The sequence below is a fragment of the Halomonas sp. H10-59 genome (assembly GCF_040070555.1).
GTDB lineage: Bacteria > Pseudomonadota > Gammaproteobacteria > Pseudomonadales > Halomonadaceae > Halomonas > Halomonas litopenaei.
Genome location: NZ_CP098828.1, coordinates 338,700 through 394,912 on the forward strand (window position 1 = coordinate 338,700; position 56,213 = coordinate 394,912).

Annotated in this window: 52 protein-coding genes and 3 tRNA genes (2 of these 55 cut by a window edge); 27 read left to right on the plus strand and 28 right to left on the minus strand. The window is 63.3% G+C overall.

Going from position 1 to position 56,213, the window contains the following annotated elements; all coding sequences use genetic code 11:
- Both selD and mnmH read left to right on the plus strand, forming a co-directional pair.
- On the plus strand, window positions 1–978 hold the 3' portion of the coding sequence (gene selD / locus NFG57_RS01535; protein ID WP_045994662.1) for a selenide, water dikinase SelD. Its footprint begins 60 nt before the window's first position; the window shows 978 of its 1,038 coding nt (coding positions 61–1,038); its start codon lies beyond the left edge, outside the window; it ends in the stop codon at window positions 976–978.
- Window positions 975–2,081, plus strand: coding sequence for a tRNA 2-selenouridine(34) synthase MnmH (gene mnmH, locus NFG57_RS01540; protein ID WP_348815194.1), 1,107 nt, complete (start codon window positions 975–977; stop codon window positions 2,079–2,081). Before selD ends, mnmH begins: the two co-directional genes overlap by 4 nt.
- Here mnmH and NFG57_RS01545 read toward each other — a convergent pair.
- The gene (locus tag NFG57_RS01545) at window positions 2,078–2,767 is read right to left on the minus strand and encodes a type 1 glutamine amidotransferase (protein WP_108131591.1); all 690 of its coding nucleotides are present in this window, start codon (window positions 2,765–2,767) and stop codon (window positions 2,078–2,080) included. The genes mnmH and NFG57_RS01545 overlap by 4 nt on opposite strands.
- A gap of 71 nt (window positions 2,768–2,838) precedes the next feature.
- Here NFG57_RS01545 and NFG57_RS01550 point away from each other — a divergent pair, with 71 nt between their 5' ends.
- Together NFG57_RS01550 and NFG57_RS01555 are read left to right on the plus strand one after the other, a co-directional pair.
- Window positions 2,839–3,132, plus strand: coding sequence for an MGMT family protein (locus tag NFG57_RS01550; RefSeq protein ID WP_045994664.1), 294 nt, complete (start codon window positions 2,839–2,841; stop codon window positions 3,130–3,132).
- Between the two features lie 124 nt (window positions 3,133–3,256).
- The gene (locus NFG57_RS01555; protein WP_045994665.1) at window positions 3,257–3,841 is read left to right on the plus strand and encodes a YjaG family protein; all 585 of its coding nucleotides are present in this window, start codon (window positions 3,257–3,259) and stop codon (window positions 3,839–3,841) included.
- 107 nt (window positions 3,842–3,948) lie between these two features.
- Here NFG57_RS01555 and hisF read toward each other — a convergent pair whose 3' ends face one another.
- From hisF to hisB, 4 genes are all read right to left on the minus strand, one after another.
- Window positions 3,949–4,722, minus strand: coding sequence for an imidazole glycerol phosphate synthase subunit HisF (gene hisF, locus NFG57_RS01560; protein ID WP_045994666.1), 774 nt, complete (start codon window positions 4,720–4,722; stop codon window positions 3,949–3,951).
- A 9-nt stretch (window positions 4,723–4,731) separates the two neighbouring features.
- Entirely contained in the window at window positions 4,732–5,472 is a 741-nt protein-coding gene (hisA, locus tag NFG57_RS01565) for a 1-(5-phosphoribosyl)-5-[(5-phosphoribosylamino)methylideneamino]imidazole-4-carboxamide isomerase (protein WP_108131090.1), read from the minus strand.
- 134 nt (window positions 5,473–5,606) lie between these two features.
- Window positions 5,607–6,248 (minus strand): imidazole glycerol phosphate synthase subunit HisH, encoded by a 642-nt coding sequence (gene hisH / locus NFG57_RS01570; RefSeq protein ID WP_045994668.1) that lies wholly within the window; start codon window positions 6,246–6,248, stop codon window positions 5,607–5,609.
- Between the two features lie 100 nt (window positions 6,249–6,348).
- On the minus strand, window positions 6,349–6,942 hold the full coding sequence (gene hisB / locus NFG57_RS01575) for an imidazoleglycerol-phosphate dehydratase HisB (RefSeq protein WP_045994669.1): 594 nt from the start codon (window positions 6,940–6,942) through the stop codon (window positions 6,349–6,351).
- 173 nt (window positions 6,943–7,115) lie between these two features.
- On the opposite strand from hisB, the gene NFG57_RS01580 reads away from it, so the two are divergent.
- The 7 genes from NFG57_RS01580 to NFG57_RS01610 all read left to right on the plus strand — a co-directional run bounded on the left by NFG57_RS01580 (window position 7,116) and on the right by NFG57_RS01610 (window position 12,010).
- Entirely contained in the window at window positions 7,116–7,565 is a 450-nt protein-coding gene (locus NFG57_RS01580) for an acetyl-CoA sensor PanZ family protein (protein WP_045994670.1), read from the plus strand.
- Entirely contained in the window at window positions 7,562–9,922 is a 2,361-nt protein-coding gene (locus NFG57_RS01585; RefSeq protein ID WP_348815195.1) for an AsmA family protein, read from the plus strand. The genes NFG57_RS01580 and NFG57_RS01585 overlap by 4 nt, the downstream gene beginning before the upstream one ends.
- Window positions 9,923–10,076: 154 nt before the next feature.
- Window positions 10,077–11,156: an A/G-specific adenine glycosylase gene (gene mutY / locus NFG57_RS01590; RefSeq protein WP_231498413.1), complete on the plus strand. Its 1,080-nt coding sequence runs from the start codon at window positions 10,077–10,079 to the stop codon at window positions 11,154–11,156.
- Between the two features lie 180 nt (window positions 11,157–11,336).
- Window positions 11,337–11,609 (plus strand): oxidative damage protection protein, encoded by a 273-nt coding sequence (locus NFG57_RS01595; protein ID WP_045994673.1) that lies wholly within the window; start codon window positions 11,337–11,339, stop codon window positions 11,607–11,609.
- 95 nt (window positions 11,610–11,704) lie between these two features.
- Window positions 11,705–11,780, plus strand: a tRNA-Phe gene (locus tag NFG57_RS01600).
- Window positions 11,781–11,787: 7 nt separating this feature from the next.
- A tRNA-Gln gene (locus NFG57_RS01605) sits at window positions 11,788–11,862 on the plus strand.
- A gap of 72 nt (window positions 11,863–11,934) precedes the next feature.
- A tRNA-Thr gene (locus NFG57_RS01610) sits at window positions 11,935–12,010 on the plus strand.
- A gap of 154 nt (window positions 12,011–12,164) precedes the next feature.
- On the opposite strand, the gene NFG57_RS01615 is transcribed toward NFG57_RS01610, so the two are convergent.
- Window positions 12,165–12,740: a hypothetical protein gene (locus NFG57_RS01615; RefSeq protein WP_348815196.1), complete on the minus strand. Its 576-nt coding sequence runs from the start codon at window positions 12,738–12,740 to the stop codon at window positions 12,165–12,167.
- 638 nt (window positions 12,741–13,378) lie between these two features.
- Here NFG57_RS01615 and NFG57_RS01620 point away from each other — a divergent pair.
- The 7 genes from NFG57_RS01620 to NFG57_RS01650 all read left to right on the plus strand — a co-directional run bounded on the left by NFG57_RS01620 (window position 13,379) and on the right by NFG57_RS01650 (window position 19,945).
- Window positions 13,379–14,461: a hypothetical protein gene (locus tag NFG57_RS01620; RefSeq protein ID WP_045994473.1), complete on the plus strand. Its 1,083-nt coding sequence runs from the start codon at window positions 13,379–13,381 to the stop codon at window positions 14,459–14,461.
- 139 nt (window positions 14,462–14,600) lie between these two features.
- Entirely contained in the window at window positions 14,601–15,719 is a 1,119-nt protein-coding gene (locus NFG57_RS01625) for a hypothetical protein (protein WP_222515776.1), read from the plus strand.
- Window positions 15,720–15,795: 76 nt separating this feature from the next.
- Window positions 15,796–17,403 carry an ATP-binding protein gene (locus NFG57_RS01630; RefSeq protein ID WP_348815197.1) on the plus strand — a complete coding sequence of 536 codons (1,608 nt, stop codon included), beginning with the start codon at window positions 15,796–15,798 and terminating at the stop codon, window positions 17,401–17,403.
- Window positions 17,404–17,480: 77 nt separating this feature from the next.
- Entirely contained in the window at window positions 17,481–17,738 is a 258-nt protein-coding gene (locus tag NFG57_RS01635; RefSeq protein ID WP_348815198.1) for a hypothetical protein, read from the plus strand.
- A gap of 4 nt (window positions 17,739–17,742) precedes the next feature.
- The gene (locus tag NFG57_RS01640) at window positions 17,743–19,011 is read left to right on the plus strand and encodes a DUF6638 family protein (RefSeq protein WP_348815199.1); all 1,269 of its coding nucleotides are present in this window, start codon (window positions 17,743–17,745) and stop codon (window positions 19,009–19,011) included.
- A 3-nt stretch (window positions 19,012–19,014) separates the two neighbouring features.
- Window positions 19,015–19,281: a hypothetical protein gene (locus NFG57_RS01645; protein ID WP_348815200.1), complete on the plus strand. Its 267-nt coding sequence runs from the start codon at window positions 19,015–19,017 to the stop codon at window positions 19,279–19,281.
- A gap of 10 nt (window positions 19,282–19,291) precedes the next feature.
- Window positions 19,292–19,945 carry a DUF1523 family protein gene (locus NFG57_RS01650; RefSeq protein ID WP_348815201.1) on the plus strand — a complete coding sequence of 218 codons (654 nt, stop codon included), beginning with the start codon at window positions 19,292–19,294 and terminating at the stop codon, window positions 19,943–19,945.
- A gap of 524 nt (window positions 19,946–20,469) precedes the next feature.
- Here the strand turns inward: NFG57_RS01650 and NFG57_RS01655 are convergent.
- The 13 genes from NFG57_RS01655 to NFG57_RS01715 all read right to left on the minus strand — a co-directional run bounded on the left by NFG57_RS01655 (window position 20,470) and on the right by NFG57_RS01715 (window position 34,932).
- Window positions 20,470–21,510 (minus strand): Rpn family recombination-promoting nuclease/putative transposase, encoded by a 1,041-nt coding sequence (locus NFG57_RS01655; RefSeq protein ID WP_348815202.1) that lies wholly within the window; start codon window positions 21,508–21,510, stop codon window positions 20,470–20,472.
- Window positions 21,511–21,688: 178 nt separating this feature from the next.
- A complete protein-coding gene (locus NFG57_RS01660) occupies window positions 21,689–23,110 on the minus strand; it encodes an aldehyde dehydrogenase family protein (protein ID WP_348815203.1) in 1,422 nt (473 codons plus the stop codon).
- A gap of 70 nt (window positions 23,111–23,180) precedes the next feature.
- Window positions 23,181–24,143: an NAD(P)-dependent oxidoreductase gene (locus NFG57_RS01665; protein WP_348815204.1), complete on the minus strand. Its 963-nt coding sequence runs from the start codon at window positions 24,141–24,143 to the stop codon at window positions 23,181–23,183.
- Between the two features lie 159 nt (window positions 24,144–24,302).
- Window positions 24,303–25,238: a LysR substrate-binding domain-containing protein gene (locus tag NFG57_RS01670; protein WP_348815205.1), complete on the minus strand. Its 936-nt coding sequence runs from the start codon at window positions 25,236–25,238 to the stop codon at window positions 24,303–24,305.
- The gene (locus NFG57_RS01675; protein WP_045992605.1) at window positions 25,231–25,998 is read right to left on the minus strand and encodes an IclR family transcriptional regulator; all 768 of its coding nucleotides are present in this window, start codon (window positions 25,996–25,998) and stop codon (window positions 25,231–25,233) included. The genes NFG57_RS01670 and NFG57_RS01675 overlap by 8 nt, the downstream gene beginning before the upstream one ends.
- Before the next feature lie 92 nt (window positions 25,999–26,090).
- The gene (locus NFG57_RS01680; protein WP_348815206.1) at window positions 26,091–27,707 is read right to left on the minus strand and encodes a GMC family oxidoreductase N-terminal domain-containing protein; all 1,617 of its coding nucleotides are present in this window, start codon (window positions 27,705–27,707) and stop codon (window positions 26,091–26,093) included.
- A 4-nt stretch (window positions 27,708–27,711) separates the two neighbouring features.
- Window positions 27,712–28,947 carry a mandelate racemase/muconate lactonizing enzyme family protein gene (locus NFG57_RS01685; protein ID WP_348815207.1) on the minus strand — a complete coding sequence of 412 codons (1,236 nt, stop codon included), beginning with the start codon at window positions 28,945–28,947 and terminating at the stop codon, window positions 27,712–27,714.
- 96 nt (window positions 28,948–29,043) lie between these two features.
- Window positions 29,044–30,468 carry an aldehyde dehydrogenase gene (aldA, locus tag NFG57_RS01690; RefSeq protein ID WP_348815208.1) on the minus strand — a complete coding sequence of 475 codons (1,425 nt, stop codon included), beginning with the start codon at window positions 30,466–30,468 and terminating at the stop codon, window positions 29,044–29,046.
- Window positions 30,469–30,732: 264 nt separating this feature from the next.
- On the minus strand, window positions 30,733–31,713 hold the full coding sequence (locus tag NFG57_RS01695) for an MDR family oxidoreductase (RefSeq protein ID WP_222568364.1): 981 nt from the start codon (window positions 31,711–31,713) through the stop codon (window positions 30,733–30,735).
- 131 nt (window positions 31,714–31,844) lie between these two features.
- Window positions 31,845–32,513: a TetR/AcrR family transcriptional regulator gene (locus tag NFG57_RS01700; RefSeq protein WP_253555084.1), complete on the minus strand. Its 669-nt coding sequence runs from the start codon at window positions 32,511–32,513 to the stop codon at window positions 31,845–31,847.
- A gap of 121 nt (window positions 32,514–32,634) precedes the next feature.
- Window positions 32,635–33,972 carry a Na+/H+ antiporter NhaC family protein gene (locus NFG57_RS01705; RefSeq protein WP_213230862.1) on the minus strand — a complete coding sequence of 446 codons (1,338 nt, stop codon included), beginning with the start codon at window positions 33,970–33,972 and terminating at the stop codon, window positions 32,635–32,637.
- A gap of 481 nt (window positions 33,973–34,453) precedes the next feature.
- A complete protein-coding gene (locus NFG57_RS01710; protein ID WP_213230778.1) occupies window positions 34,454–34,672 on the minus strand; it encodes a hypothetical protein in 219 nt (72 codons plus the stop codon).
- On the minus strand, window positions 34,669–34,932 hold the full coding sequence (locus NFG57_RS01715; RefSeq protein ID WP_045992616.1) for a hypothetical protein: 264 nt from the start codon (window positions 34,930–34,932) through the stop codon (window positions 34,669–34,671). Before NFG57_RS01715 ends, NFG57_RS01710 begins: the two co-directional genes overlap by 4 nt.
- Before the next feature lie 403 nt (window positions 34,933–35,335).
- Here NFG57_RS01715 and NFG57_RS01720 point away from each other — a divergent pair, with 403 nt between their 5' ends.
- Window positions 35,336–35,854 carry a fasciclin domain-containing protein gene (locus NFG57_RS01720; protein WP_348815209.1) on the plus strand — a complete coding sequence of 173 codons (519 nt, stop codon included), beginning with the start codon at window positions 35,336–35,338 and terminating at the stop codon, window positions 35,852–35,854.
- Window positions 35,855–36,042: 188 nt separating this feature from the next.
- Here the strand turns inward: NFG57_RS01720 and NFG57_RS01725 are convergent, their stop codons facing one another.
- Both NFG57_RS01725 and NFG57_RS01730 read right to left on the minus strand, forming a co-directional pair.
- Entirely contained in the window at window positions 36,043–36,531 is a 489-nt protein-coding gene (locus NFG57_RS01725; protein WP_108131115.1) for a phosphatidylglycerophosphatase A, read from the minus strand.
- Window positions 36,532–36,601: 70 nt separating this feature from the next.
- Window positions 36,602–37,540 carry a transglutaminase family protein gene (locus NFG57_RS01730; RefSeq protein WP_348815210.1) on the minus strand — a complete coding sequence of 313 codons (939 nt, stop codon included), beginning with the start codon at window positions 37,538–37,540 and terminating at the stop codon, window positions 36,602–36,604.
- Between the two features lie 583 nt (window positions 37,541–38,123).
- On the opposite strand from NFG57_RS01730, the gene NFG57_RS01735 reads away from it, so the two are divergent.
- Together NFG57_RS01735 and NFG57_RS01740 are read left to right on the plus strand one after the other, a co-directional pair.
- Complete coding sequence (locus NFG57_RS01735; RefSeq protein WP_222515762.1) at window positions 38,124–39,581, plus strand: circularly permuted type 2 ATP-grasp protein; 1,458 nt, start codon at window positions 38,124–38,126, stop codon at window positions 39,579–39,581.
- 4 nt (window positions 39,582–39,585) lie between these two features.
- Entirely contained in the window at window positions 39,586–40,572 is a 987-nt protein-coding gene (locus NFG57_RS01740) for an alpha-E domain-containing protein (protein WP_231498416.1), read from the plus strand.
- Window positions 40,573–40,770: 198 nt separating this feature from the next.
- On the opposite strand, the gene NFG57_RS01745 is transcribed toward NFG57_RS01740, so the two are convergent.
- Genes NFG57_RS01745 through NFG57_RS01755 form a run of 3 tightly spaced genes read right to left on the minus strand, consistent with a single transcriptional unit; the run spans window position 40,771 to window position 43,439 of the window.
- Window positions 40,771–41,829 carry a putative zinc-binding metallopeptidase gene (locus NFG57_RS01745; protein WP_348815211.1) on the minus strand — a complete coding sequence of 353 codons (1,059 nt, stop codon included), beginning with the start codon at window positions 41,827–41,829 and terminating at the stop codon, window positions 40,771–40,773.
- Between the two features lie 51 nt (window positions 41,830–41,880).
- Window positions 41,881–42,921 carry an alpha/beta fold hydrolase gene (locus NFG57_RS01750; protein ID WP_348815212.1) on the minus strand — a complete coding sequence of 347 codons (1,041 nt, stop codon included), beginning with the start codon at window positions 42,919–42,921 and terminating at the stop codon, window positions 41,881–41,883.
- On the minus strand, window positions 42,918–43,439 hold the full coding sequence (locus NFG57_RS01755) for a GNAT family N-acetyltransferase (RefSeq protein WP_348815213.1): 522 nt from the start codon (window positions 43,437–43,439) through the stop codon (window positions 42,918–42,920). The genes NFG57_RS01750 and NFG57_RS01755 overlap by 4 nt, the downstream gene beginning before the upstream one ends.
- Before the next feature lie 245 nt (window positions 43,440–43,684).
- Between NFG57_RS01755 and NFG57_RS01760 the strand changes: the two genes are divergently transcribed.
- From NFG57_RS01760 to NFG57_RS01780, 5 genes are all read left to right on the plus strand, one after another.
- Window positions 43,685–44,605, plus strand: a complete 921-nt coding sequence (locus tag NFG57_RS01760) for a glycosyltransferase family 2 protein (protein ID WP_348815214.1) — start codon at window positions 43,685–43,687, stop codon at window positions 44,603–44,605.
- Window positions 44,602–44,934, plus strand: a complete 333-nt coding sequence (locus NFG57_RS01765; RefSeq protein ID WP_222568354.1) for a lipid-A-disaccharide synthase N-terminal domain-containing protein — start codon at window positions 44,602–44,604, stop codon at window positions 44,932–44,934. Before NFG57_RS01760 ends, NFG57_RS01765 begins: the two co-directional genes overlap by 4 nt.
- A 4-nt stretch (window positions 44,935–44,938) precedes the next feature.
- A complete protein-coding gene (locus tag NFG57_RS01770) occupies window positions 44,939–46,738 on the plus strand; it encodes a phospholipid carrier-dependent glycosyltransferase (protein ID WP_348815215.1) in 1,800 nt (599 codons plus the stop codon).
- 304 nt (window positions 46,739–47,042) lie between these two features.
- Complete coding sequence (gene thpD, locus NFG57_RS01775; protein ID WP_348815217.1) at window positions 47,043–48,044, plus strand: ectoine hydroxylase; 1,002 nt, start codon at window positions 47,043–47,045, stop codon at window positions 48,042–48,044.
- A 148-nt stretch (window positions 48,045–48,192) separates the two neighbouring features.
- A complete protein-coding gene (locus tag NFG57_RS01780) occupies window positions 48,193–48,870 on the plus strand; it encodes a fumarylacetoacetate hydrolase family protein (protein WP_045992624.1) in 678 nt (225 codons plus the stop codon).
- A gap of 35 nt (window positions 48,871–48,905) precedes the next feature.
- Here the strand turns inward: NFG57_RS01780 and NFG57_RS01785 are convergent, their stop codons facing one another.
- From NFG57_RS01785 to NFG57_RS01800, 4 genes are all read right to left on the minus strand, one after another.
- On the minus strand, window positions 48,906–50,012 hold the full coding sequence (locus NFG57_RS01785) for an alcohol dehydrogenase family protein (RefSeq protein WP_348815218.1): 1,107 nt from the start codon (window positions 50,010–50,012) through the stop codon (window positions 48,906–48,908).
- Window positions 50,013–50,241: 229 nt separating this feature from the next.
- Entirely contained in the window at window positions 50,242–52,161 is a 1,920-nt protein-coding gene (gene speA, locus NFG57_RS01790; protein WP_045992626.1) for a biosynthetic arginine decarboxylase, read from the minus strand.
- On the minus strand, window positions 52,158–53,123 hold the full coding sequence (locus NFG57_RS01795; RefSeq protein WP_045992627.1) for a homoserine kinase: 966 nt from the start codon (window positions 53,121–53,123) through the stop codon (window positions 52,158–52,160). Before NFG57_RS01795 ends, speA begins: the two co-directional genes overlap by 4 nt.
- A 166-nt stretch (window positions 53,124–53,289) precedes the next feature.
- Window positions 53,290–53,559, minus strand: coding sequence for a DUF2782 domain-containing protein (locus NFG57_RS01800; RefSeq protein ID WP_045992628.1), 270 nt, complete (start codon window positions 53,557–53,559; stop codon window positions 53,290–53,292).
- A gap of 296 nt (window positions 53,560–53,855) precedes the next feature.
- Here NFG57_RS01800 and polA point away from each other — a divergent pair, with 296 nt between their 5' ends.
- On the plus strand, window positions 53,856–56,213 hold the 5' portion of the coding sequence (gene polA, locus NFG57_RS01805; protein ID WP_348815219.1) for a DNA polymerase I. The gene runs 444 nt beyond the window's last position; the window shows 2,358 of its 2,802 coding nt (coding positions 1–2,358); it begins with the start codon at window positions 53,856–53,858; its stop codon lies off the right edge, out of view.

Here is a 56,213-nt window from a genome sequence, read left to right on the forward strand (position 1 = left end):
CCCGATGTGCTCGACAGCATCCTGGCCAAGGCCGGCCCGGGAGCGAGCCACTCGAAGATGATCGTCGGCAACCAGGGACGCGAGGACGCCGCCGTCTTCGACCTGGGCGACGGGCGCGGCATGATCAGCACCACCGACTTCTTCATGCCGATCGTCGATGACCCCTTCGACTTCGGCCGCATCGCCGCCACCAACGCCATCAGCGACGTCTACGCCATGGGCGGTGACCCGGTGATGGCGTTGGGCATTCTGGGCTGGCCGCTGGACAAGCTGGGCGCGGACATCGCCGGTGACGTGGTGGCCGGGGCTCAGGCGGTATGTCGTGAGCTGGGCCTGGCGCTGGCGGGCGGCCACTCCATCGATGCCCCGGAGCCGATCTTCGGTCTCGCGGTCAACGGTCTGGTGGAACTCAAGCACCTGAAGCTCAACAAGGGCGCCAAGCCCGGCGATCTGCTGTTTCTGACCAAGCCGCTGGGGGTGGGCATGCTGACCACGGCGGAGAAGCAGGGGCTTCTGGAAAGCGGTCACCATGGCCTGGCGCGGGAAACCATGCTGATCAGCAACCGTATCGGTGCCGCCCTTGCGCGCATCGAAGGGGTGCGTGCGATGACCGACGTCACCGGCTTTGGCCTGGCTGGCCACCTGTCCGAGGTGTGCGCGGCCAGTGGCGTGGCGGCTCGCATCGACTTTCGCCGCCTGCCGCGCCTGGCCGAGGCCGAGGCTTACCGGCGCCAGGGCGCGGTACCCGGCGGCACCCGTCGCAACCGTGACGCCCTGGGGGCCAGCCTGCCGCAGATGGATGAGGCCCACTGGCAGTGGCTGTGTGATCCGCAGACCTCGGGCGGTCTGTTGATCTCGGTACACCCGTCCTGGGAGGACGATGTCGAGCGGGTCGGCCGGGAGTTTGGTATCGAGCTTGCACCCTTCGGCGAGGTCGTCGAGGCCAGCGGTGAGGCGCTGATCGAGGTGCGCGGATGAAGCTGCCGCTGGTCCCGGCGGATCCCGCCCTGCTGGTCGAGGGGCGCACCTTGATCGACGTGCGGGCGCCGGTGGAGTTCGCCCAGGGCAGCCTGCCCGGGGCGGTCAACCTGCCGCTGATGAACAACGAGGAACGCCATCAGGTCGGGATCGCCTACAAGGAGTCCGGCCAGCAGGCCGCCATCGCCCTGGGCGAGCGGCTGGTGTCCGGCGAGATCAAGGCCGCGCGCATCGAAGCCTGGAAGCGCCAGCTCGAGGCGGCCCCGGACGCCATCATCTACTGTTTTCGGGGTGGCCTGCGCTCGCAGATCGCCCAGCGCTGGCTGCTTGAGGCCGGCGTCGAACGACCACGCATCGAGGGTGGCTGGAAGGCCATGCGCCAGGCGTTGTGCGCACGCATCGATGACGCCGCCGCCCAGCCCATGCTGGTGGTGGGTGGCCTGACCGGCTGCGCCAAGACGTCCATCGTGCAGGCCCTGGACAACGGTCTGGATCTGGAGGGCTGCGCCCGTCACAAGGGCTCGGCCTTTGGTCGCCATCCACTGATCGCCCCCAGCCAGATCGACTTCGAGCACGCTATGGGCCTGCGGCTGCTGTCATTGCACGGGCCGCTGGTGCTGGAAGACGAGTCGCGCCACATCGGCGCGGCCAATATACCGCTCGAGTTCTGGCGGGGAATGGAGCCGGCGCCGAGGATCCGCGTCGAGATGCCGCTGGACTGGCGCCTCAACCAGATCCACAAGGACTACATCGACGACCTGTGGACGATCTATCGCAATCAGTTCGGCGAGCGCCTCGGCTGGTCACTGATGCGCAAGCAGTTGTCGACGGCGCTGGGGCGACTGAAGAAGCGCCTGGGCAGCGCGCGACTGGCCCGCCTGCAGCGGCTGCAGGCGCTGGCCTTCCGCGAGCACGAGGCCGGAAACCGCCAGGCCCATGAGGCCTGGCTGGCGCCTTTGCTTACCGAGTACTATGACCCCATGTACCGCTACCAGCTGGAGAAGCACTCCGAGCGTCGCTTCCTGCATGTCGGTGACTGGGACAGCTGCCTCGAGTTCGCCAAGACCTGGAGCCAGCAGCAGCGGGACGCGGTGGCGAATTAGACGTCCGGTGCTGTGCGCAGCCACTGGCTCAGCAGGCGATCCAGCAGCGGCGCCAGGGTATCCAGTCGCCGGGCCTCGGCAAGGATCGTTTCTGGCGACTGGGTCCTGGGGCTTGCGTCGGCGCCTTGCGGCAACGGCATCGTCTCGAGAAAGGCCGTCAGGCTCTCCTGGTGATGATGCAGGTGGCAGGCCAGGCCAACCACCCGGCCGGCGTCCCAGGCGAAGCCGAGCACCGGGCTTGTCGGCGTGCCGCCCAGCGGCAGGGCGTCATCGGGTAGTCCGAACACCTGGCGATGCCACAGCAGGGCGGGGAAGTCGTCGGGCAGGTCGAAGGGGCTGTCGTCGGCCAGGCTGACGGTCTGCCAGCCGGCTTCGGCCTGGGTGCCGCGGCCCACCGGAGCGTCCAGCGCTTCGGCGATGCGCCGGGCGCCGGCGCCGAGCCCGAGCAGCGGCTTGTGGCCGTCGAGCATCTGGTCGATCAGCTTGCGTTCGGCCTTGAGCCAGGGTGCCTGGTCGCGGTCCTCGAGATCGTCGAGGATGATCAGGGCGTCGCAGTCCCCGGGGCGCGGCACCAGCTCACCGTCGTAGAGGTGGAAGACGGTGAAGCTGTGGCCCATGCTGGCAAGCCAGTCGCCGATGCGTGCGGGGCCCAGGTCAGGATGGTGCTTGAGCAGATGAAGGTGCATGGGGGCCTCGCTCAGATTGAGGGTGGGCGGCGCCATCCCTCGATGAAAATGCAACCAGAACGAAAGGTTACATGAATCCGGACGTCCGAGAACAGATTCTTACCATCATCAGCGAGATTCCTTCGGGGCGGGTGACCAGCTACGGACGCATCGCCGCCATGACCGATGGGGCCAGCGCACGCATGGTCGCGCGGGCGCTGCGCGATCTGCCGTCGGGGCATGAGCTTCCCTGGTTCAGGGTGGTGACGGCCTCGCGCAAGCTCGCCGACCACGGCGGGGCCGACGAGCAGCGCAAGCGTCTGATCGATGAAGGTGTGGCCTTCGATGAGCGTGGACGGATCGCCCAGGAGCGCTTCTGGCCTTGAGTCGCCCAGTCCGCTTTCGGCCATCGCCGTTTTCCCGACATTCGACACGCGACCCTCGACTCTCGCCCCTTGAACCTTGAATAAAGGGACCGGCAGCCCGTTTATTGCCAGCACAGGAGCCATCATGGCAAAGCCAGGATTTCACCAGCGCCTGCAGGCGCTGACTCTACGTCAGCAACAGGCCTTCATGGCCGCGTTGACCGAGCGCATGCTGCCCAACTATGCGCTCTACGCCGATACCAGCGGTCACGGGGATCTGGCGGGCATGAGGGCGATCCTCGACCTGGTGTGGGAGCAGTTGACGGTCAAGGACGCCAAGATCGACTTCGATCTCCAGGCCGAAAAGCTCGGCGAGCTGGAGCCTCCTCAACAGGACGACAGCTTCGGCGCCCGTCGTGCCCTCGATGCGGTGGTCGCGCTATCGGCGATCCTCGATACCCTGAGAGGCGATGCGCCGGACGCGGTGCTTGAGGTCAGCAAGGTCTCGAAGGCGGCGGTGCGCTCCTTTATCGAGCTGACCGAGGGGGAGGATGACGCCGAAAAGCTCGCGCAACTGGTCAAGCAGCACCCGTTGATGGAAGACGAGAACGACTTTCAGGATGCGGCGCTGGAGGCGGCCGAGGAAGAGCCGAGCAAGAAACACGTCAAGGCGTTGAGAAAGCTCGGACGCAACGGTGGTGTCAGCAATCTGGGGCTGACCCTGGACTGAGGTCGGTTTCAGTCCGTACAAACGACCACCCCCGCCGGGCTACCCGGCGGGGGTGGTTGGTTGCTGGCTCTGCAAGCCCTGGCTGAAGAGCCAGCCAAAGGCGTCGGTCAGAGGCGCATGGTGATGCCCTTGTCGGCCATATAGCGCTTGGCCTCGGGGATGGTGTACTCGGCGAAGTGGAAGATGCTGGCCGCCAGCACCGCATCGGCGTGGCCTTCGGTCACGCCCTCGACCAGATGGTCGAGGTTGCCGACACCGCCGGAGGCGATGACCGGCACCGCCACCGCATCGCTGATGGCGCGGGTGACGCCCAGGTCGAAGCCGGCCTTGGTGCCGTCGCGGTCCATGCTGGTCAACAGCAGTTCGCCGGCGCCGTACTCGACCATCTTCTTGGCCCATTCCACCGCGTCGAGCCCGGTGGGGCGACGGCCGCCGTGGGTGAAGATCTCCCAGCGCGGGGCTTCGCCTTCCTCGCTGACGCGCTTGGCGTCGATCGCCACCACGATGCACTGGCTACCGAAGCGCTCGGCGGCTTCACGTACGAACTCAGGGTTGGTCACCGCTGCGGTATTGATCGAGACCTTGTCGGCGCCGGCGTTGAGCATGGTGCGGATATCGTCGCAGGTGCGGATGCCGCCGCCTACCGTCAGCGGGATGAACACTTCGCCGGCGATGCGCTCGACCATCTCCACCGTGGTATCGCGGTCCTCGTGGCTGGCGGTGATGTCGAGAAAGGTGATCTCGTCGGCACCCTGCTGGTTGTAGCGCTGCGCCACCTCCACCGGGTCGCCGGCGTCACGGATGCCGACGAAGTTGACACCCTTGACCACACGGCCGGCGTCGACGTCGAGACACGGAATGATGCGTTTGGAAAGAGCCATGGAGCCTCCTCAGCCTTGGGTCAGTTCGTCGCACAGGCGCTGCCCTTCGGCGACGTCCAGGCTGCCTTCGTAGATGGCGCGTCCGGTGATGGCGCCGAGAATGCCCGGCTCGCCAGCCGCCACCAGGGCGCGCAGGTCATCGAGGTTGGTCACGCCGCCGGAGGCGATGACCGGAATGCCACCGTCCCGGGCCAGGGCTGCCGTGGCCTCGACGTTGACGCCGTTCATCATGCCGTCGCGAGCGATATCGGTGTAGACGATGCTGGAGACGCCGTCGTCGGCAAAGCGCTTGGCCAGATCCACCGCCATCACCTCGGACACCTCGGCCCAGCCGTCGGTGGCCACACGGCCATCATGGGCGTCGAGGCCGACGATGATATGGCCGGGGAAGGCGCGACACATTTCGGTCACGAAGTCAGGCTCCTTGACCGCCTTGGTGCCGATGATCACCTGGGAGACGCCGGCCTTGAGGTAGTGCTCGATGGTCTCGGCGCTGCGAATGCCGCCACCGATCTGGATCGGCAGATCGGGGTACTGGCGGGCAATGGCGGTCACCGCCTCGCCGTTGACCGGACGCCCCTCGAAGGCGCCGTTGAGGTCGACCAGATGCAGGCGCCGCGCGCCGGCCTCGACCCAGCGAGCGGCCATGGCGACGGGGTCGTCGCCATAGGTGGTGGCCTCGTCCATGCGGCCTTGCTTGAGACGAACGCACTGTCCGTCCTTGAGATCGATGGCGGGAATTACCAGCATGTTGTGTCCTCGGGGTGCCTTTTCAGGGGCGTGCCAGTGTGATCGATGCAGGCAGGGCGTAGGCCGTGCCGATGCAGATGTCGGGCGGCGGCCAGGGCAAGCGAGCGCCTGCCCGTCCGGCGCTCAGGTCTGGGTCAGGGGTTCCACTGGACAAAGTTCTCGAGCAGCCTGAGGCCGGCACGAGCGCTCTTTTCCGGGTGGAACTGCACCGCAAAGGTGGCGTCACGACCCACCGCCACATGGGCGCTGACGCTGCCGTAGTCGGTGGTGCCGAAGACCTCGGCGTCATGCTCGGCGGCCACATAGTAGCTATGCACAAAGTAGAAGTGCGAGCCGGGCTCGATACCCTCCCACAGCGGGTGGGCGTTGGGCTGCGCCACCAGGTTCCAGCCCATGTGCGGGACCTTCAGGCGAGCGCCGTCACTGTCCTGCATGTCCAGCGGAAACCGCTTCACCTGACCGGCGAGGTGGCCCAGGCAGTCGATGCCGCCGTTCTCGTCGCTGTGGTCCATCAGCATCTGCTGACCCACACAGATGCCCAGCAGCGGCTTGGACTGGCTGGCCAGCAGCTCGCGAACCAGGCCGCTGAGCTCGGTACGCTCCAGTTCGCCCATGCAGTCGCGGATGGCGCCCTGTCCCGGTAGCACGACACGGGTCGCGCCCTGGATCGAACGAGCGTCGCGGGTCACCAGCACGTTCTCGTGGGTGACGTGTTCCAGTGCCTTGGCGACGGAATGGAGGTTGCCCATTCCGTAGTCGATGACGGCAATGGTCATGAAGCGCTCCTTGGTGGTTGGCCCGGAGGGGCGCCGCTGCCGGCGACCGCCTCGCTTGGTGTCTTGTCGTCTTGTTGCTGTTGGACCGCAGCCGGCGGCGTTAGAGGCTACCCTTGGTGGAGGGCAGCTTGCCGGCCATGCGGGGGTCCTCGGCGGCGGCCATGCGCAGGGCGCGGCCGAAGGCCTTGAAGATGGTTTCCGCCTGATGGTGGGCATTGAAGCCCTTCAGGTTGTCGATATGCAGCGTGACCTGGGCGTGATTGACGAAGCCCTGAAAGAACTCCCAGAAAAGCTGGGTGTCGAAACGCCCGATGGTGGCGCGGGTGAACTCGACGTTCATGGACAGGCCGGCACGGCCGGAGAAGTCGATGACCACCCGGGACAGTGCCTCGTCCAGCGGCACATAGGCGTGGCCGTAGCGATAGATGCCGCGCTTGTCGCCGATGGCCTGGTTAAACGCCTGTCCCAGGGTGATGCCGAGGTCCTCGACGGTGTGGTGGTCGTCGATGTGCAAATCGCCGTTGACGCTGATGTCCAGGTCGACCATGCCGTGGCGGGCCACCTGGTCGAGCATATGGTCGAGGAAGGGAACCCCGCTTTCACCCTTGAGGTTGCCCTCGCCGTCGAGGTTGAGGGTGACGCTGATCTGGGTTTCCTTGGTGTCACGGCTGACCGTGGCAATACGCTCGGACATGTCGTCTCCTGCGCTCACGCGCATGTCGGAATTGGGGGCCTTGTTTCTAAGGTGGGCCGGTCGCGGTGCGAGGCGCACAAGACAGCCATTATAGTGAATCGGCACCCCCATCCGCTACAATGCAGCCATTCCAGTGGCGGCCGTCGCCGCCCTCCGGCCAAGGGAGACAGCGTATGCCGGTGACCCTCTTTCGCGTCGACCAGGATGTCTGGGACGCCGATGAACAGGTGCGGATCGATCTGACCCGCATTTATGCCGATGCGCCGGAGGAGCGCATCAAGCTCCCGCCGGGAGCCTACGTGACCCGCCAGCTTGAACATGGCTTCTTCTGGGCGGCGCGCTTCAATGATCGCCTGCTCGGTGCCGTCGCCGTCAGTCCTGGTGACGGGCGCTGGCGCATGTTCGACCTCTGTGTTCGCAAGACCACTCGTCGGCGTGGCGTGGGCTCGCGCCTGCTGGCGCTGATCAGCGCTGCCGCCAACCGTGACGGCGTGGCGCTGAGCGTGGCCGGTTCGCAGCTGACCCTGGCCGACCAGATGCTGCTAAAGCGTCTGGGCTATCAGCTGACGCGAAGCGGCGATGATTTCCAACTCGATCTGCCCACCGGAGAAAGCGGCAAATGAAACGACTCGTAAGAACCCTGCTGGCGGTCGTCGGCGTCCTCGCCCTGGTCACGGTGGGCGCGGTGGTCTACGTCACCACCTTCTTCAACCCCGAGGACATGAAGCCGAGGCTGGTGTCCGTGGTGAAGGAGCACACCGGGCTCGAACTGTCGCTGGAAGGCCCATTGGAGTGGTCCTTCTATCCGCGCATTGGTGTCAGCGTGGCCGAGGCCGAAGCGCGCCTGCCGGATCAGGCGGATGACGCCCAGGCCTTTGCTGCCTTCTCCGAGGCCTCGGTCAGCCTGGCGTTCACACCGCTGTTGCGCGGCGAAATCGCCATCGATGGCCTGACCCTGGATGGGCTGTCGCTGAATCTCGAGCGCGACAGTGATGGCACCGGCAATTGGGAGGCGCTGCTCGAACGCCTCGAAAACAGGGCCGATGACGCCGAAAAGGCGCTGGCGCCGGCCAGCGCAGGCCCCAACCCGGATGATGAAGGCGGTCTGTCGGTGGCCCTGAACATCGCCAGCGTCGAGGTGACCAAGGGCCATCTGAGCCTGGTCGATCATCAGGCCGGCCGCGAGTGGCAGGCCGAGAAGCTCACCATCAACGGTAGCAACGTCAATCCGGATACCGCCTTTCCGCTCAGCTCCACCTTCCAGCTGAAGGTGTTCGACCAGCTCGATGGCGGCGGTGAGGGCGAAACAACGGAAGAGCGCACCCCTGGCCTGCAAAGCGATGTCACCCTGGAGAGCGACGTCAATCTGGGTCTCGCCGACAGCCGCCACGTGCTCAGCGACGTGACGCTGGAGACCAGTACTCTGCTGGCCGGTGCCTCGGAACCCCAGGAGGCGACCCTGACCAGCGACGAGGTGGTGCTGAACCTTGGCGAGCAGCGTCTGCACATGGCGCCGAGTCAACTGGACGCCAGCCTGCTGGCACCCCAGTTAGGCGAGAAGCGTGTGGCCATGACGCTGTCGTTCCAGCTGGAGTCGGATTACGGCGCCGGCACCGCCCAGCTGCGCGATATCGCCTTGAGCGGCCCCGATGGTCTCTCGCTCAAGGGGAATCTCAACCTGAAAGAGCTGAATTCGGCGCCACGCTATGACGGCCAGGTGCGTCTGGCACCGTTGTCGCTGCGTGCCTGGCTTGCGCGCATGGACGCCATGCCCAGCATGTCCAGCGACGAGGCGCTGTCGGAAGTGGCGCTGACCAGTCCGGTGGAAGGCACCCTCGAGCAGCTCTCGCTCAATGGCCTGACGCTGGTGCTCGATGACAACACCTTCTCCGGTTCCCTCGGCGCACGCTTCGATGGCACCCGGGTCGATCTCGATCTGGAAGGCGACCGCCTCGACGCCGACAGCTATCTGCCGCCGCCCGAGCAGGACACCGCCGCCAACGGCATTCCCGGCATCGCGTCGGCGCTGGCCCAGGACCAGGACGGCGCACCGGCGATCCTGCCGAAAAGCTTTCTGGCCGGGCTGGACGAGAGCGTATCGCTGGCGCTGGGTCAGCTGATCCTGGGCGGCCAGCGCTACCAGGATGTGTCCTTGAGCATGCAGGGCGAGGGTGGCAGGCACCGTCTGACCGGCTTCGAAGCGGGCTTCCATGAAGGTCGGCTTAAGGCCACCGGGGTGCTCGACGCCAGCGGCGATGACCTCGCCTGGCAGCTGGCGCCGGAGGTCGAGGGCGTGCGTCTGGAGTCGTTGCTGACATCGCTTGGGCAGGAGCCCGCCCCGCTCAGCGGCTCGCTGCATGCCAGTGGTGAACTGACCACCCGCGGCAACGCTCGCCATGAGCTGACCCGTCACCTCAACGGCACCCTGGACACGCGGATCAACGAGGGCAGCATTCCCCGCGCCAATATTTCGCGTCAGCTGTGTACCGCCGTGGCGCGCCTCGAAGGCGAGCAGACCACCCGCGAGTGGAGCGAGAACACCCGCTTCGAGAACATCAGCGCGCGCTTCACCATCCGTGACGGCGTCGCCCAGAACGACGACCTGCTGATCACCCTGCCGGGTATCGAGGTCAGTGGTGGTGGCCAGCTCGATCTGGGCAGCCAGCGTTTCGATGCCGACGGGGCGGCGCGCTTTGTCGACACCGCCGATGCCGCCTGCAGCGTCAATCGGCGTCTCGAAAAGGTGCCCTTCCCTGTGCGCTGCGAAGGCAGCCTGGAGGGTGACAGCAGCCAGTGGTGCGGCTTTGACGCCGACGCCTTCAAGGCCAATCTGGGCGAGCTGGTCGCCGAAGAGGCCCGCTCCCGCGTCAACGAGGAAGTCGAGGAGCGGCTGGGCAAGGAGCTCGAACGTCTCGACGAACGCATCGGAGAAGAGGCGGGCAAGGAACTTCGTGACGCCGTCCGTGGTCTATTTAATTGAGCATCAAGCAAGCCAGTCACTGCGCCGACCTCCGTGTCGGCGCTTTTTTTCGTGTCTGACTTTTGAGTGATGATAACTAATTGGTTTTATGAAATATTTATCAGAAGTCTCTGGCCCTGACAGTCGGGCGAAAGGCGACAAGGATAGCGGTCGAGTGTCGCCGCTGCTCAGTACAGAGGTGTTTTCCCGGCGCCTGCTCGACTGGTTCGATGTGCACGGTCGCCACGATCTTCCCTGGCAGCATGATCGTACTGCCTATCGGGTGTGGGTCTCGGAAATCATGCTGCAGCAGACCCAGGTTGCTACCGTAATTCCCTATTTTGAGCGGTTCATGCAGCGCTTTCCTGATGTAAAGGCCCTCGCCGAGGCCAGCCAGGATGAGGTCCTTCATCTGTGGACCGGGTTGGGCTACTACGCCAGAGGCCGGAATCTGCACAAGGCGGCCCGAGTCGTGGTGGAACAGCATGCAGGCGAGTTTCCCACGGACAGCCTCGATGCCATGGCCGCGCTGCCCGGCATTGGCCGCTCGACCGCCGGGGCGATCATCGCCCAGAGCACCGGCAGGCGAGCCGTCATTCTGGATGGCAACGTCAAGCGCGTACTGACGCGCCTGCACGCGCTGGAAGGCTGGCCCGGTCGGCCAGCGGTGGAACGCGAGCTCTGGCACCTGGCCGAGCACTACACGCCGGAACAGCGAGTGGTGGATTTCACCCAGGGCATGATGGACCTTGGGGCGACGCTGTGCCGCCGTGGCCAGCCGGACTGCGAGCGCTGCCCGTTCGCCGATGTCTGTGTGGCCCGCGCCCGAGGGGAACAAAAGCGCTTCCCGGAGTCCAAGCCGAAGAAAGCGATCCCCTTGCGCCATACCCGCATGCTGGTGCTGAGCGACGAGGCCGGGCGCATCCTGCTGGAGCAGCGGCCTTCCCAGGGGCTGTGGGGCGGGCTGTGGGGGCTTCCCCAGTTCGACAGCGACGCCGAGATCGATGCCTGGCTCGATACCCACGCGCCAGGAGCCGAGCGAGACGAGCCTTGGTCGAGCTTCGTTCATGTGTTCAGTCACTTTCGCCTGGAAATCACGCCGGTGCCGGCACGTGGCGGGCGTGTCGATGGCGTTGCCGAGGGACGGCTGTGGTATGACCCCCAGGCGCCGGAGTCGGTGGGGCTTGCCGCACCGGTAAAGAAGCTGCTCGCCTCACTTGCTCCCTTTGCCTTGAGCCAGCCACCGTCGCGTTGACGTCCGTGCTGCCCCCCCCCCCGTGCTGCCCCCGCGCTGACCTTGGCGCACAGGGAGCCCGGGACGAGCGCCACGGCTCTGCAGCAACAGAACGCTTAAGTCTGGGCGGGGCACACTGCTATCCTCGTGCCAGCAGGCCACACCGTAGCCAGCAGGCCGTACCATAGAAAGGAGACCGCCATGAGTCAGACCGTGTTTTGCCGCAAGTACCAGAAGGAGCTCGACGCCTTGCCCTTCCCCCCGCTGCCGGGCAAGAAGGGGCAGGAAATCCAGGCGAGCGTGTCACGCCAGGCCTGGGAAGAATGGCAGGCGCTGCAGACCCGCCTGATCAACGAGAAGCATCTGAACATGATGGACCCGGCCAACCGCGAGTACCTGATGGAGCAGATGGAGCGCTTCTTCGACAATGAAGAGACCGACCGCGCCGAGGGCTATGTCCCGCGTGACGCCTAGCCTTGCGACGCCTTGAAAAGCGCTCGCCATCATTTTGAAAGAAAAGGGGTTGACGGAAAACGGAGGAATTGGTTTAATACGTCGCGTTGGCAAGGGGCCAGATAGCTCAGTTGGTAGAGCAGGGGATTGAAAATCCCCGTGTCGGCGGTTCGATTCCGTCTCTGGCCACCAACTCTGCTGGGGTATCGCCAAGTGGTAAGGCACCGGTTTTTGGTATCGGCATGCGCAGGTTCGAATCCTGCTACCCCAGCCACGCCAACCCCGTTTCGGGTGAGACGCCCAAGGCGTAACACCAGAGCAGCAAGCGACCTTCCGGTCGGCCCGAGCCGGCATAGCTCAGTTGGTAGAGCAACTGACTTGTAATCAGTAGGTCCCGGGTTCGACTCCTGGTGCCGGCACCATCTAAAAGATGGTTATGGATCAACGACTTGCTGCAACATCAAAACCGCCCCTAGAGGCGGTTTTTTTGTGCGTGGGTGAATCATGGTGTCGTGCCCGGCAGCGCGGGTGTACTTCAGGCGTTCGGCACCTGCGCAGGCACTTTTCGTACAAGTCCTAACGCTTGAGTTCGTCTCTCAGCGTCCTGACCTGCGCGATGTCCAGCCCCGACAGATCCGCCACCGTCTGGTCATCTAGCTGAGTCCGCTCGATCATGTTGCGGGCGACCTCCAGACGAGCCTTCTGTTCGCCCTTCTGTTCGCTTTCCATCAGGCCTTCCTGACGTCCTTGCTTGCGGCCTTCCTGACGTCCTTGCTTGCGGCCTTCCTCACGTCCTTGCTTGAGGCCTTCTTCAAGACCCTGTTGCTTCCACTGCTCGGACCATCGTTTTGCACGCTCGGCCAGCATGTTGTGTACCTCATTGAGTTCGTTAAGATTCTGCCACTCGGTTCCCTCGCTCTCGGGTATCCAATTGGGCAGCAGCACGCGCTTGATCCAGATGGCGAAGTGACGGCGCAGACGAGTCTGGTCCGGCGCTTCGAGCCATCTTGCCAGCAGCCCGATCAGTTCGACCGCCTCCCTGGTGCCACGGTGGTGTTCCAGCCGAAATATGGCGGCTACCACGTTGCGTGCCTCCGGCGACCAATGCTCCGAGTCCACGATGGCGCCTTCGTCCAGCAGAAGATAGGGCATTCGTGGGCGGTATCGCTCCAGCTCCCTGGGCACGCTTTGCACGAGGTCCGATACGTCGACGCGGCGTTCCAACGCTTCTCTCCATTGTAGATGAAGCCTGTCAGGAGGACTCGATATTGAGCATTGATTGCCCGGGTTAGGCTGTAGGAGATGGTTTTACTTATTGATCCACATCATGAAGTTGTATGGCTTTCTCGATGGCGCATTATTCTTGGTGGCGAGATTGACCTGATGTTTGTTTGTCTCTTCTGTTTCCCGCCCACCATTCATGAATCATTGTTGTTGTGTGTGGCAGCTAGCAATGGCCAGTCATGATGGTAAATCATGTGTTTTTTGTATGTTTATGGGTGAAATCTTACAGGTTTGCCACATCCGGGATTAGGCGATGCTTTGAAGAAGATATCGCTGATATTGCAAAGTTTACGTGTACTTTTATTCAAGACGTAGGAATAGGATGGGAGAGAAAGTCGTCCTGACTGAAGGTGTGCAGGTATATCACAGGACACATGGTTTTCTCGAAAAAATGTGGCGTTTTGGTTGCTGTATAACTCAAAAGCGGTATAGGCGCAGTCAAGGTTAGGATTTGGGTCGCGCTAGATGCCTTTTATCCGGACAGATCACAGGGAAATATCGAAAAAATGAAGAAATCCCATTTCGATACCATGATTGAAGAATCGAGCAACAAGGTGAAAGAGTCGCAGCGAAAAATCGCCGAAGTCACTGCCAGTGTTGAAGCAGCTCGTGCCCGCGCAGATGCAGGAGACTCAGTAGGCTTCAACATCGAAGTTGCTACCTTGGATGACGTTCATGCCCACACCGAGACCATGAACGCCAATATCGCAGAGTTGATCATGGGGCTTGATGACACTACTGCCGGTTTTTCCAAAGATTTTGACGAAATGCGCAACAAGTCCAGTATGGAGAAATTCGTCGGAATCTTTAGCAAGGGAAAGGCTGAGTCCATGCGTCAGGAGCGAATGAGGAGCGCAAGCATAGACGAAAAGCTGCAGGACCTTATCGCCAAATCCGACATCATCGTAAAGCTTCTGGATGGCCAATTACAGGAGCTCGAGAGCCAGCAGGAAAAGGTCCAGAAGAATCTGGAACGATCGCTGGGTGATAGAGAGGCAGCGGTAGCAGAGCTTGAGTCGCTGAGAGCCGAAATAGAGGCACTTGACCCACAGCTCATCGATTTGGAGAGCAAGATATCCGTGGAGCAGGATGCAGCGCAGCGTACTCGCCTGGAAACCGAGCTTGCAGACACGAATACACGCTACAACGCGCTGGTCCAGGATGAACAGGTCAGCATCTCCCGCTCGCAAACGCTCGAGCGCTACATCGAGAAGGGGAAAACCTGGTTGGACAGTCTTCAGAATCAGGCAGCGACTCAAAAGGTGCTGATCAACAAGCTCCAGACAGATACTCAGCAAAGAGTTGTGCTATACGACGCCCTGAGTAAGTCGTTGAAGACGGCTCAGCAGCAGGACGTAGCGCACAGGATCAACGAAATTGGCTCCCAGACAGACCAGGAAGCTCAGACTGCGATGGCGGGCATCGGCAGTGCAACCAACCAGCGCATGGCCGATATGCTCGAAGCACATGAAGGCCAGATGGTGTATGCAAGAGACGTCCTGGAGAAAAAGGCCCGCGCTGACGAGCGCTTTGCTCGGAGATTTTCAAAGATCGTCGAGAAACATGACAAGAATCTGTATGGACGTTGAGGGGCAGGTTCCCCATCACTCGAGACGTGATAGGTAGAGGTTTTATACCAGCCTCCTTCTGGAGGCGATCATTCGGTGAATGATGTCATCGTTAAATGAGAATGATGTGCTAGCCGGTACTCGCCGAAAAGAGGGTGCGATGGATTCGTCAGATTGTGATCATCTTGAGTTAGCTGACGTGTATGCTTCGCGTCATTACTTTCGGAGATTCAGCGAGATCCTCCAGCGGCTCGAGAGAGTGGCGGCAGCCATGCATGCCAGCGATCAACTGAACCGCATAGATGCAAGAGCACTGACGGATTATCTGAAGCGCCTTGATTTTACCTTTGACGCGTTGAGCACCAAGTATTTGATGGTGGGGCAAACCCCCTCCCGTAGTCTCGGTAGCCTCACCGTGGACAGACGCGAGAGTGGCTTTCCGGTCGCCAGCGAGTTGATGCGTATGGCTAATGACGCTCAGCAAGCTTCACGCCATCTGACAAATATGCCAAGTACACGCGAACTCAAGGCTCAGATGATTCGCACCATCCTTGGTGAGTGCCGTTCGCCTACCCGACTTCAGTATGCCATGTCCCAGCGACTCTATTACGAGGAAATCTCTCGAGGCGCTCTTTTCTGGATTCAAAATGACCCTCAGTGCGAGATGCTGGACAGTGACGGTGGGCGAAGGCGTTTTTTCATCCATTGGGCTGTCTACGACAGCCAGGTCAATCTACCTGTCATCTACTTGATGGAGGTCGATGACAGTGGTTCTGCCCCTCTGCCAAAAGACGAATACCGTTGGCCAGCTGTCCAGGCTCACCTGATGGCCCAGTCCCTTGCTGGACTGACATTGCTGACCATTGCCCGTGGGTTGGATGCGGACTTCGATGACGTTCATCCAAAACGGCTCCACCGCTATCACATTGGGCCCATGTACTCGTCCTCCTATACCGAGCAGGCCGGACCGTTGCGGCAGATTCTCGAGCAGGCCTGTCCAGGGGGAGAGGACGATTGGGCCTTGGCCTGGACCCAGGAGGAGCTCGATAGTGATGGGACGCAAGAAGAACGTAGTGGATGGTTCAGTAAGGTCGAGCGCGAAATCTTTGCCCTGGACCCTTTCTCTGATGGTGCGGGTCACTCCGGAGCTACTCGTACGTTACGCTCCATCATTTTGCCTCAGCGTCCGTTTCAAGTCCTGGCTGAGCTGGCCCCCTCCGGGTTTGCCGATGTGCAGAAGTTTGTGGTCAGCCCATCGGGTCAGGTGCTGCACTTATAACACGATGACGGCGCCGTCCCGAGGTGCGAAGCAACAATAGATAACCGTGGCAGGAAGGCCCGGTAGCGAGGGATTCATGAGTCTTGACAGCGATCAGATGGAACTGCGCGAAGATGATATCCAGAGGCACTACGCTGCGGCTGAAAGGATGCTGGAGGGCTTTGATCACAGTCCCCGTATCGCCCGCCCACGGCAGCAGCTTACGCTTGACGAGAAAGAAATATCTCCAGGTATAGGTCGTACTCGCAGGCTTCGATCGACCACGCCGGGGCTCGCCACACGCTCCACGGGGCGCCCGGATGGAGTGCACTTGGGCGAACGGATAGCGACAAGCAATGGAGGAGACCCATTGATGTCTCCGCTCCAGGCGACCGTCCAGCATGGCCTCCGGCGATCCATCGCGATTGCTCTGGCGATTGGCGAATGCTGGGCCGAGCGCAATGGGTTGCTGGAGCTTAAACAGGCCAGTCTCTCTGGCTCACTGGCTTCATCGCGGCGTACCGAGTTCACGGAGCTGCTTGCCGCCGAGGCGCTGATCTCCACCCATGTTCTTGCCAACGCCTTGGCATGGCTATTGCTCGATCATGGCAGCGAGACACAGGTTGAGGTGGGCGAGTTACAAGAACTGGTTACTGACAACGCTCAACTGGCTCTTCATGGTGTCTTGTGGGAACTGGATCAGATTGTCGCTTTGCATGCCAGCGATGACGTTCACCTTGTTGCCGCCCTGCTTGCCTGGACCGAACAGTTGTTGGAGAAGGTGGTTCTAAGGGCAGAGAACGCTCCGCGACTGGGAACCTTCACCGCCAGCGTATGGAGAGTAGAGACAGATAGGCTCACATTGAGAGGTTTCGAGCCGGCGCGTCGAGGTGGATCCAGTAATTTGAACATGGTGTTCAAGCGACCTGAAGAGGTCATCGGTAATCATATCGCCAAGCACCAGGCGCAGAGGCTTGCCCGTATGGTGATGGCGTACGACTTTGAACGTCGCATGAACCCCTTCGCCGAGCTGGGAGGTTTTATCTTCACCTTCATGGGGGACGGTAAACCAGGCACCGGCAAGACCACTCTGATCCAGATGATGGCGGGATTGATTCATGACTACTGTCAAGTGGCGGGTTACCCCTTTCGCTACCAGAACTTCGGTGTTGACAATATTGACAGTTATCAAGGCAAGTCGGGACAGAACGCCAAGGCCTTCATTCATCATGTCATGGATCCTTCGGTGATAGGATTTGGAACTATTGATGATATCGACCAGATTGCGGGAAAACGCGGTGACCGTCAGTCCTCCGCCGGGCAGCAGGAGGTGACTGCCGTGTTGATGGAGGCATTTGCCGGCGCCAATACCGTGGTAAGAGGGAATTGTACTTTCGGAATGTTTTCGAACTATCCGGAAAATGTCGACGACGCTCTTCGCCAGCGGGCGGGTGCCAGATTTCTGGTTGATGGACCAAAAACCAGAGAGGACTATATCGATATTCTGCATCTTTTGCTGGGCAGTCACCATGGTATCCCACTCGGAAAGCACGAACTCTATTCTTCTCAGGGCATAAAGCAAGCAATCGTTCAATCCTTTTCTTCCTACAATAGGCCTGCTGAGCCACGCCTGAAAGAGGCTCTTAACGAGTTTTCGAGAAATTCGGCGATATTGATTCAGTTGCTGCTTTGGGGACATATCTGAAGGAGATTCAGCAGGTTGATGAGAGATTTACCGGCCGCGCAATAAAAAACATAAGCGACGCGGTTAAAGTTCGCTCGATGGATTTCGATATACCTGATGAGTGGATGGAGGTTCCGGATGTCTTTCTGGCCAAGGACTATGAAACGAAGAAGGCGATGATTTCAGAGCTTCGTGTCCCGATCACTTCAAATATGGTCCTTCAGGAAATCAATCGCTACGCCGACAGCGAGTTTCGCTATGCAGGAAGCTCCGATGAAGCAGCGATTGATGCCTTGGTACGTGATATGGAACGTCGTCACGAAGCTCAGCGTCGCTTCCAGGATGGCAGAGGGTGATCCTATGCAGCGGCTGATCGAAAGTGGTCTGATGTATTCCAATCTTTTCCACGTCGACTCGCCTGTGTTGGTGGATCGCTACAACAGAGCACTCGAGCATCTGACTGGTGCGACCACCCAGCTTTCCGAGTTTCATGTTGATGTTTCCGGGTATTCCCCGGAAGTTGGTTCAGAGTTGGGTGATCATCAGTACTTGAATCATGGCGGAGTCAATCGTCAATTCATTCTATTGAGTAACGAACAAGGCCGATGCCCCTTGCTCAACGCCCATTTTTCCACCAGTCGACAAATCTTGAACCGATTTATCAGAGAGAACGAACGACAACTATTTGCCTTGACAGCGACCGACGCCATAGCCGGTGAATTGGAGAATTCTGTTTTCAGTGTCGAGAGCCCCCGGGACCTTTTCGATATTCGTCAAATCAGGGTGGTTGCGGACACGACGAATGGCACCATTGCCAAGGCGGGCCACCTTGCCAGGCTGGTGGATCGTTTCCACGATGAGAAGGATGGCTGGTTCAATGAACAACTGATCAACGAAATGATCGAAGTTGCTCGTTGTACTGGTGATGTCACGCGGAACCCGGTCCAGCTCCAGCATGCTGTCTTCGAGCAGAGGAATTTCTGGACGTCTTTGTTTGGCGGTCTGTATATCTTTCAAGATATGGAGAAGCCGAGTGTTGTCGTGCGCGAAGAGAAGTACCGGCGCCAGCTGCCGTCGGCGCTTGTAATGCTGCTCGATGATCGACGTGATGTGGCCCGTTTTTTGAGTGACAACGAGCTTGTCGAGACTGTCGTCAAGTTTCCAGGCGATGAGGGTGTTGCTGTCCTGCGCCGAAAGCTGGACCTTATGCTTGGTCTGGAGTTGGCGAAAAAATCTGTTGATTCAACTGGACATGCCGGGTCTCGACTACGTCGTCTTGCGGCCCGCAATGGCGTCTCACTACCCATGGAGTATGAAGGGCTGGCGTCCATTGTCCGGTGGGCAGAGGCCGGTGGAACAAGGCCAAAGGTCGGCATAAGTCATCCCGCCTACTTTGCTACCCTTCGTGCTGCTGACACGCCGGTGAAGGATCTGGTCAATATGCTGCTGGCGGAACTGGTTCCTAATGACGTTCTACAGCTCTACATTTGTCACAAGGATGAGTTCTATCGCCGCTACCGCAGCTGGCCGCGTGAGGTCAGAGATTTTTCCGTCGATGCTATTGTTCGTGAGTATATCTCTGATAAAGGCTCCGCTCGCGCCATGCTATTTGGCAGTAACGAGGAATAATGCGTGATTGCTTTTGCTCGCCTGATCCTGGTCGTCATGGTTCTTATGACGATCTGCTATATCATTGTCAATGTTTACCTTTTTTTTCGTTGGCGCAAGGGGATTGAAGATGAATGGAAAAGGCGCACTTCAGCTGGTGACGAGAGAGTCTTTGTGCGCAGATCGATGCGTCGGTATCGTCGCCGCTGGCGGCCTATATTGATATCCTTGATTTATATCTTTCCCGTCACGTTGATGACTGTTTTGGTGTTTGTTATCAATTTTTTCTAGGGGGCAGTCAATGGCAATCGTGAAGTGGAGTTTCTGGGGTGTTTTCTGGCTGATGGCCGGAGCGGTCATGCATTATAGCCTTCCCCAGTATGACGTCGTTCGTATCGTCGATACCTACGAGAAGCGACAGGATATCAACGATTGGACGCGCATCTTTTGGTCTGACCCGGATGATTTGACCAATACGCTGGAAAATCGTGATGTTCAGTTCATACAAGCAGTTTTCCCCAGTGGTAAAGCGATCGTCTATCGCAATGAGGATACCGGCTGGAGCTGGCCACCTTACTTCAAGTTCGATACCGCAAATCTTTATACGGAGGCCAGTGACCGGATTTCGACACGGGCGGATCCTCAATGGGTTTCTATCATGCATTACGGTTGGCGCAACCAATTCTTTTCCATCTTTCCTAATGCTGTCTCGATTGAGTCGGTCGAAGGCCCGAATGACAAGCCATTCAATTGGTTTACATACGGTTTTCTGGTGCTGATGGGAAGCGCTGTCGCTTTCCTGTGGCGAGCCTGGGTGCGCTTCAGGCGGCGCCATCTCGACCCGGTGATGGAGGAAGTTGAAGGTGGCCTCGATAGTGCTGGTGAAGCTGTAAATCGCCGTTGGCACCGTCTACGCCGATGGCTGGATACATGGAAGGGCCGCAACAGGCGCTAGGTGTCGGGTCGCGGATCAACCTCGGTTCTTGGAAAAACCGCATTGAAGGTGGTGTACTCGGAAACTGCGTCCGCGCACGCCCTGCTCGAAGTGCTTTGGCATCAGACGCAACGACGGTGGAACAGATCGCCGAGCGCTGCCGGCGACGCTAGGCCTATTGGCAGATTGCCCAGGCGCTGGGGATTGGCTAGGGCTTGTCTGAAAAGTGCCTGCGCTCGGTAATACGGCGTTAAAAATCGGATCAAAATGCTCATTTACACCCCGTAAACTGCGCTTTCTCACCGATTTTTGCCTTGTCTAACCTTCGCTCGTCGACTTTTCGGACAGCGCCTAAAGCACGGTGGCACGTACTCTCAAGCGCGTGTGGGCCTATCCCTGGTCTTACGGAGCTCGGAGGAGCGAGGCCAGCAGCTGCGCGCCTGGCTTCATCAGTACAACTGGCACCGACCACATGCCTTCCTGAATGATCAGTCTCGCGTTGGCCGGCTGGCCCGTTCCGTGAGCAACCTCACGGATTTTCACACCTAGCGTTTGAGTTCGTCTCTCAGCGTCCTGACCTGCGCGATGTCTAGCCCCGACAGATCCGCCACCGTCTGGTCGTCCATCTGCGTCCGCTCGATCATGTTGCGGGCGACCTCCAGGCGAGCCTTCTGTTCACCCTTCTGTTCGCCCTTTTGTTCGCCCTCCTGCAGTCCTTCCTGACGTCCTTGCTTGCGGCCTTCCTCACGTCCTTCCTCACGTCCTTGCTTGCGGCCTTCCTGGCGGCCTTCTTCAAGACCCTGTTGCTTCCACTGCTCGGACCATCGTTTTGCACGCTCGGCCAGCATGTTGTGTACCTCATTGAGTTCGTTAAGATTTTGCCACTCGGTTCCCTCGCTCTCGGGTATCCAATTGGGCAGCAGCACGCGCTTGATCCAGATGGCGAAGTGACGGCGCAGACGAGTCTGGTCCGGCGCTTCGAGCCATCTTGCCAGCAGCCCGATCAGTTCGACCGCCTCCCTGGTGCCACGGTGGTGTTCCAGCCGAAATATGGCGGCTACCACGTTGCGTGCCTCCGGCGACCAATGCTCCGAGTCCACGATGGCGCCTTCGTCCAGCAGAAGATAGGGCATTCGTGGGCGGTATCGCTCCAGCTCCCTGGGCACGCTCTGAACGAGGTCCGATACGTCGACGGCGGCGTTCCAACGCTTCTCTCCATTGTAGAGCACGACGGGCAGCACCGGGGGCAACCTGGCGTGGGGCGAGAGCTTCTGCTGCTTGATCAGGTCCTGATACAGGAGGCCCACGTAGGTCATGATGCGCAGCGCCATGAAGGGATCGATGGTGCTCTGGAATTCGATCAACAGATAGACGTAGATCCAGTCATCGCCGAAGCGTGCGCGCCAGATGACGTCGGACTCCCGATCGCGCAGGTCGTCGCTGACAAAGCTGCTGCTGACCTTCTCCAGTGAGTCGAGGTCGAGATGCGCTATCCAGTCCTCCTTGATGAAGCCTGTCAGGAGGTCTCGAATGACTCTAGGTTCGCTGAACAGCAGTTTGTAGCTGTGGTCGTGCTGGTGGTTCATGGGATATCAGCCGCCGACTGGCGAGAGCCAGTAATGGAAGGAGATGGCAATCATCCTGGCGGCTAATGGCTGGCATGTACGGCTACGGAGTCGATTGGGTGGAAACCTGACCAAATGTCAGAAGTTTGAGCAAAGTCTTGTTCAGATCTTTTTCAGAGAGAGGCGTAGTGACAAGCCCTCAGCCCCCCAGGATGGCCTTGGTTTCCAGATATTCCTCCAGGCCCTCTTCGCCCCATTCGCGACCGTTGCCGGATTGGCCGTAGCCGCCGAAGGGGGCATCGAAGGAAAATTCCGCCCCTTGCAGGTAGCACTGGCCGGCCTTGAGGCGGCGGGCGATGGGCAGGGCGGCTTCGGCGCTGGCGGCGTAGACGGCGGAAGACAGCCCATAGGGCGTGTCGTTGGCGATCTCGATGGCCTGTTCCAGGTCGTCGTAGGGAATCAGGCACAGCACCGGGCCGAAGATTTCTGATCGTGCGATTGCCATGTGGTTGCTGACGTCGCTGAAGAGGGTGGGGCGAACATAGTAGCCCTGCTCCAGCCCCTCAGGGGCCTCGGTACCACCCAGCATCAAGCGGGCTCCCTCGGCGATACCCTGCTGAATGTGCTGGCGTACGCTGTCGCGCTGGCGTCGGGACACCAGCGGCCCCATGGTGGTGGCGGTGTCCGTCGGGTCACCTGCCACCTGCTCCCGGGCGACCGTCAGGGCGATGCGTTCGGCGTCGGCCAGACGTGAGCGTGGTATCAGCATGCGGGTGAAGGCGTCGCAGGTCTGACCGCTGTTGGCCATCACGTTTTCCACCCCGAAGCGCACCGCCCGGGGCAGGTCCGCGTCCGCGGTGATGATCAGCGGCGACTTGCCCCCCAGCTCCTGACACACTCGCTTGACCCCGGCGGCGGCGTTGATGGCCACCTCGATACCGGCGCGGGTGGAGCCGGTGAAGGACACCATGTCGACCTCGGGATGGCTCGCCAGCAGAGGGCCGATCTCGCTGCCGGAGCCCGTCACCAGGTTGAAGACCCCGGCGGGGAGGCCGACGCTCTGAAAGATCTCGGCCATGATGAAGTCCTGCAGCGGCGTCTGTTCGGCCGGCTTGGTGACCACGGTACAGCCTGCCGCCAGGGCCGGGGCCAGCTTGCCGACCAGCTGATGCAGTGGGTAGTTCCAGGGGTTGATCAGCGCGCACACGCCGACCGGCTCGCGGACGATGGCGACGCCATTGCGGCGTTCGATCTGTTCGGAACGCAAGGCTCGCTCGGCGTAGTAGCGCATGCCTTCGATGGGGCCATCCACGTGCATGGCGGGTGTGATCTGGACCGGGCTGCCCAGGGTGATGACGTGGGCCTCGACCAGATCTGCGTGGCGCCTTTGCATCTCGTCGGCGACGGCGAGAAGTATCTCGCGCCGTTGCCCGGCGGGGGTCGCCGACCAGTCGGGCAGAGCGCGCCGCGCCGCCTCGACGGCGGCGTTGATGTCCGCTCGGTGCGCTCTTGGCACCGAGGCGCACAGATTCTCGGTGGCAGGGTCGAGGATGCCAAAGCGCTCGCTGTCGCTGGGCGTGTGCCAGCGGCCATCGATAAAGAAGTGTTCTCTGTAGTGCATGGCAAGGTCCTCGTTGGCTCGGATGATGATCAAGACCGGCGTATGCCGTCGCGGTCAGCCTGGTAGCCCTTTATCCGGACCTGCCGCGCACGACCACTTCATGGCCGACCTCTTCCGGCTCGGTGTCGGTCAGTTCGGCGGGGAAGCCGTCGCCGAGCACCTCGACGCCGCAGGCGTCCTCAAGGCGCCGGATGATGTTGGATGACCACTCACGGGAGCCATAGCGCTCTTGGCCATCCTGAAAGATGTCGAGCAGCAGCGGCGATATCTCGAGGGGCACCTCGAGGCTTCTGGCCAGGGCGTCGAACAGGCCCACGTCCTTGAGCACCAGATCCATGGTGAAGCTGATATCGCGGCTACCGTTGAGAATGACCTGGGATTCGGTCTCGTGGACAAAGGAATTGCCCGAGGAGATACGGATGGCCTCGAAGGTGGTGTTCATGTCCAGGCCGGCCTTGCGAGCCACGGTCAAGGCCTCGGCCACCGAACACAGATTGGCGGTGGCGAGGTAGTTGGTCAGTACCTTGAGCATCGAGGCCGTGCCCAGAGGTCCGGTGTGCAGGACCCGACGCCCCAGGGTGGTCAGCACCGGCAACACCCGTTCAAAGGTGTCGCGATCACCGCCGGCGAAGATCGAAATGTTGCCGGTGGCGGCGCGGTGGCAGCCGCCGGAGACCGGTGTCTCCATGGCGAGGGCGCCGGTGGCGGCGACCCTGGCGGCAATGCGTACCAGTTCCTGTGCATCGGTGGTGCTCATCTCCAGCCACACCTTGCCGGCAGAGAGCCCGGCGATGACCCCATCCTCGGCTTCCATTACCGCGCTGCAGGCGCGAGGAGATGGCAGGCAGGTGATGATCATGTCGCTGGCCTCGGCCACTGCTCTGGGGCTGCTGGCGGCGGCAGCGCCCTGGTCGATGACGCGTCGAGTGATCTCGGGGTCGAGGTCGCGGATCGTGACGTGATAGCCGTTGCGCAGCAGGCTGCCGGCGAGCTTGCCGCCGACGTTGCCAAGTCCGATAAAGCCGATGTTCATGGGAGGTCATCTCATGCCGGTGAGCCGATCACCTTGCAGTGACATCCTTGCGCGGGGGCGGATGAAATGCTGCAGGTAGGCTTCACGCTAGGCACGGCGGGGGCAGACGACAATTCATCTTTTCTTGGTGATTGGTCACTTTTGTTGAGTGAAGGCGACTCAGCCCCGCTGACTCAGCAGCCAGGTGCTGAAGGTTACCACTCGCGGATCGTCGGCCAGATGGGAGGGGCAGGCGATGCCCCATTCGCCGCTGGCGGGCTGTACCTTGCCCGCCGGGTTGATCAGCCGGCCCGTGGCCAGGTCATCCTCGGCGAAGGGGCCATTGACCAGGGCGACGCCTTCACCTCGGGCGGCCATCTCGAGCGCCGCCGCCAGGGTGTCGACCTGAAGGGCGCGTGGCGGCGCGGGCCGTATGGCAGGAGGCGACTGGGTGTCGAACCAGCCCTGCCAGCTCCAGCTCTCGGTGTAGACGCTGATCAGCGGGAAGGCCTGCAGCGCCTCGGGGGATAGCGGTAACGAATGCCCCATCACCAGCGAGGGGCTGCACACAGGGGTCAGCGTCGAGGGAAACAGCGGTGTCCAGTCAAGTCGAGAGGGTAGTGGGCCATCACGGAAGAGGATGGCGATATCGGCGTGAGCGCTGTCGAAGGTCCAGTCCAGGCTGTAGGTCTTTATCCTCAGTTCGGTCTCGGGATGGCGCTGGTGAAATTGTGCCAGTCGTGGGGCCAGCCAGCGGATCGAGGTGGTTACGTAGACCTGCACGCGCAGAGGCTCAAGGCAGGGCTGGCGACGCAGTGTTTCGGCGCCCAGGATCAGCGCTTCCAGGGCGTCGCGCACAATAGGGTAGAAACGTCGCCCGGATGCGGTGAGCTCGATATGCCGACCCCGGCGGGCGAACAGTTTCGTCCCCAGGCTCTGCTCCAGACGCTGTATCTGGTTGGCGATGGCGGAGTGGGAGAGGTGCAGCTCCTCGGCTGCGGCGCGCAGGCTTGATAGTCGCGCCGCGGCCTCGAATCCCTTCAGCGCACTCAAGGGCGGCAGGCGATCCAGCGGCAGCGGTGCCGTGGATGTCCGATGACGCGGAACGTCAGACAACGCGGGACGACAGCTGGCGCGCGGCCTGCACCAGGTTCTTGGAGTAGCGGCGCGCCTCCTGGGGGCTCAGGGTGTCGCTGCTGATGGCGGCGCTGATCGCTGCGATGGGCTCGTTACGCAGGTTGAGCACCGGTGCGGCGATGCAGCTGACGCCCTGCTCAGGCGCGCCGTTGGAGGTGGCGTAACCGAGCCGATGGGCCCGCCCCAGTTCCGCCATGACGCCTTTCACTCCCTTGTTCTCGGGAGCAAGACCAAGCTCGTCGGCGAGATAGCCCTGCCAGGAGTCCTCGTCGCGCATCGCCAGGATGATCTTGCCACTGGCCGCTTCGTGCAGCGCCATGGTCTTGCCCACGTAAAGGTTGAAGCTTGCGCCGCTGGCACCGTCGATCTTGGACACCACCACCACCTTGTTGCCGATGGGCACGCACAGAAAGATGGTCTTGTGGATTTCGTTTTTCAGGATTTCCGCGATCGGATAGAAGTAGGGTATCAGGCTCTGCTTGTTATAGATGGTGGAGGATATCTGGAAGATGCGTGAGCCGATGCAGTAGGACTTCTTGCGGCTTGGATCCTGGGCCACCAGCTGGTGGTGAAGCAGGGCGTTGATGACACGGTGACCGGTGGCCGGCGAAATACCGGTAGCGTCACAGATTTCCGAAAGCGTCATGGGATAGCTGGTGGCCGCCAGCAGGTCCAGGATCATGACGCTATGATCGACCGCCGGAGCCTTGGTCTTTTCCGAGGTCCTTTCCGAATTCATGATCAGCCGCGGTCTCCAAAACGCGAATGCGAGGACGAATGCAGATGACTCGTCCGGTAAGACTCAGGGGCGATGTGGCTCCTGGGCGTCGTTCAGATCGGGTGGTCCTGAAGGATCAGGTCGGCCCCCTTTTCCGCCACCATCATCACCGGTGCATTGAGGTTACCCGAGGTGATGTTGGGAAAGATCGAGGCGTCGATGACCCTGAGCCCGGACACGCCATGCACCCTGAGACTGCCATCGACCACCGCCTCGCGAGGGTCGGGCCCCATGGCGCAGGTACCGCACAGATGATAGATGGAGCCTGCGTTGGCGCGAAAGTACTCTAACATGCTTTGGTCATCGTGGACGGCATCCGCCGGGGTGACCTCGGCGTCGATGACGGCACCCAGGGCCGCCGTGTAGGCCAGCGCGCGAATGAGCCGGCTGCCCTGAATGGCCTCGTCCTGATCTCGTCGGGTTCCCAGATAGTTCGGCCGGATCACCGCCGGCTCATTGGCATCGGCACTGGCCAGCTCGATGGTGCCACGACTGTCGGGACGGCAGGAATTGAAGGCCAGCAGGAAGCCGGAGTAGGCATCCGCGGTCAGTTTCGTGTCCGGAAGCGCCGGGATGCGATAGGACAGCGGGTTGAAGTAGAGCTGGATATTGGGCACGGGTTCGTCGGCATGGCCACGAAAGAAGCCTCCGGCCTGGTTGACGCTCATCGCCAGCGGGCCGCTGCGATTGATCAGGTACTTCATCGTTGCCCTGGTCAGGCCGGGCAGAGAGTTGAAGTCGTCGTTCAGGGTCCGGCAGTTGGCGCGATAGAAGTAGCTGACGGCCAGGTGATCCTGCAGGTTTCGGCCCACGCCGGGCAGCTGCTGGAGCGCTGCGATCCCGTGTTGTCGCAGCTTCTCGCTGTCCCCGAGCCCCGATAGCATCAGCAGCTTTGGCGAGTCCACCGCACCGGCGCAGACGATCACCTCGCGGCGTGCGCGCAGGGTCTTCAACTGGCCCTGCTCTCGGTATTCAATGCCGCTGGCGCGACGCTGATCGTCGAACAGCACCCGTTGAACCTGGCTGACGTGCTTGAGGGTGAGATTGGAGCGCTCGAGCGCCGGCTTCAGGTAGGCGGTGTTGCTGGAATCGCGACGGCCTCGGCGGATGTTCGTCTCATAGAGACCGGCACCTTCGATGGAGGGGCCATTGAAGTCGTCATTGAGCGGGTAGCCGAGTTCATCGGCAGCCCTGAGGTAGGACTGGCAGATCGGATGGGCGATTTCCTTGAGCGGGGTGATGCCGATCAGTCCCTGGCTCGAGTGGAATTCGGTATCGCCCGCAGGGTGCTGCTCGAGTTTCCTGAAATAGGGCAACAGCGCCTGGTAGCCCCACCCCGGGTTACCCGCACGCTCCCAGTCATCGAAGTCCGATGGCTGGCCTCGCACATAGATCATGGCGTTGATCGAGCCCGATCCTCCCTGGACCTTGCCCCGGGGTGTGTAGATCCGCCGGTTGGTCAACGCCGGCTCCTCGGCGCTGTAGTACATGTAGTTGTAGCCAGGGTGATAGTAGGTCTTGGCAAAGCCCACCGGCACCCGAAGCCAGGGGGAACTGTCACGGCCGCCGGCCTCGACGATCAGTACCTTGTGGCGTCCGCTGGCACTCAGCCGGTGGGCCAGCACGCAGCCTGCGGAACCTGCACCGACGATGATGAAGTCGTAGTCCATCGCCTCAGGCCTCCGGTCGGGTCTTCCAGCGGGTGCAGGACTGCTGGACGACGTCGTAGGGCGTGGCGTCCATGCTCAGGTGCAGGCGCTTGCCGGTGTAGGGCGAGTGGGCCCTGACCACCGCCATGTCCAGTTCCACCCCGAGCCCCGGTCGATCGGAGGGAATGATAAAGCCGTCACTCCACTCGATCTTGCGTTCGAGCACCTCGGCGTGGAAGCCGTCCCAGGTGCCGATGCTCTCCTGGATCAGGAAGTTGGGTGTGGTGGCGGCGAGCTGGATGCTGGCCGCCGCTCCCACCGGGCCGTTGTACAGGTGGGGCGCTATCTGGGCGTAGTGGACCTCGGCCAGGGCGGCGATCTTCTTGCCTTCGAGGATGCCGCCGACCCGGCCAAGGTTCATCTGCAGGATCGAGGCGGCCTGGTGGCGCAGCAGGTCATGGAACTCGTACTTGGTGGTCAGCCGCTCACCGGTGGCCACCGGGATGGAGGTATGGTCGGCGACCCTGGCCATGGCCTCGCTCTGGCCGGGGGGCACCGGCTCCTCGAACCACAGCGGGTCAAAGGGTTCGAGGCGCTTGGCCAGGCGGATCGCCGAGGCCGGCGTCATCTGGCCGTGGGTACCGAACAGCAGGTCGCAGCCGTTGCCGACCGCCTCACGGATGCGCTGGCAGAAGGTTGCGCTCTTTTCCAGCGCCTCCAGTGACAGCATATGCCCGCAGTAGGCGGTGTAGGGGCCCGCCGGATCGAACTTGAGCGCGGTAAAGCCGAGGGCCTTCTGCTCCAGGGCGCACTCCACCGCCAGCTCGACATTGTCGTAGTCATAGTCGCCGCCGGGGGCCCGGGGGTAGAGATAGGTGTAGGAGCGCAGCCGGTCGTGGAGCTTGCCGCCGATCAGTGCATGTACCGGCTGGCCGGCCGCCTTGCCGACGATGTCCCAGCAGGCCATCTCGAGGCCGCTGAGCACCCCCATCATGGTCAGGTCCGGGCGCTGGGTGAAGCCGCTCGAGTAGGTCTCGCGATACAGCCGTTCCAGATGGTGGGGATCCCGTCCCTTCAGGTAGCGCTCGAACACGTCCTCGATGGCGGCGACCACCACCTGCGGGTGGAAGGTCGCCGCATAGACCTCGCCGACGCCCTCGATGCCACAGGCGGTTCCCAGTTTGACGAAGATCCAGTACATGCCGCCGATGTGGGGCGGAGGTGTGGCGACCACATGGCTTTCACAACTGACGACTTTCATGAACGGCGAGTCCTCTGAAAAGGGCAGCAAGCTAGCCGACCGCCAGGCGTAGACGCGGCGGTGAAGGGCTTGGGTGTGGGGTAGCGCGGGATGGCGTCAGTAGTTCAATACCACCAGCCGGGTCTGGGTGTAGTCCAGCATGCCGTGCTTGCCGTCGTCGCCGCCGAGGCCCGAACGCTTCCAGCCGGCGTGGTAGCCCTGGTAGGGGTCCGATGGGGTGCGATTGATGTAGACCTCGCCTGCCTCGATGTTGTGGGCCACCTTCATGGCGGTGCGGTAGTTCTCGGTGAACACCACCGAGGCAAGGCCGAACTGGTGGTCGTTGGCCAGCGCCAGGGCTTCATCCACATCGGCGTAGGTCAGTACCGGCAGTACCGGGCCGAAGATCTCTTCCTGGACGATTTCCATGTCCTGGCGGCAGTCGGTCAGCAGGGTCGGCGGGTAGAAGTGTCCGGGGCCAGGGGGAATCGCGCCGCCGGTGGCCAGGGTGGCGCCGTCGTCGATGGCACGCTCGACCATCTGGTGGACATTGAGGCGGGTGTTCTCGTTGATCAGGGGGCCCATGTGGCTGGGGTCCTCGGCACGATTGCCGAAGGTGCAGGCCTCCATGTTGGCCTTGAGCAGGGCGATGAAGGGCTCGGCGATGGACCGATGCACGTAGACCCGCTCGATGGCGGTACACAGCTGGCCGCAGTTGGTGGTCTTGGAGGCCACGATCTGACGGGCGGCCTGCTCGAGGTCGGCGTCGGGCTCGACGATGGCCGGTGACTTGCCACCCAGTTCCAGCGACGACTTGGCGATATTGACCTGGGAGTACTCCAGCACCTTGCGGCCGGCGCCGACGCTGCCGGTGAGGGTGATCATGCCGACCCTTGGGTGAGTACACACGGCCTCGGCGGTGGCGTGGTCCATGCTCAGGATGTTGACCACCCCCGGCGGGATCTCGGCCGCCTGGACGGCCCGGGCAATTTCGAAGGCCGAACGCGGAGTGTTGTTGCTCGGGCGCACGATCACGCTGTTGCCGGTGATCATCGCCGGTGCAATCTTGCGCAGCAGGGTGAAGACGGGGTAGTTGAAGGGAATCAGGCAGGCCACCACGCCGATCGGCTCCCGAGTGAGCAGCAGGCTCTCGTCAGGGGTGTCGCTGGGCACGATATCGCCCTCGATCCGTCGCGCCCATTCGGCGTGGTAGCGGGTGATATCGGCCGCGTATACCGCCTCGTTGGTGGCGTCCTCGAGGCTCTTTCCCGACTCTTCGGCCAGCGCCCGCCCAATGGCCTCGCGACGCTCCATCAGGGCGTCGGCCAGGCGTTGCATATGTACCGCCCGCTCGGCACTGGTCAGCCTGCGCCAGTGCTTCTGGGCCCTGGCCGCGACCTCGACAGCTTCCATCGCCTGGGCGTTGGTGGCGGCCTGTACCTCGCCCACCATCGCTCCCGTGGCGGGGCAGTAGACCGGGATCATGCTGGCCTGAGGGACGCTGACAAAGTCGTTGTTGATGAAATTCCCATCGGTGCTCATGGCTGATTCCTCGTCAAGTTCAAACCAGCCTAGGAAGCGACCCTGAGGGCGTCAAGAAAATTCCTTATGTAGAAATAAAATTCCGCATATGGAATATGAGCTGGTGTGTTGGTGCCTGTAAGCGAGCCGGCAGGAAGCCAAGACAGCGCCAGGTACGCGCCAGGTACGCGCCAGGTAAGCGCCAGGTAAGGCCCGAGAAAGCGCCGAGGAAAGGAACATCAGGCGCCCTGCCGGCGACGGCCAGCAGGGCACGTGTCATCGGGCCTAGCGGGTGGCGACCACCACGCGGCCTCTGACCTTGCCTTCCATCAGGCGCTCTGCGGTGGTGATGGCCTCGCTCAGCGGGATCTCGCTGGCGATGTCGTCGAGACGCTCTTCAGGCATCAGCTCGGCCAGGCGCTGCCAGGCTTCCAGGCGAACTTCTCTGGGCTGCATCACGCTGTCGATGCCGGCCAAGGTCACGCCACGCAGGATGAAGGGCATCACCGTGGCGGGAAGGTCCATGCCCTGGGCCAGGCCGCAGGAGGTCACCGTGCCGCCGTAGCGGGTCGAGGCCAGCACATTGACCAGGGTATGGCTGCCGACGCTGTCGACGGCACCCGCCCAGCGTTCCCTGGCCAGGGGCTTTCCGGGCTGTTCGAGCTCGCCGCGGTCGATGATCGAGGTGGCGCCCAGTGCCTTCAGATAGTCCGCCTCCTCGACCTTGCCGGTGGAGGCAACGACTTCGTAGCCCAGCTTGGCCAGCAGGGTGATGGCAAAGCTGCCGACGCCACCGCTGGCGCCGGTGACCAGCACCTCGCCCTGGTCCGGGGTCACCCCGTGGCGCTCCAGCGCCAGCACCGAGAGCATGGCGGTGTAGCCGGCGGTGCCGATGGCCATGGCGTTTCTGGTGCTGAAGGCTTCGGGCAGCGGGATCAGCCAGTCGCCGTTCAGGCGTGCCTTCTGGGCCAGCCCGCCCCAGTGCTTCTCGCCGACGCCCCAGCCGTTCAGGACCACCCGGTCACCCGGCTGGAAGTCCTGGTGCTGCGAGGCTTCCACCACGCCGGCAAGGTCGATGCCCGGGACCATGGGGAAGGACTTGACCACCGGGCCCTTGCCGGTGATGGCCAGCCCGTCCTTGTAGTTCAGGGTGCTGTAGTCGACGTTCACGGTCACGTCGCCCTCGGGCAGGGCCTGGTCATCCAGTGACTCGATGGCGGCCTTCTGAGTGTCGCCTTCCTTGCGGATCACGATGGCGTCGAACATGGCGGTCTCCTTTTTAGACGGTTTGTCTATAAATTGGCGCAAGCAGTATCAGGGCGCCGTATACGACCCCGCAGGAGCGGGCTCTCGGTTCAGTGTCGGACTATTGTCCAGTCAGGTCGGCTCAGTTCAGTTCATGGCGACGGACGACCCTGGCGTTGGGTGTCCAGGCCCGAAAAGAAACTGTCGGTGAACACATCGATCGGGCGCGGGCTGCGTTCCAGCCTGGCGCGCATGATGGCGCCCTCCCAGCCGATCCAGAAGGCCTCGGCCAGCCGGTCAGGGTCGCTGTCGGAGGCGATATTGCCGTGGTGGCGGGCTTCTTCCAGGCAAGCGGCGAGACGTCGTTGCCAGTCGGCGAGCGTGGCGATCAGCCGCTCGCGGTAGTCCGGCGGCAAGCCAGCCGCCTCCTGACCGAGATTGCCCACCAGACAGCCACGGCGATAGTCGTGGCGTGCCATGCCGGCCTTGGCATCGTCGACAAAGGCCTGCACGCGCTCGAGTGGTGGCCGGGAATCGTCTTGCAGATGGCGGTCGAGCTTGTCGGCAAAATAGCGGGCGTAGCGCTCGAGCACCGCCTGGCCGAAGGCTTCCTTGCTGGCAAAGTAGTGATAGAAGGACCCCTTGGGCACCCCGGCACGCTTGAGCATGCCGTCGAGTCCCGCGCTCAGAAAGCCGTGTTCGGTCAGGGTCTCGAGGCCGCTGGCGATCAGCGCCGCTCTGGCGTCGCCCTGGGTGGCGCCGACGCTGTAGTCGGTCTTCGGCGGTCGCCCCCGGCGCCTGGCTATCGTCGGATTGGTCATGCAATGATTTTAGACCAGGTGTCTATAAAATCAATGATGGTGTCGTTCGGTGCCCACGTCAGAGGCCACCCGAGGGGTGGCCTTTGCCAGTGCTGCGAGGCTTGGTGTCAGGTGCTGCGCATTACAGCACCATGGCGGCGATCCAGGCGAACACCAGCATGCCGATGTTGCAGTGCAGGAAGGTGGGGATGACGCTGTCGCGAATATGGTCGTGCTGGCCATCGGCGTTAAGCCCGGCGGTGGCGCCCAGGGTGATGGTCGAGGCCGGCGAGCCAGCGTCGCCCAAGGCCGCCGAGGCGCCCAGCAAGGCCATCGCCGCCAGCGGGTCGAAGCCCAGGGTCAGCGCCAGTGGCAGGTAGATGGGTGCCAGGATCGGCACACTGGCGAAGGAGTCGCCGAAGCCGATGGTGATGAACAGTCCCACCACCAGCATCACCGCTGCGCCCAGCGCCATGTTGCCGCCGATCAGTTCGGCCGACGCCGCCACCAGAGGCTCGATTTCGCCGGTGGCGGTCAGCACGCCGGCAAAGCCGGAGGCGACGGTGATGATGACCGCGATCTGCGCCATCATCCGCAGCCCGTCGGTGAAGACGTCATCCTGCTCCTGCCAGCGGAAGATACCGGAGACCCCCAGGATCAGAAAACCGACCATGGCTCCGAGCAACAGCGAGTCGAACTTGAGCTGAAAGACCAGGGCCACCGCCAGGGCTCCCAAGGTGATGACCAGCTGTAGCGGCTTCAGGCGAGCCGGCGAGGCGGGCCTGGCGGCGGCGGTGGTACTTGGTGTGACGTAGTCGCGCGGGCGGCGATAGCTGATAAAAACGGCCACCAGCAGCCCCGCGACCAGGCCCAGCACCGGTAGTGCCATGGCCTTGGGGGCCATGTCGGCGGTGGCGGTCAGCCCGTAGTCCGCGCCGACGCTGTTGACGTTGGCCAGCAGGATCTCGTTGAGAAAGATGGCACCGAAGCCGGTGGGCAGCAGCAGGTAGCTGGCGCTGATCGAGCAGGCCAGGATGCAGGCCACGGCGCGGCGGTCGACTCGCAGGCGATCGAGCACCACAAGCAGCGGAGGCAGCAGGATCGGAATGAAGGCGATGTGCACCGGCACCAGATTCTGCGACATCAGTGAGGCGACGATGAACAGGCCGAACAGCGTCCACTTGACGCCCTTGCGGGTACTTTGCTCGTCGCTGCCAAGGCGCGCCGAGATAGCATCGGCCAGCAGTTCGAGCAGGCCCGAGCGTGACAGCGCCACGGCGAAGGCGCCGATCATCACGTAGGTCAGGCCGACCTGGGCGCCGACCAGCAGGTTGTCATTGAAGGCGCCGATGGCGTCGTTCATCGACAGCCCGGCGTGCAGCGCGCCTAGCATGGCGGCGCTGATCAGGGCGATGGCCACGGGGATCCGCAGCAGGCACAGCACGATCATGCTGAGGATCGTCAACACCGCCGCGTTGATGTGGTAGCCGACGGACAGGGTCGAGGCGTAGATCAGGGCGCACAGAGCAATGGTCGGCAGTGCGCGGGTGCGGGCAAAACGGTTTGCCTTGGGAGAAGGGTCGGTAAGGGCGGTCTCTTGCATGGGGTCTCCGGCTCGTCATGAGCCACGTGTCCAGGGGGCGTGAGAGTGCCGGCGAGCGTGGCGTAACCGCGGAGGGCTGGTCCTCTTCTAGGGGAGGTTGAAGCCTGACGGCCGTTCGCTAGCGGGCGAATGATACCCCAAACCTGGGCCGTGGCCCGCACTGGCCTCGATAGTTGCCTCGATAGCGGTCTCGATGGTCGCCGCCATGGTGGCAAGGGGGGAAAGGAGGAAAGGAAGAAAGCAAAGACGCGGCTGCGCTGCCTTCCATTAAAAACGCCGCCCCAGAAGGGGCGGCGTGAATCGCCAGGACGCGTCGGCGAAAAGCGGGGCGCTGAAACGCTGTCTCTCAAGCCATCGCTCAGGCGGGTACCGCCTGGGCGGCGCCAGAGGAAGTCGGTACTGCAGGCATGGACGGTGGCAGAGTCGCCATTAGCGCGCGCTCCAGGTCCATGGCCTTGCACTTGTAGGCGGTGCAGTTGGCGCAGTGAACGCTGTCGCCGTCGTCTTGACCAACAGGCAGCGTGAAGCGGGAGTGGCCACAGATGGTGCAGCTCAGGTCCAGGGCGACGGTGATCATGCGACTCGCTCTCCCTTGGTGTGCTGCTGCTCGATCAAGGCATCGTGCTCACGTCGCATGGCCATCATCAGGCTGCGAGACTTGTTGAGAAAGCGCAGGCGGTCGGGCGTCTGCTGTTCTTCCCAGGCGCCCAGGGTGGCATGAAACTCACCGCACTCGGTGCAGTTCAGCTCTTCCCAGTCATTGGGCTGAGCCGTTACAGGTCCCGGTGTGCTGGCCAGGTCGTGGCCACAGCGGGTACAGGAAATCGGGTAGTACACGGGTCGCCCTCCTTGGCGCATGACGTGCCGTCGTTCGTTCCGTTGTGGAAGCGAGGCTGCGTATGGCCCTCCTGGCCGAGCCTCAACGGTACGAAAGGTTCTCATCGCCAGGCTTGATATGCAAGTATTGTATAGGTTTTCTGTCGCCGGAAGCGTATCGGCATCTCGCCGTCATTACCGTCTTTCCGAGCAGCGCCCATATCATGACGTCAAAAGATGATGCTTTGATGATCAGAGTGGCGAAAGCTGTCGTAAAACTTTTTCTTGTACATTACTTGTTCTTGATCTAATTTTTGTACATGAACTGCGTCGTCCTGGTTGAACAGCCCCGACAGAGAGGTTCCCGGGAGGCGCGCAGTGGCGACGCGACATCTCGGAGCAATCACCGCAAGGAGGCGAGAGCATGAAAAAAGCAATGTCTGCCGCAACGTCGTTCCTGCCGAGTTGCGTGCTCGGCGTAGCGCTGCTCGCTGGCGGGGTGGCCGAAGCGGATCAGCAGCAACAGCAGGATCCCTCACGCAATCTGCTCGAAGTCGCCCAGGCCGACGGACGTTTCTCGACATTGCTTGACGCTGTCGAGAAGGCTGGCCTCGACGAGCCGCTACAGGGAGATGAAACCTATACGCTCTTTGCTCCAACGAACGAAGCCTTCGGTACCCTGCAGCCAGGACAGCTCGACGAGTGGATGAGCGACGACAAGGCCTCCCACCGACGTCTGGTCGAGGTCGTTTCCTACCACATGGTGGAAGGAGAAGTGTCACTGGAGGATTCATCTGAGGTGACCACCCTGCAGGGAACCGACATGGCCATCGACGCCCAGGAAGGCTCGGCAAGCGTAGGCAATGCCGCCGTGGTGGAGTCCGACATCAAGGCCAGCAATGGGGTGATCCACGTGGTGGACAGCGTGCTGATCCCTGAATAACCGATGCTGAGTGACTGACGCCAGTGCAACATCTGCTGCACTGGTCGCCAGAGGCCGGGCACGAGTTCCCCCGGTCACTGTTTCGATAGACCCCTGTCCCGTTTGGCCGCCCGTCGAGGGCGGTTTTTTTGTGTCAGGGCTGTGGGTTTAGGAAGCGCCGCCCGGCATTGGCAGGCCGCACTGTTGGCTTATGAGGACTGCTCGGGATCTCGTTGCCAGTAGCGGCGGGTCAGGCGCACCAGCAGTACCAGGGTGAGGGCGGCGTACAGAGCAGCCATCGCGTCGTCGGCGACGATGCCGAGTCCCCCGCCAATACCTTCGATCTCGCGTACCGGGGACAGCTTGGAAATATCGAACAGGCGAAACAGTAGATAGCCCAGCGGCAGGATGATGCGCCGTCGGTAGCGCGAGAAGGCCAGCACCGCGATGGGCAGGGCCACCCATTCGTCGAGCACGATCTGGGGCAGGTCGCCGCCGCCCAGCCACAGCGAAGCGAAGTGGCAGACGGGAACGGCCAGCACGAGGAGCGTCAGGGTAACGGCCAGGCGCGTGCCGAGCGGTAGCCGGAACAGCCACCAGGCGACCGGTAGTCCGATCAGGGAGCCGACCGTCCCCGGCGCCCAGGGGGAATAGCCCAGGCCGAAGCCGGTGGCGATCCAGATCAACAGGTCCTGCATGGAATCTCTCCTGGAAGACGGTGGGCAGGGCAAGGCCGGGCAGAGCCTGCGCAATATAAAGGACAGCGAATCAGCCGGCCATCGGCGCTGCTGGGTGATCGCCGGGGCTGGCGGAGGTCGGGCCGGTGGCCGCGACTTCCCCGGCGGGAACAACGTCCACTTCCACCTCGAGGCGCTGGCGCCCACCACCGGTCACCACGCCCTTGAGCGGCGCCACGTCCTCGTAGTCGCGGCCCCAGCCAAGCAACAGGTGTCGTTCGCCGGCGCGCACACCGTTGGTGGGGTCGAAGTCGAGCCAACCCCAGCCGGGTATCAGCACGGAGAACCAGGCGTGGGAGGCGTCGGCGCCCATCAGTCGAGGCTGTCCTGGAGGCGGTAGCGTCTCGAGGTAGCCGCTGACGTAGCGCGCGGCCAGACCCACCGAGCGCAGGGTGGCGATGGCCAGGTGGGAGAAGTCCTGACACACCCCACGGCGATGCTGGAGCACCTGGGACGGTGTCGTCTCCAGGTCGCTGAACTCGCTGTCGTAGCGGAATTCCTCATGGATGCGACGGTTCAAGCGCTCCACGCAGTCCACCAGATCGCCACCAGCGGGAAAACAGTCTTCTGCCCAGGCGGCGAGCAGCGGGCGGCGCTCGATATAGGCGGAGTTTTCAAGAAACGGCTGTGCTTCGCGGAAACCTGGCTGGTGGCGGTCTGCCAACCGCTCTCGACACCGCTCCCAGCCCATGATGGCCTGCGGCGGTGTGGCGCGAGGCGAGGTCATGACCTGCGCCTCCAGCGTGACCTCGAGCTGGGTATGGGGGGTGTCGACCGCGAACAGCGCGATATGGTTGCCGAAGGCGTCCTGTCGGCTCTGGCGTAGCGACTCGCCCGGCGAGATCGACAAATGCGCCCAGGCAACCTGCTGGTAGGCCATCTCACGGGGCATCAGGCAGGCCTCGTTCTCGCTGAGTGTCACGATCTCGCTGTAGTGGTAGCGCGTGGTGTGGCGAAGTCGATAGATCATCTGCCGGATCCCGCCGTGACACCCCTGCCAAGGCTGGCCACACGGCACCGCCTGGCGCCGCTGTCTTGAGCAGGGCAGGACAGCGGTGCGCACGAGCCAGGGAGGGCGGAACGAGAAGAGGCAGGCATGGGAAGCGAGGAGGCTCCTGGGTGTAGGCGAATGTTGCAGAAGGTGACGATATCCCCCCCGAACCGTGGCGACAAGATGTACCCGACTCCTGCTGATTGCTCAAGCTCGAAAGGTAGGCGTCGTCAGCAACAGGGGGTTTCGACCGGCGTCGCAAGGGCTGATGATAGCTGCCGCTCACGCTCGTCAGGTGCCGCCCGGATTGCACCAGATCGGTGCTCGCTGCCCCTTCTTGCTGGCTCGTGGCGCACTTTCGGCAGGAGCAAGTGGTCGCTTTTTGTCCAAACTGCTCAATTGCGCCCGTCGGTCCGGCGAGAAGGCGCGGCGCTGTGTCCTATTCTCGGCGGTCTGGTACAGAGCTTGCTATACAGCAAGGAGGGACCCGGTACGGTCGAAGGCGGGGGTGCCATCGTCGTTGTCGGGTCGCCGGATGCCGAAAACAATCGAGGGTGTGCCGATGAGCCATGTGGATTGGCAGCAGTACGACTGCGCAGGGTTCTATGACGAACTGGTGGCGACGCCCGGGATGCCGCGGGAGGCGGCCAAGATGCTGTGTAACGTGCTCGCGGGCTTTGCTCCTGACGAGCTGGAAGAGCGCAAGAACGCAGCAGAGATCGCCATTCGCACCATGGGGATCACCTTCACGGTGTATTCCGAGGGCAGCATGATCGACCGCGCCTGGCCTTTCGACATCGTGCCTCGCATCATCCCCGCCGACGAGTGGCGACGCACCGAGGCAGGCCTCAAGCAGCGGGTCGAGGCGCTCAACCTGTTCATCGACGACCTGTACCACGACCAGAAGGTCGTCAAGGATGGCGTGCTGCCGGCGGCGGTGCTCGAGCAATCCGTCAACTTTCGCCCCCAGTGTGTAGGGATCGATCCGCCCCACGGGGTCTGGGCGCATATCTGCGGCTCCGATCTGGTGCGTGGTGGCGACGGCACCGTCTACGTGCTGGAGGACAACCTGCGGATACCGTCCGGGGTGTCCTACATGCTCGAGAATCGCAACGTGACCAAGCGCGTGCTGCCGGAGCTGTTCGCCTCGGGCAAGATTCATCCGGTCGACGACTATGTGCCCCAGCTTTACGACATGCTGGCGGGCATGTCGCCACGCCATTGGGACGATCCCCAGGTGGTGGTGCTGACCCCGGGTATCTACAACTCGGCCTACTACGAGCACGCCTACCTGGCCCAGCAGATGGGCGTGCAGCTGGTCGAGGGGCCGGATCTGCTGGTCGATGACGACGACGTGGTCTACATGCGCACCGTCCAGGGGCTGACCCGTGTGGACGTGATCTACCGCCGCGTCGACGACGCCTTCCTCGACCCGGAGGCGTTTCGCAAGGACTCGGTACTGGGCGTACCCGGATTGATGCGGGCCTGGCGCAGCGGCAAGGTGGCGCTGGCCAACGCCCCGGGGGCCGGTGTCGCCGATGACAAGGTGGTCTACGCCTTCGTGCCGAAACTGATCAAGTACTACCTGGATCAGGAGGCGCTGCTGCCCAATGTGCCGAGCTACCTGTGCATGCTCGAGGAAGACCGCCGCTATGTGCTGGAGCACCTGCATGAACTGGTGGTAAAGCCCGCCAACGAGTCCGGCGGCTACGGCATGTTGATGGGGCCTCAGGCCTCCCAGGCCGAGCGTGATGCCTTCGCCAGGCTGATCCAGGAGAACCCACGCAACTACATGGCTCAGCCCATGCTGAACCTGTCCACCACCCCCACGCTGTTCGATGGCCGGCCCGAGCCGCGCCACGTCGATTTACGCCCCTTCATCCTGTCGGGCCAGGACGGCGCCTACGTCACCACCGGTGGCTTGACCCGTGTGGCCCTGGTCAAGGGCTCGCTGGTGGTCAACTCGTCCCAAGGGGGCGGCAGCAAGGACACCTGGATCGTCGAGACGGGGGAGGACTGAGACCATGCTGATGCTTTCCAGAGTCGCCGAAAACCTGTACTGGATGGCCCGCTACATCGAGCGTGCCGAAGATACCGCCCGGCTGATCAACGTCTCCAGTCACCTGATGCTCGACATGCCCTACCGCCAACCGCTGGGATGGGCGGCGATGGTTGATATCACCGGGGGCGCCGAGGTGTTCGAGACCCTCTACGACGAGCCCAACGATCGCAACGTGGTGCAGTTCCTGTGTGCCGACCGACGCTACTCCGGCTCGATCCTGTCCGCCCTTGCCCAGGCCCGCGAGAATCTGCGCACCACGCGGGACGTGGTACCGCGGGAGGTATGGGAAGAAATCAACCAGCTCTACATGACCGCCAGTGCCCATGCCGATGCGGGCCTCGGCCCGGGACGCCGAGAGCGCTTTCTGAAGCTGGTGATTCGTGGCTGTCAGACGTTGATCGGGTTGATCGAGGGCACCCTCAGCTACGGTGGATCACGGACCTTCATGATGCTCGGGCGCCAGCTCGAACGGGCCGACATGATCACCCGCATCATCGATGTGCGCTCGGCCAACCTGCTGCAGCGTGATAGCGACGAGATTCGTCCGTTCGAGCACCTGCAGTGGATGAGCGTGCTCAAGTCGTTGACGGCCTACCAGATGTATCGACAGCACGTGCGCTGCCGGGTCAGGGCCACCGACGTGCTGCGTTTCCTGGTGCAGGACTCCCTGTTCCCGCGTTCGGTGTCGCGCAGTCTCAAGGACAGTATTCGCGCGCTGCGCTCGCTGCCACGACATGAGCGCGCCCTGGCCACGGCAACGCTGGTGCTGGCCGATGTGGCCGAGGCCGACGTCCGTGCCCTGGTGCGCTCCCCCGAGGCCCTGCACGACTTTATCGACGTGCTGCAACAGGGCTTTGCCGAGCTGCATACGGCGATCGCCCGCACCTACTTCCCGACCCTCGATGACCTGGGCGATGGCGAGCTACTGGCGGCCAGCGACCAGGCGTGAAGCCAGGCGGGCCAGGTATCCCATGGCCCGCCTGCCCTGAGCCACTGCTGAATCTAGCCAAGGTGGATCTTGCCAGGCCGGATCTAGCCAAGCCGTATCTTGCCAGGCCGGATCTAGCCAAGCCGGACCTTGCCAAGCATTGCGGCCCCTCCTGGAAAGGGAGGGGCGCATGGTGGTGCTAGGTGGGCACCGGGCGGTTCACTGCTGTCGTCGCGCTGCCAGCACCATGTCGTGGATATAGCAAAGCTTGCAGGCGATGGTCGGGGTGATCACCTCGGGCACCAGGTCGAGCAGCCCCATCTCGCGATTCATCTCGTTGAAGCCGAGACTCAGGCGGCGAAAGGTGGTCAACATCGCTTCGAGGTCCTCGTCGAAGCCGGTGGGGGTGATGCCGAAGTGTCCGGCGGTATCGAGGATGGCGACCATGTCCAGGTAGAAGCCGAAGGTTTCGGCGAAGTCCTCCCAGGGGTGCATGGTGGCGTAGGCCGACACGAAGCGGCCGCGCCAGTCATTCGGTGGTCCCTGCTGATAGTGGCGATCGAGGGCTTCGCTGTAGCTGGGGTTGTTGTGGTCACCGAATACCTCGATGCAGGCTGGCTCGTCACGGTTCTTGATCAACAACTCCCAGTAATAGTGTCCGATCTCGTGGCGGAAGTGGCCGATCAGGGTGCGGTGGGCCTCGTTGAAGTCGTTACGCAGGCGCTCGCGCTCGACGTCGTCGGCTTCCTTGACGTTGATGGTGATCAGTCCGCCGGCGTGACCGGTGAACACCGGCATGCCCTCGTCGCTGGAGTGCCAGTCGCCTTCTGCCGCCACTTCGTCGGCGAGGAAGGCGAAGGCCAGCGGCGGGTTGGCGCGGCGGTCATCTACCTCGTGGGGTAGCCCCAGCAGGTCGAGGGTGTAGAAAAGCCGGCGCTTGGCACTCTCGAGCTTGGCCCAGCGTTCACGATGGCCGGGCACCGACAGGTCGGGGATGGCCTGGTTGTGGCGACAGCAGTCACACAGCGTCATGCCACGGTTGGCCTCCTCGCTGGTGATCATGCGGTTGCAGACCCCTTCCACGGAATAGTTGTGGCACTTGACCAGCAGCGTAGCGCAGGTGTCGTCGACGCAGCGGTAGCGACCATCGGGCTGGAGATCGACCGTCACCAGGGCATGGCAACCCGGGCACCAGCCAAGTTCGGAGTGGCATACCAGGCAGAGGGTATTGTCGAAGAACAGGCGGTTGTCACAGCGTTGGCAGGGGTAGTGGCGCATTCGCATGCCCTCGGGCGTGGCCAGTCAGGTGTCGTCGCCAGTATAGCCAGGCTACCGGGCGGGCGGCGGGTCGGTCTCGTCTGGAGTGTGCTGAGGCGACTCGGTGGCGTGGGCCGTGGGCGCTGGCGCCGGCGACTGCGCCATCGCCTGGGCGAGAAATTCCCGCTGGTCGTCGGCGAAGGCCGCCCGCCAGTCACCCTCGTAGATCTCGAAGTGGCCGGTGTCGTAGGTCTTGAGTGTGGCCCGCGATCCCAGTGCTTCCGCCAGCCGGTAGCCGGGGGCAATCGGCGCGACGCTGTCACGCAGGCAAAGTTGCAGAAGCACCGGACAGTGAACCTGGCGGGCCCGGGTGACCGGACGGTAGAGCCCGAGCGCCAGCAGGGCGCGTGGTGCAATACGATTGTCGAAGTCGTCATCGACAAACGACAGGATCCCCGTCAGGGCGTCCGGGGCGGAGAGCGCGGCCAGGGTCCCCGGCTCGCCGGCCAGTGGCAGGTACCGAGGAGCCCGGCCGAGGCAGCCCCTGGCAAGGTCGGCGAGTCCCACTCCGGTCATGCGCAGGAAGGTGCCAGGTCCTGCGTCCTTGAGCTTGAGCAGCGACGAGGCCCGACCGTCGAGCATCGGATTCATGGCGATGACCGCAGCGACATCGTCGCGACGAGCCGCCAGAGTGATGACATGGGCCGACGAGAATGACGTACCCCACAGCACCAGCGGAAGGGCCGGTGCCCGGCCCCGGGCGTAGTCGATGGCGGCCACGTAGTCCTGTTGCTGGCGCTTGATACCGAGCAGCTGGCGAGGCTCGCCGTCGGAGCGGCCGAAGTGACGATAGTCGAAGACCAGCACGCTGTGGCCGGCGTGATGCAGGGCCTGGGCGTAGCCGACAAGGCCGCCTGCCACCGTTCCGCCAAGACCGTGGGCCATGACCACCACCGCACCATCGTCGGCACCTTCGAACCACCAGCCGCGACAGCGAGTATCGCCGCTGTCGAAGGTTACCGCTTCGGCGCAGGACAGCTCGCTGGTGTCGGCACTGTCGAGGGGCAACGGTGTGGCGCTGTTGTCGGGACTGGCGTCATCACTTTCGCTCATCGGCTGGCCTCCTTCAGGTCGCCATCCAGGCCGTCATCCCGCCCGTCATCGATGACGGCCAAGGTCATGTAGACGCTGTTGGGATCCTCGACATAGCTGGCGAAGGGCGCACAGGGGGTAAAACCGTGACGCGCGTAGAACTGGCGAGCCGGGGCGAAGCCCGGCTGTGAGCCGGTCTCCAGGCTCAGCCGGCGATAGCCACGCAGTCTGGCCTCCTCGATGACCTTGTCGAGCATCAAGGAGGCCAGACCCCGGCGAAGGTGGCTTGGTGCCGTGCGCATGGACTTGATCTCGCCGTGGTCGTGACTGACTTCCTTCAGGGCGACGCAGCCGACCAGATCGTCATCATCCCACAGCCCCCACAGGGTCACCTCCGGCGCCTTCAGTTCATCCAGGGTCAGGGCATGGCGGCTTTCCGGCGGCGAGGTGGGCGCCAGTTTCTTCAGCCCGCGGCGGTGGGCGCGGATCATCGCCGCCATGGCGGGGGCGGCAGGGTCCTCTTGCTGGAAACGCAACATGGCTACCTCGATGCAGTGGTGCCTTCAGGGTACCTCAGGTGGCACGGTTTTCGGACATCGAGTATGCGGTGGCACGTCGTCTCGCACAGGAGGTCGATGAAGGTGTCTCGCCTGGAGGCTCCTGCGACGCTGTGAGCATGGTGACGTCTCGGTGACGTCTCGACCAAGGGCGGTATCGATGAATTAAGGGTGGCTTAAGTATCGCCGGGCAAGGTGACGGTATTCCCCAGTCCGAGGCGAATCCCATGCACGCTGTCACCGTATCGATAGTGATCCCCGCCCATAACGAAGCCGCCAACCTGCCCACGCTGCTCGATGAGATCGAGCAAGCGCTGTCGCACCAGGCCTACGAGGTCATCGTGGTAGACGATGGCTCTGACGATGATACCTGGCCCCTGCTGGTGACGCGGGCGCACCGTCAGGACTCGCTGAGGCCACTTCGCCATCGCGATAGCGCGGGTCAGAGCACCGCCCTGTGGCAGGCAGCGAGGCATGCCCGAGGCGAGTGGCTGGCGACCCTGGACGGCGATGGCCAGAACGACCCCGCCGATATTCCTGCGTTGCTGGAAGCCGCAAAGGCGGCGCGGGTGGACCTGGTGGGCGGCCATCGCGTCACGCGCCAGGACTCCGCGCTCAAGCGGCTGTCTTCTAGGGTGGCCAACGCGGTTCGAGCACGACTGCTCGGCGATGGCTCGCCGGATAGCGGCTGTGGTCTCAAGGTGATCCGCCGGCAGGCGTTTCTTTCGCTACCGTACTTCGATCATATGCATCGTTTTTTACCTGCCCTTGTCGCCGCTCAGGGCGGGCGTTGTCTGTCCCGCCCCGTCAATCACCGCCCCCGGGGGGCGGGGCGTTCCCACTATGGTCTCGGCAACCGGCTATGGGTCGGCATCATCGATCTGGTCGGAGTGCGCTGGCTTCAACGTCGCTCGCGACTGCCGGTGGACTGTCGTGGTATCGATGATGCGCTCGACCCGCCTCGGGTCGGGACGACGCTGGGGCATGGGGAGCTGGCCTTTGCGACGGACACCACCGTCAACAAAACTGGTCGGCAGCAGCCGATGCCTGACGCTCTCGATGTTGTCCTGCCCCGTGTCGTCTTTGGCAGTACGGCCTCAAGCAGCAGCGTTACCCTGAACCAGGCCGCCGCAGGGCCGTCGCAATGACGCTGTCCTGGTGGCTGGCGGTGGGCTTTCTCGGTCAGGCACTGTTTTCGGCGCGCTTTGTCGTGCAGTGGATCGCCAGTGAGAGGGCGAAACGCAGCGTGGTGCCGGTGGCCTTCTGGTTTCTCAGCCTGGCCGGGGGTGTGACCCTGCTGGTCTATGCCATCCATCGCCGAGACCCAGTGTTCATGCTCGGGCAGGGGGCCGGGCTCTTTATCTATCTACGCAACCTGACGTTATTGCGTGGCAACAGGTTCTGCAGTTCGGGTCTCCGCCAGCAAGAAACGTCGCAGGCCTCCATCAAGTCGACGTCGTCGCGTGCCGGAGGATAGCGTCATGCCCCCCTTGAGAATGCCTCTTCGCCTGTCCTGGGCCGGTTGGCTGGCCTTCGGCGCCTTCGCCGTCCTGCTGCTGGCGCTCGGCCTCGGCTGGCGCGATCCTTGGCCTGCCGATGAGCCCCGTTTCGCCTTGAATGCCATCGAGATGCTGGTGACCGGAGACTTCTGGATCCCCCATCGCGGCGGTGAACTCTACGCTGACAAGCCGCCGATCTTCATGTGGACGAGCGCCTTGGGCATCTGGCTGACCGGCTCGATGCGAATCGGCTTTCTGCTGCCGTCGCTGCTGGCCGGGCTCGGCACCCTGGCGCTGATCGTGGATCTGAGCCGGCGCCTGTATGGCCAGCGCATTGGTCTGCTGGCGGGCATTGCCACCCTGGCGACCCTGCAGTTCGTGCTGCAGGCCAAGACCGCCCAGATCGACATGCTGTTGACCTTCTTTACCACCCTGGGCGCCTACGGGCTGTTGCGCCATGCCCTGCTGGGGCCCTCTCGCTGGTGGTGGCGGACGGGCTTTGCGGCCATGGGGGCCGGCATCCTGACCAAGGGGGTGGGCTTTCTGCCGCTGGCGCTGCTGCCCGCCTGGTGTTGGTTGGGGCGCGGCGGTGTCAGCGGTAACAGGGGGGCTGGCCGGCTGACGCCGCTCCGCCTTCGCGACCTTCTCGAGGGACTGGGGTGCTTGCTCGCGGTGGTGCTGGCCTGGGGGTTGCCGATGATCCTGATCACCAGCCTGAGCGACGACCCGAGCCTGGCGGCCTATCGTGACAATATTCTGTTCAAGCAGACGGGTGAGCGCTACGCCGACGCCTGGGCCCACCTGCGCCCCTGGTACTACTACATCGCCCAGGTGCTGCCCTGGGCCTGGATGCCGCTGGTGCTGACCTTCCCCTGGGCCTGTTCCAACTGGTGGCGACGCATTCGCCGTGGTGATGCCCGTACGCTGCTGCCTGTAAGCGCCGTGGTGTTGATCGTGATCTTCTTCTCGCTGTCACCGGGTAAACGCGGCGTCTATATGCTGCCGACCCTGCCGCTGATGGTGCTGGCGCTGGCGCCACTGCTGCCGGCGCTTGCCAGGCGGATCGGCCCCAATCGCGCGGGTTTTGGAGCCGTCATCCTGCTTGGCGGGCTGCTGGGATTGGCGGGCCTTCTAGGGCTCTGCGATGTCGCGCCGTTGGAGCGTCTGGCCCATCGTTACGGGATCTCTCCCTGGTGGGAGTGGCTGGCGCTGGGGGGCCTGGCGCTGGGCCTGGCGCTTGTGGTGAAGCCGCGCCGGGGCCTGGTCGCCGTGACCCTGTTCCTGTGGTGCCTGTGGGGGTGGTGGAGTACCCAAGGCTACGTCTGGATGGACCCGGAGCGCTCGCCCCGGGACATGATGGCCAGGGTGGCGCAACAGGTAGGGCCGACCGGCGAGGTGGCGCTGTTGAACTTCGATGAGGAGATCCTGCTGCATTCGCGCACGCCAAGTGTTCACTTCGGCGACATGACGCCCATCGAGGAAGAGCTTCCCGCCGCCATGGCCTGGCTCGCCAAGGCGCCGTCGCGGCGCTGGATGCTGGTGGTGGACAAGGATCTGGAAGACATCGACTGCGGCGAGCTTGGCCAAGGGTTCGACCTCGGCCATCAGAATCGCCACGACTGGCTGCTGCTGCCGGGCATCGCCTTCGCCGGCTGCCACCAGGATCGCGGCGCAGCACCGATCTACCTGGCGCCAACGTCGGTTCCTGGCTCCGGCGCCTGGCGCTACTTCACCGAGACAAAGCCTGTCACCGGCGAGGTAGCAGGAGTGACGCATCGCTGAAAGTTGGACGCAAGTTGTGCAAGGGTTGAATTCAAGAGGCGGCTTTTGTAGCTTGGGCTCGGGGAGATAGCCTTCTCCTTCAGGGCGGCGCTATACCTTGAATGCAGCCTTGAATTCAGCCTTAGATGCACCCTGTGATGTGGCCTTGAATGCTGCCCTTGATGCAGTCGGTGATATGGCCTTTGACGGTCAGTGACGCCTGTGTGGCGCAGCATTTCTGGGCCGTCGCTGGTGTACAGGTAAGTAGCGCCGCGGGTACGAGTTCGAATCTGAAAGCTGATCAATACCAAGGGAGGGTGATCGGATGGAAGTGCAGACATCGTCCAATCCGCAAACCAAGCATCGCAGCAACCTGGACCCACAAGACCAGCAGCGTTTCGACTGGCAACGTTTCGCCGGGCTCGACAGCGGCCAGGCTCGCGCCACCCGCTACCCGACGCGATTGCCCGAACCGATGGACAGCCTGTGGGTCGACCGCCAGGGCCCGGTGGTCAAGGGCAGCGCCGACCAGGGGCCGCTGAGCCAGCAGCAGCTCGACGAGTTTGAGCAGAAGGGCTTTCTGTTTGAGCCCGACTTCCTCGGTGGCGAAGAGCTCGCACGCCTGCGCGAAGAGCTCAAGGCATTGCTCGACAACGACGCCTATCGGGGCAAGGACTACAGCATCGTCGAGCCGAGCGGCAAGGAGATCCGCTCGCTGTTCGCCGTGCACTATCTGTCCCGGGTGTTCGCCCACCTGGCCAATGATGAACGTCTGGTCGGCCGCGCTCGCCAGATTCTCGGCGGCGAGAGCTACGTCCACCAGTCGCGTATCAACTACAAGCCGGGCTTCGAGGGCAAGGGCTTCAACTGGCACTCGGACTTCGAGACCTGGCACGCCGAGGACGGCATGCCCGACATGCACGCGGTGAGTGCCTCCATCGTGCTGACCGACAACCACGAGTTCAACGGTCCGCTGATGCTGATTCCCGGCTCCCATCGGGTGTTCGTGCCGTGCATTGGCGAGACGCCGGACAACAACCACGAGAAGTCGCTGCAGAAGCAGGAGATCGGGGTGCCGAGTCAGGAAGCCCTGCGCCAGCTGATCGATCGCAACGGTATCGAGGCGCCCAAGGGCAGCGCTGGTGGGCTGTTGCTGTTCGACTGCAACACGTTGCATGGCTCCAACGCCAACATGTCGCCGGATCCGCGCAGCAACGCCTTCTTCGTCTACAACCGCGTCGACAACCGCTGCGTCGAGCCGTTTGCGGCCAACCGCCGTCGCCCGGATTTCCTGGCCCACGAGCCTGGCAGCGATTTCAATCCCTGAAGCGACGGTCGCCACCGCTCGCGATGAGCGCGATGGCTGGGATAGACTCGAAAGGCGCGCCTTGGGCGCGCCTTTTTTGCATGCCACGCGACCCCGTTCGCTGGGCCGTGTCGTTTCCTATCCTTCTTCATGCCTTCAGGAGCCTGCCATGTCTCTCGTCCCGAGCTTTGTCGACGGTGACGCCTTCTCCCAACCACTTGGCAAGGTGGTCTGTGTTGGACGCAACTACGCCGAGCACGCCAAGGAGCTCGACAACCCGGTACCCGACGCACCCTTGCTGTTCATCAAGCCGGCGACCAGTGTGGTGCCCCTGGAAGAGCCGATCGGCGGTCCCTTCGAGCGCTCCGACGTACACTTCGAGACCGAGCTTGCGCTGTTGATCGGCGAGACCCTGCGTGAGGCCACGCCCGAGCAGGCCGAGGCGGCAGTGGTCGGGGTCGGGCTTGCGCTGGACCTGACGTTGCGTGATGTCCAGTCGGCGCTGAAGAAGAAGGGGCATCCGTGGGAGATCGCCAAGGCCTTCGATGGCGCCTGCCCGCTGTCGCGTTTCGTGCCCATCGAGGCGCCGCTCGACTGGTCGGCCATCGAGTTCAGCCTCGACATGAACGGTGAACGTCGCCAGCACGGCGTGGCCCGAGACATGCTGTTCGCGATCCCGGCGTTGCTGTCCGAGATGAGCCAGCACTTCACCCTGGCCCCGGGTGACGTGGTGCTGACCGGCACCCCGGCCGGTGTCGGCAAGCTGGAGAAGGGCGCGAGCCTGGCTTTCGAACTGACACTGCCCAGCGGCCAGCGCCACGCCCTCGAGACCCGCGTGCTCGGTTAACGCTTGGCTAACCCGCAGTCCCGACGCCTTCGGCGTCAGTCCAGCGGCGGCGGCAGCAGCACGAAGTTGCCCACGTGCTGCTTCTCGAGAAAGGCCTGCTGGGCCTCGACGATCTGCGCAAGCGGGAAGGTCCTGGCCAGCAGGGGACGAATCTCGCCGCGCTCGATGTAGCCGATCAGGTCCGGAAATATCGGCTCGTCCCAGGCGGTGGAGCCGATCAGGCGCACGTCCTTGAGGTACAGCTTGCGCATGTCGAGCTCCACCACCGGCCCTGCGATGGCGCCGGAGGAGACGTAGCGGCCGCCCCGGTCGAGCACCTCCAGCACCCCGCCAAAGCCCTTGCCCGCAACGTTATCCACCGCGACGTCGATGCTCGACTCGCCGAGGCTTGCCAGCAGGTCATCGTCGCGGTCGAGCAGGCGGTCGGCGCCAAGGGCGCGGATCGCCTCGTGCTTGGCGCTGCCCGCCACCGCCGTGACGTGGGCGCCCCGGCGCTTGGCCAACTGCACCACCGCCGAGCCGACACCTCCCGAGGCACCGGTGACCAGCACCCGGTCGCCGGCGCTGACACCAGCGCGGTGCAGCATGTTCTCTGCGGTGCCGTAGGCGCAGGGGATGGTGGCGAGTTCCTGGTCGCTCCAGTTGCAGTCCACCGGGAATATCTCGCTTGCGGGCACCTTGACGAACTGGGCGAAGGCTCCGTCGAAGTCAGAGGCCATCCACACCGAGTCCCAGTGATCGAAGCCCCTGGTGCGCATGCAGGCGCGTACCAGTACCCGCTTACCCAGCAGGTCCGCCGTGACCGAGGCGTTGGCACCTTCCTCTCCCGGCGCGCCCAGGGCCACTACCTCGCCACAGCAGTCGGTGCCCTGAATCAATGGAAAGGGAGTGGCGCCATTCCAGCCGCCATCCTCGGCGTCGGCGGCGTTCTCGGCGCTGTCATCGAAGGCGTCCGCCGATGCCCGGGTGTCGCTCTTGACGCTGGCGGAGTACCAGCCGAGCCGGGTATTGATCTCGGTGTTGTTGACGCCGGCGGCGAGCACCCGCAGCAGCACCTCTCCGGGGCCCGGCGTCGGGGTCGGGACTTGTTGATAGCTGAGCTTGTCGTAGCCACCGTTGCCGGTGGTGACCACCGCCATCATGGTGGGGGGAATGCTGCGCTGTGAGTCTCGGGGCTGTGAGTCTTGGGGGTAGGGGGCCGGGGATGCGATGGCGCTGTCCTCCTGTGGTCAAGATGTCTCTGGCTTGATGCATATCTCGCCACGAGCGTGGGCCAGGCGCAAGAGCTCAAGTCCCCAATAGCAGGCGCCCGGCGATACCTGTAGGCATCGCCGGGCGAAGGCTCACACGGAGTGGGGCGTGCGGGTCGGCTCACTCCAGGTAGGTGTAGCCGTCGAGCCCTTCTGACAGATCATCGAGGAAGTGACGCTGTTCGCGTGGGTCGAGGTTGCTGCGGGTGAGCTGGACCCGGAGCCGTTCGCGCAGCACGTCGGCGTTGAAGTTGACGTAGCCGAGTACGTCGGAGACCCGGTCGCCCCACTGCAGGTTGGTCAGGCGCCAGCCACCGTCGCGATCCAGCGAGGCGTCGACAGCGTCGGTGTCGCCGAACAGGTTGTGCAGATCACCGAGGATCTCCTGGTAGGCGCCGACCATGAAGAAGCCGAGCAGGCGCTCGTCGTCTTCGCGCCACTCCGGCAGCGGCAGGGTGGTTTCGACCCCCTGGCCGTCGACGTAGCTGTCGATGCGCCCATCGCTGTCGCAGGTGATGTCCTGAATCACTCCACGGCGGCTTGGGCGACGGTCGAGCCCGGACAGCGGCAGCACCGGGAAGATCTGCTTGATGCCCCAGACGTCGGGCATCGACTGAAACAGCGAGAAGTTGACGAACAGCTTGTCGGCGAGTTTCTCGGCCAGCTCGTCGAGGATCTCGCGGTGGGCGCGATTGCGTGGGTCGAGCTGTGACCTCAGGGCGGCGCAGGCGGCGAAGTAGACGCTCTCGCCCTCGGCGCGGGCGGCCAGATCGGCGGCCCCCAGCACGAAGCGGTCGTGCAGGTCGCCCATGTCCTGGATCAGGTCGTGCCAGGCCTCCACCAGCCCACGCGGTTCCGGCTCGCGCTTGAGAAAGTCCAGGGTGCGCCACAGCGCCTCGACCTCGGGGTCGTCGCTCTTGCGTTCGGTCGGCGGCGCGGTGTCCACGCTTTCCTCGCCGATCACGTTGGTGATCAGCACCGCGTGGTGGGCGGTCAGGGCGCGGCCGGATTCACTGATCAGATGCGGCTGGGGCAGACCTTCGGCGGCACACACCTGATTGAAGGCGTAGACCACGTTACGGGCGTACTCGAGCATCGAGTAGTTGATCGAGCAGAAGTTGCGCGAGTGGGTGCCCTCGTAGTCGACCCCAAGTCCACCGCCCACGTCCACGGTGTCCACCGGCGCGCCCAGTTGGCGCAGGTACTGGTAGAAGCGCGCGCACTCGCGCAGGCCACGCTGGATATCACCGATGTTGGCAATCTGGGAGCCCAGGTGGAAGTGCACCAGCTGCAGGCTGTCGAGTCGCCCGGCTTCGGTCAGGCGCTCGACCACGGTCAGGATCTGGCCGGCGGTCAGGCCGAACTTGGACTTCTCTCCGCCGGTGTCCTGCCACTTGCCGCGGCCCACCGAGGACAGTCGGGCACGCAGGCCGATGCGCGGGGTCACCCCCAGGCGTTCGGCCTCCTCGAGGATCATCGGCAGCTCGGAGAGCTTCTCCACCACCAGATAGACCCGATGGCCGAGCTTCTCGCCCATCAGCGCCAGGCGAATGTACTCGCGATCCTTGTAGCCGTTGCACACGATCAGCGAGGGGCCATCGCCGGACAGGGCCAGCACCGCCAGCAGTTCCGGCTTGCTGCCGGCCTCCAGGCCAACCCGGTCGCGCCCGCGCTCGTTGGTGGCGAGGATCTCTTCCACCACTCGGCGCTGCTGGTTGACCTTGATCGGGTACACCGCGGTGTAGCCGCTCTCGAAGTTTTCCTCGGCCATGGCCTGGTCGAAGGCCGCGCACAGCTGCTCGACCCGGTCGTGCAGGATATCGGTGAAGCGGATCAGTACCGGCAGGCGCAGGCCGGCCTGGCGGATCTGGTCGACCAGGCCACGCAGCGACAGGCTGGGGCCGGGTTCGACCTCGCCTAGCGGGCGGACCAGTGCCTGTCCGTCCTCGTCCACGTCAAAGTAGCCGCTACCCCACTGGTCGATGTTCCAGGTGCGGCGGGCGCGTTGCACGGCGGAGTCGGCGTCGGGCTTGTGGCTCACGGGCGGGCCTCGATGTCTGGCAAGGGCAGGGCTCCATGTTCCAGGCGCGCAAGCAGGATGCGTCGGAACTGTTCGGGATCGTGGGGGGTCAGGTCGTGGGCCGGTGGGTCCACGTAGACTACCAGCAGGCGAGACAGCCAGTAGCGCAGGGCGGTCAGGCGCAGCATCAGCGGCCACAGTTCGCGCTCGGTGGCGGTCAGCGGGCGTTCGGCCAGGTAGGCCTCGAGCAGAGCGTCGTGGCGCTCGGCTACCAGGCGACCGTCGGCGTCGGTGGCCCAGTCATTGATGACGATGGCCAGGTCGAACAGCAGGTCGCCGGTGCAGCCGTTGTAGAAGTCGATGATGCCACCCAGGCGCTCGCCGTCGAACAGCGTGTTGTCGCGAAACAGGTCGCCGTGCAGGGCGCCCTGGGGCAGCGGCTCCGCGCTTTCCAGCGCGGCCTGATAGGCGTCGACCTCGTCCTGCATCAGCGCCTGGTCCTCGGGCGAGAGGTAGACCAGCACCTTGTGGTGCATGGCCGACAGCCAATGAATGTCGCGAGGATTGGGACGGTGTCCACCGAAGTGGCGGGAGACACGATGCATCTCGCCGAGCGCCTGCCCCAGCGCTCGGCACTGGGTCACGTCGGGCGCGCTGGGATGGGCGCCCGGCAGGCGCGGAAACAGCAGCGCCGGCCGACCCGCCAGTTCGTGCAGGGCGATACCGTCACGGTCGTGAATCGGCCCGGCCACCGGGATTCGGTGCTCGTCGAGGAAGTCGAGCAGCTCGACGAAGAACGGCAGCTCTTCGTGCTCTCCCTGCTCGAACAGCGTCAGCACCAGTTCGCGACGGTCGGTGGTGACAAAGAAGGTGCTGTTCTCGGTGCCCGCGGGCACGCCCTGCAGCTTCGTCAGTTCGCCGACGTCAAAACGGCTGAGAAAGCCTGCGACCTGTGCGTCGTCAAGCGGAGTGAATACGGCCATGAATCGTCTCGCCCGGGGTTGCCAAGGCGCCTATTGTAGCGACTTGGCACCGAGTTGCACGTGATCTACGGGAGTGGTCTCAGCTGGCTTTCGCGCCGCTTGCCAGACGGGCATCAACAGCTAGGGGACGCAGCGGCGGGCGCGCCGCCCAGGCAGCGGCCTTGGGTCAGCGAACCCAGCCGGGGATCTCGACGTTGTCGCCGCCCTGGCGCTCGAAGTTGCCGTCGCCGTTGCGGTCGACCAGGAAGTAGGCGCTGCCATCCTTGGGCTCGACCTTGATGGCGTACAGCTTGCCGTTGACGCGGTACTCGCGCAGCGTCTGGTTGGCTTCCTGGCGGACGCTGATGTCGGGTTGCGCCTGGGCGAGCACCGGCGCGGCGGCGGCCAGCAGGGCCAGCGACAGCAGAAGGGCGCTCGCGATGCGGGTGATTGTCATGGTGGGGCTCCAGGATGGGAGAATGAACGGTTGGCAAAACAAAGGGAACACTGTTCGATCAGACCATGATACGTCGGCACAGGTTCCCCTCGCAAAGTAAAGGAACAGGGCCGATGCCCCAGGTCGACGCCTGATGGCCGGCATAAGGGGCGGGCGCAGGGTGGGCCAGGGGCTGACGCAAGGACAGGGCGATGGCCGTGACCGCGTCGAGGTCGTAAAAGCGTCCGGCAAAAGACGAAAGGGATGCGTATCATGGGTGGCATCGTAGTCATTTATCCTTACAGGGACGCCGATCCATGGCCTCAAGCCCCATCGTTCTCGTCGACGGTTCCTCCTATCTGTACCGTGCCTTCCACGCTCTGCCGCCGCTGACCACCTCCGAGGGTCAGCCCACCGGCGCCATCAAGGGCGTGATCAACATGCTCAAGCGGCTGATCAAGGACTACCCGGACAGTCCCATGGCGGTGATCTTCGACGCCCCGGGCAAGACCTTCCGCGACGAGCTCTACGACCAGTACAAGGCCCAGCGGCCACCGATGCCCGACGACCTGCGCGCTCAGGTGAAGCCGCTGCACGAGTGCGTGCGTGCGCTCGGCCTGCCACTGCTGTGCATCGAGGGGGTCGAGGCCGACGACGTCATCGGCACCCTGGCGAAGATGGCCACCGACGCCGGTCGCGACGCGGTGATTTCCACCGGTGACAAGGACATGGCCCAGCTGGTCAATGGCCATATCACCCTGGTCAACACCATGAAGGGCGAGACCCTCGACGTGGACGGGGTCAACGACAAGTTCGGCCTGCCGCCGGAGCTGATCATCGACTACCTGGCGCTGATGGGTGACAAGGTCGACAACATCCCCGGAGTCCCCGGAGTGGGCGAAAAGACCGCCATCGGCCTGCTGCAGGGCATGGAAGGCGGGCTCGACGTCATCTACGGCGATCTCGACAAGGTCAAGACGCTGTCGTTTCGTGGCGCCAAGACGCTGCCGAAGAAGCTCGAGGAGCACCGCGACAAGGCCTACCTGTCCTACGAACTGGCGACCATCAAGACCGACTGCGAGCTGGAGCTCGGCCTCGATGATCTGGCCATCGCCGCGCCGGATCGCGAGGCGCTGAAGACGCTGTATCAACGCCTGGAGTTCAAGAACTGGCTGTCGGAGCTGCTGGCCGGCCAGGATGAAGGCGTCGATGATGTCGCCGGTGGTTCCGACACCCCCGAGGGGGACAACGGAGGCGAAGGCGCTAACAAGAACAAGGCCCAGACGGCACCTTCCAGCGAGCGTCAGGATACGGTGATCCTTGAACAGGCCGAGCTGGACGCCTGGCTTGAACGACTGGCCGCTGCCGAGGCCTTCTGCTTCGATCTGGAGACCACCAGCCTCAACTACATGGAGGCCGACATCGTCGGTGTCGGCCTGTGCCTGACGCCCGGCGAGGCGGCCTACATTCCGCTGGGCCACGACTATCTCGACGCCCCGGCCCAGCTCGATCGCAAGGCGGTGCTCGAGGCGCTGGCGCCGGTGCTGGCCGACGAGGCGATCGCCAAGATCGGCCAGAATCTCAAGTACGATATCTCGGTGCTGGCGCGCTACGACATCCCGGTCAAGGGGCCCCTGGTGGATACCATGCTCGAGTCCTACGTGCTCGACTCCACCGCCACCCGCCACGACATGGACTCGCTGGCGCTCAAGTACTTGGGCGAGGGCACCGTCAAGTTCGAGGACATCGCCGGCAAGGGCGCCAAGCAGCTGACCTTCAACCAGATCGCACTGGAACAGGCTGCGCCCTACGCCTGCGAGGACGTCGACATCACCCTGCGGCTGCACCAGACGCTGCGCCCACGAGTGGACGAGACTGGCCGCCTGGCCGAGGTCCTCGACGAGCTCGAACGCCCGCTGGTGCGGGTGCTGTCGCGCATGGAGCGCAACGGCGTGGCGCTGGACGCGGAGCTACTGCACACCCAGAGCCGGGAGCTGGGGGAGCGCATTCGCGAGCTCGAGGCCCGCGCCTATGAGCTTGCCGGGCGCGAGTTCAACCTCGGCTCGCCCAAGCAGCTCGGCCAGATCCTGTTCGAGGAGCAGGGCATCCCGGTGATCAAGAAGACCCCCAAGGGCGCGCCCTCCACCGCCGAGGCGGTGCTCGAGGAGCTGGCGCTGGACTACCCGCTGCCCAAGGTGATCATCGAGCATCGCGGCCTGTCCAAGCTGCGCTCGACCTACACCGACAAGCTGCCGAAGCTGGTCAACAAGGCCACCGGCCGGGTCCACACCAGCTACCACCAGGCAGTGACCGCCACCGGGCGGCTGTCGTCTTCCGACCCCAACCTGCAGAATATCCCGATTCGTACCGACGAGGGACGGCGCATCCGCCAGGCCTTCGTGGCACGCCCGGGCTATCGCATCGTGGCGGCGGACTACTCCCAGATCGAGCTGCGCATCATGGCCCACCTGTCCGGCGACAAGGGCCTGTTGTCAGCCTTCGCCGAGGACAAGGACATCCACGCCGCCACCGCCGCCGAGGTGTTCGGGGTGGCCCTGGACAAGGTCAACGGCGAGCAGCGGCGCAGCGCCAAGGCGATCAACTTCGGCCTGATCTACGGCATGAGTGCCTGGGGCCTGGGCCGCCAGCTGCATATCGAGCAGAGCCAGGCCAAG

Bases quoted from the DNA above. Each gene is read 5' to 3' on its own strand.
- NFG57_RS01580 (WP_045994670.1), top strand. From the start codon at position 7,116: ATGCCGGTGACCCTCTTTCGCGTCGACCAGGATGTCTGGGACGCCGAT.
- NFG57_RS01765 (WP_222568354.1), top strand. From the start codon at position 44,602: ATGACGCTGTCCTGGTGGCTGGCGGTGGGCTTTCTCGGTCAGGCACTG.
- NFG57_RS01785 (WP_348815218.1), bottom strand. From the start codon at position 50,012: ATGATGGCGGTGGTCACCACCGGCAACGGTGGCTACGACAAGCTCAGC.
- mnmH (WP_348815194.1), top strand. From the start codon at position 975: ATGAAGCTGCCGCTGGTCCCGGCGGATCCCGCCCTGCTGGTCGAGGGG.
- NFG57_RS01640 (WP_348815199.1), top strand. From the start codon at position 17,743: ATGCAGCGGCTGATCGAAAGTGGTCTGATGTATTCCAATCTTTTCCAC.
- NFG57_RS01680 (WP_348815206.1), bottom strand. From the start codon at position 27,707: ATGGACTACGACTTCATCATCGTCGGTGCAGGTTCCGCAGGCTGCGTG.
- NFG57_RS01675 (WP_045992605.1), bottom strand. From the start codon at position 25,998: ATGAATTCGGAAAGGACCTCGGAAAAGACCAAGGCTCCGGCGGTCGAT.
- NFG57_RS01650 (WP_348815201.1), top strand. From the start codon at position 19,292: ATGGCAATCGTGAAGTGGAGTTTCTGGGGTGTTTTCTGGCTGATGGCC.
- NFG57_RS01555 (WP_045994665.1), top strand. From the start codon at position 3,257: ATGGCAAAGCCAGGATTTCACCAGCGCCTGCAGGCGCTGACTCTACGT.
- NFG57_RS01545 (WP_108131591.1), bottom strand. From the start codon at position 2,767: ATGCACCTTCATCTGCTCAAGCACCATCCTGACCTGGGCCCCGCACGC.
- NFG57_RS01635 (WP_348815198.1), top strand. From the start codon at position 17,481: ATGGATTTCGATATACCTGATGAGTGGATGGAGGTTCCGGATGTCTTT.
- NFG57_RS01620 (WP_045994473.1), top strand. From the start codon at position 13,379: ATGAAGAAATCCCATTTCGATACCATGATTGAAGAATCGAGCAACAAG.
- hisH (WP_045994668.1), bottom strand. From the start codon at position 6,248: ATGACCATTGCCGTCATCGACTACGGAATGGGCAACCTCCATTCCGTC.
- NFG57_RS01695 (WP_222568364.1), bottom strand. From the start codon at position 31,713: ATGTTCGACGCCATCGTGATCCGCAAGGAAGGCGACACTCAGAAGGCC.
- NFG57_RS01740 (WP_231498416.1), top strand. From the start codon at position 39,586: ATGCTGATGCTTTCCAGAGTCGCCGAAAACCTGTACTGGATGGCCCGC.
- NFG57_RS01745 (WP_348815211.1), bottom strand. From the start codon at position 41,829: ATGCGCCACTACCCCTGCCAACGCTGTGACAACCGCCTGTTCTTCGAC.
- NFG57_RS01630 (WP_348815197.1), top strand. From the start codon at position 15,796: ATGAGTCTTGACAGCGATCAGATGGAACTGCGCGAAGATGATATCCAG.
- thpD (WP_348815217.1), top strand. From the start codon at position 47,043: ATGGAAGTGCAGACATCGTCCAATCCGCAAACCAAGCATCGCAGCAAC.
- NFG57_RS01700 (WP_253555084.1), bottom strand. From the start codon at position 32,513: ATGACCAATCCGACGATAGCCAGGCGCCGGGGGCGACCGCCGAAGACC.
- NFG57_RS01625 (WP_222515776.1), top strand. From the start codon at position 14,601: ATGGATTCGTCAGATTGTGATCATCTTGAGTTAGCTGACGTGTATGCT.
- aldA (WP_348815208.1), bottom strand. From the start codon at position 30,468: ATGAGCACCGATGGGAATTTCATCAACAACGACTTTGTCAGCGTCCCT.
- NFG57_RS01585 (WP_348815195.1), top strand. From the start codon at position 7,562: ATGAAACGACTCGTAAGAACCCTGCTGGCGGTCGTCGGCGTCCTCGCC.
- NFG57_RS01660 (WP_348815203.1), bottom strand. From the start codon at position 23,110: ATGCACTACAGAGAACACTTCTTTATCGATGGCCGCTGGCACACGCCC.
- NFG57_RS01550 (WP_045994664.1), top strand. From the start codon at position 2,839: ATGAATCCGGACGTCCGAGAACAGATTCTTACCATCATCAGCGAGATT.
- NFG57_RS01595 (WP_045994673.1), top strand. From the start codon at position 11,337: ATGAGTCAGACCGTGTTTTGCCGCAAGTACCAGAAGGAGCTCGACGCC.
- NFG57_RS01800 (WP_045992628.1), bottom strand. From the start codon at position 53,559: ATGACAATCACCCGCATCGCGAGCGCCCTTCTGCTGTCGCTGGCCCTG.
- NFG57_RS01795 (WP_045992627.1), bottom strand. From the start codon at position 53,123: ATGGCCGTATTCACTCCGCTTGACGACGCACAGGTCGCAGGCTTTCTC.
- NFG57_RS01720 (WP_348815209.1), top strand. From the start codon at position 35,336: ATGAAAAAAGCAATGTCTGCCGCAACGTCGTTCCTGCCGAGTTGCGTG.
- NFG57_RS01750 (WP_348815212.1), bottom strand. From the start codon at position 42,921: ATGAGCGAAAGTGATGACGCCAGTCCCGACAACAGCGCCACACCGTTG.
- NFG57_RS01655 (WP_348815202.1), bottom strand. From the start codon at position 21,510: ATGAACCACCAGCACGACCACAGCTACAAACTGCTGTTCAGCGAACCT.
- hisF (WP_045994666.1), bottom strand. From the start codon at position 4,722: ATGGCTCTTTCCAAACGCATCATTCCGTGTCTCGACGTCGACGCCGGC.
- NFG57_RS01710 (WP_213230778.1), bottom strand. From the start codon at position 34,672: ATGATCACCGTCGCCCTGGACCTGAGCTGCACCATCTGTGGCCACTCC.
- NFG57_RS01730 (WP_348815210.1), bottom strand. From the start codon at position 37,540: ATGATCTATCGACTTCGCCACACCACGCGCTACCACTACAGCGAGATC.
- NFG57_RS01770 (WP_348815215.1), top strand. From the start codon at position 44,939: ATGCCCCCCTTGAGAATGCCTCTTCGCCTGTCCTGGGCCGGTTGGCTG.
- NFG57_RS01755 (WP_348815213.1), bottom strand. From the start codon at position 43,439: ATGTTGCGTTTCCAGCAAGAGGACCCTGCCGCCCCCGCCATGGCGGCG.
- NFG57_RS01685 (WP_348815207.1), bottom strand. From the start codon at position 28,947: ATGAAAGTCGTCAGTTGTGAAAGCCATGTGGTCGCCACACCTCCGCCC.
- NFG57_RS01615 (WP_348815196.1), bottom strand. From the start codon at position 12,740: ATGCCCTATCTTCTGCTGGACGAAGGCGCCATCGTGGACTCGGAGCAT.
- NFG57_RS01735 (WP_222515762.1), top strand. From the start codon at position 38,124: ATGAGCCATGTGGATTGGCAGCAGTACGACTGCGCAGGGTTCTATGAC.
- NFG57_RS01760 (WP_348815214.1), top strand. From the start codon at position 43,685: ATGCACGCTGTCACCGTATCGATAGTGATCCCCGCCCATAACGAAGCC.
- hisA (WP_108131090.1), bottom strand. From the start codon at position 5,472: ATGCTGGTAATTCCCGCCATCGATCTCAAGGACGGACAGTGCGTTCGT.
- NFG57_RS01665 (WP_348815204.1), bottom strand. From the start codon at position 24,143: ATGAACATCGGCTTTATCGGACTTGGCAACGTCGGCGGCAAGCTCGCC.
- hisB (WP_045994669.1), bottom strand. From the start codon at position 6,942: ATGTCCGAGCGTATTGCCACGGTCAGCCGTGACACCAAGGAAACCCAG.
- NFG57_RS01725 (WP_108131115.1), bottom strand. From the start codon at position 36,531: ATGCAGGACCTGTTGATCTGGATCGCCACCGGCTTCGGCCTGGGCTAT.
- NFG57_RS01780 (WP_045992624.1), top strand. From the start codon at position 48,193: ATGTCTCTCGTCCCGAGCTTTGTCGACGGTGACGCCTTCTCCCAACCA.